Consider the following 57,671-nt stretch of genomic DNA (forward strand, 5'->3'; position numbering starts at 1 on the left):
CGGTGCAACATCGGGAGTTGCTTTGTTTGTCTCGATGGGCCAGTGTTTAGTTTGGCGCAGTTGAAGATGCTGCCGAATGAGTATTAATTAAATGGTAAGAGGGACTACCTATATGAGTAGTCCCTCTTTAGTATTGTTTGTGATTGGAATGTATGTTCGAAAATTTGCGAACTCGTTGGGAATAAAATAACATGAAACCAATAAAAAGGAAAAGCACGGTTTGTGTCGAAGTATTTAGAAGAATGATCTTAGAAAGGAGTTATTTTGTTGGTAGCGAATAGGTTTAAAGAGGTGTTCAGCAGTGGACTTCAGTAACAAAATAGAAATAATTGAAGGAATTACAAAGGTCTTTCAAGAAAACTGTATTACAGAGTTAACTAATGTACAAAAAGATATTATATCGGAATTAAAAAGTATTTTGAATAGGTACGATAAACAATATGAATTAGTATATCAGAACTCCGTTCATGAGGTTGCCTATTATGATTTTGGTGCTAGGATAAAAGAAGATTACAGTTTATTTGAGAAGTTTATTCGTAAAAGCATTGGTCTTCAAGTGATAGAAAAATATAGTCTTAGTAATATTAGTGATATTGAGGAAAAAAAACAAGAAATCATTAATTATCTTTTGAACTTTGAAGACATAATCGGCGTTAAGATTATTACAGAATTAAAAAAGGATTGTAAATCAGTATACGAATTAATAAAAGAACATAAGCTTGAACTACAAGATATTACGTTCAAAGATCTGGAAAAGCAGCCTAAGAAAATGCAAAATGGTTTACCTATTTTTAATATCAAAGGAGTATTTAGAGAGAAATATGGTTTTGAGCTGCAGATAAAAAGTAAAATTGAGTCAGCTTGGGGGGATATCGATCACGGTATTTTCTATAAAAATTATTCACACTACCCAACAAAAGGCACAGTTCAAATAACGATGAATCATGTCGGAAATCTTCTTGATGAAATAGAACGCTTATTGTTGTCTTTAAGGGAAGCCAATAGAAATTATCATGAAAATGCAAAAAAAATAATCTTTATGGATAAAATACACACTACGTATGGGGAACGGTTTAAACAGCTTTTAAAAGTGCCGTATAGCTTTGATAAACTAATTAGCTTATTACTTTATTTATATGAAAATACATTTAAAGAATTTGGAAATCAAGAAATCCTGACCGATGATTTAGATTTTAGTTATCTAACTTTTTGTGATAATTCTGAACCGCTGACATCCTTCATAAACTTAAGAAATAGTTCTTTTGACATAATGGTATTAGAAAACATTTACTTAGAATGGATTAAAATAAAAAGCAATACTCAAATTATTGAAAAAACGTATGTTGATGTTATTAACAATTTTATCAACTCTTTATTTATTAGCTACATTAATGTTTCGTTAAAAAAGAAACATGATGTCAATTTGAATGAACTTGTAATTTGGCTTATTAAATATGTGAAGTCGGAAGAAATCTTTCTTGATGTAGACAAGTATGACATCATTGTTGAGTATAATTCTATAATAACAGAACTTATGTGCAGACACGCTGATATTATAGAGAACAGAAATTATATATTGGCGGTAGTGGCTACTAATTTATTTAAAGGCGATTTAAAAACGTGTACTGAACATGTGACGGAGGCCTGTGATATAGAGTTTATTACTTTTTTTAATGAAATGAATAAAGAAATTCAGAGAGTCAATAATAAAAAGAACATCAAACATATTCTTTACAATGAAGTATTAACTCTAAACAGTGATTTAATTAGCAGTTTAATTGACTTAGGATATGGGAGGTAAATCAATGAAAGAATATATTACTTCAGTATTCAAATACAGACAAAATAATCAAGAGTACTTAAGCTGTGTTTTACCATTTGATGTTATTAATAAAATTAGTAAAGTTTTGGTATACGGAGAAGATATTTATGGATATCAAAGAAAACTAAATCGACGGCATTATAGTAACATAAAGAAAAAAATTTTAGAGGACAACCTTCTTCTACCCACTTCTATTATACTTAGTGCAAATAGCGATTATATTTATAGTCTATTAATAGAAGATGGATACAAATGGAAACTTGCAATACGTACTGATGAAAAAGAGTTTCGTATAGTAGATGGTCAGCATAGAATTAAAGGCCTTGAAGAAGCTGCTAAGATTAAAACTGAATTAAATGATTTTTTATTAAACGTAATAGTTTTAGTAACTGAGCCTAATAAAAGGGATGTAGAAGTAGATGTTTTTAGAGATATAAATTCTTTTGCAAAACGCATTAAAACAGACCTAACCTTATTAGCGAATTACAATTATGAATTAATTAATCAAAAAGAAATTGAAAATATATCAGAACATATATCTGTAAAAACAGCGTTTTACCTTAACGAAAAAACTACTAATTCTGTATGGCACAAAGCTATTCAATTTGATTTTAATAATGACTTGAGTTCATCAGGAATTATTGGAGTACGCGCTTTTGTCGAATCTATAAATATTATTGCTGAGGGGTTTGTAAAGAGGGAAGACTATATACATCTTGAAGAAAAAGACATATTAATAAACTTTGCTGAAATAAAGGCTGAAGAGTTAGCAAATTTTATAAATAAAGCATGGGATATTGTTAGGCAAAAATGGGGAAATTGTTTCAAAGAAGCTATTAATGAAGATATGTTTGAGTATTCAAAAACGTTCTACGACCAAGGATACTATTTGCAAAAAACAACGGGTGTTAATGCAATACATAAAATATTGCATGATTTAATTATTGAACTTGGTTATGGAGATGCTACTGTAGAACGTTTTTCGAAAATAATATCTTGCTCAAAAGTTAGATCAGATGATTGGCAAGTAGGGTCAATTTTTAGTGGCTTAACGTCAAATCAAGGTTTTAATAAAGCAAGAGATATAATTCTTAATAGAAGTGTTGGTAGATAGAAGTAGAATACATGTGGTGACGAAAAATTTGGGTTATATGAACTAACTTTAAAGAGAGTAATAAGTTCTAAGGTTTAAGCATAAGGAGGATGTAAGTGAGATTAAATTCAATATACCACTACTTTAGAATGTTTTTTAGATATCCAGAAAGTACAGATTCCGATAGAAGTAGACGATACGCCTTTGCTATTCGAGATGCACTCGCTCTAATTGATGAAGTATATATGAAAAAATCATATCGTCCATTCATTGATTACCTATCGAGAGAAAAAAACAATGCCCTCGCTGTTAAGTTTGTCACCAATTTTGACGGAATTGCTAAAAGTCATGACCCGAATTACATAATTAAAAGCCTTTTTTTTAGAGGGACTATAGTAATAGACGCTAGTTATTTGAATAGCAACCGCCGTGGCATAGAAATCCCTTTTCCGTACGTTATTGATAGAAGTAAAAATAATATATCTATTCCAACGTTTGGAGCACCAAATAACATGAAAGATGAGGTGGCTGTTCTTCTTGGACTTATTAATGAGTTTAGATTAGAAGGTACTTGGCCGACTACATTAGAAACTATCAGTTACTGGGATTTAAGTTCGGGATTAGAAAAAGAGATGAATCTTAACTCAGTTACTCCGGTCAATCGAAATAAACTTATTGAGGTGTTAAATAAATTTTGACTTCAGAATTGAGAAAAAAAGATGGAAATATTATTGACGTAGACAAAAATATTTATGAAAAAATGCAAAAATTCATATCTCGTACCGAAGAGATATTACTTTTGTGCCAGGATTTGGCGGATACAAAGCTTATTCAGTGTAAATATAAAGACTTAAAATATGATATCAGACTTGAAGCAAGGTTTTGGGACAAAACTACTAATAATAAAGTAAGCAATTTAGTTGAAGCATTTTTTGTCCCTACTATCCAAGAAACAAGTGCGTTTGGTTTTGAGGCACCAACTAATAGTAACATAAAAGAAATCCAGCGTTCTTTATTCGAAGCGGAGTATAAGCTTACAAAGTATAAATCAAAGCAAGAATGGTTTGAGTACAGATGATTATGCAGAAAAACTACTCTCTAGACGGTAGGTCTTTTTCTTCTTATGGGTCCGTTTTTTGATTGAAAGATTTAATTACGGTCGTAAGCAAAACAGTTTGTCACATCGACAAACTGTTTTTCGTTTGGACATAAATGAAATTAAGTTAAGGGAAACCGAATGACTACGATTGTTAATTAAATAGTCTTCGCATCCTAATGTTGTATAACCGCCCTCCCAATCTCCCCAACCACCCCATCCACCTCCGCATCAAACGGCACTGCCGCCAGCAACAACCGCACCTCCCGAACCCCTGCATGCAACCCGGCCTGATGAACGAGTCGACCTCGCTGCCGCAACGAGTCCCACGTCGCCTTCCGGCAGGGATAGAGCAGGCAGGCGGTCACTCGCTTCGTTGTATAAGACGTTGTATAAGCAAGCACCTGCAACAAGTCGTTCCGGTGGCGCTCCCGAACGGTGGTCTCCAGGTCAAACCAGCGTTCTTGGTTCAACTCTTCCCAGTGGCTCTTGTACTTGGCGTCAATGATGATTGTCTCATCGTCCCGCTCCAATACCAGATCGGGCATCAAAAAGCGCTGCGAGCCGGTAAAGGGCGGTTCCCAGAGCAGCGGTGTCACCGTCTCCCGTAGCCGGCCGGCACGGACCCGCCCCCCGTAGTAGCGCGCCAATTCCGTCACCACATATTCGCACCAGGCTTCAAAAAAGGCATCCATCGACATCACCCAGGGAAGACCGGTATGTTCGGCGAGACCGGCCAGTCCCCGTTCATCGATGGTCCACTCCATCGCCCGCAGTCCGTCGCGAAAGACTTCGGTCTGCAAGGGTGCACGCAGCCAGAGCAACCGGTCGCGGTCGGTCGGACGGCGGGGCGGCACATGACGCACCCGATCGAGCAGGCACTGGCAGAGGGCGATCAGCGGAAGCACCACCGTCCCCGTGGCCCGCTGGCTCTCCAGGCTGGCCAGTTGACGGCGCAGGGTAAAATGCAGGGCGCCCAACAACGCGGCATCATCGCGCAAGTCCGGAAAGCGGCAAGGGACCTCCAACCATCGACCGGTGGGCACTTTGGTCCGGGCGTAGCGCCCCCAGTCGACGGTCCCCCTTGGCGCCGTCAGTTCCGCTTCGCCGATCGTAAACCGCCGTTGTAGCCGTTCCAACATGGCGCGAATGCGAAAGAGCACCATCGTCGACAGCACCCACGGCGGCACCTTCCGGTCAGAGCGGGGAAGCATGGGCAGGCGCAGCGGTTCGGGAATGACGCGCCAGCCCATCCGGGCCAGCATGGGACCGATGCCGGGCCAGTCAAAGCGGGGCTGCACCACCAGGCCGTAGTCGGGCTTGCCGCTGGTGGGCGACAACAGCGGGATCGCGCCCACGCGGCTGCCCGTTTGCAGGCGCAGTTCCACCTCCCCGCCATCGTAGCCTACATCGGCGCTGATGCCAAAGTTGCGGAGCAGCCCCTGGTTGATGCGCACGAACTGGTGGGCCAGGCGCGCCGTCATCGGTTGCGGATCGCGTGGCGCGCCCCCGCGCAGCAAAAAATCAGCGGGAAGCCGCACTGCTGACGAATCATCGACGGCAAAACAGACCTTATCGCCGGCCTCCACCGGCCGCAGGGGCGATTTGCCGGCCCGAGCGCCCGTCCGGCTCATAGGCTCTCCACCCATTGTAGATAGGAACGGATGGCCTCTTCAAAACCGGCCACATAGCCCTGGGCCAGATACTCCTCCAACAGCGGCGCCAGGTTGGTGCGCAGTTTTTGCGCCGCCCGCTGATCATCCGCTTCAAGAAAATAGGAGTGACCGGGCACGAGGGCCAAGGCGTCGTCACTGGCGTACTCGACGAAGATGGACAGGAGATCGATGAAGGCTTTTTTCATCAGCGGACCGGACTGGCTCTCGACGACGCGGTACTGCGGCCAGAGCTTCACAAAGGCGAAGCGCCGGCGCACGGCCACATCGACGATGGCGATGCTCCGGTCGGCGCTGTTCATCGTGCCGAGGATATGTAGATTCTCGGGGAGCGACAGTTCCCGGCCAAAAGGCGCGCCGAAATCGTAGGGGAGAGAGAGCCGGCGCGGCGTCTCCGCTTGCGCTTCCAGCAGATAAATCGCCTCACCGAGGACTTTGGCCAAATCGGCCCGGTTGATCTCATCGATATGCAACAGGAACGGCTTTTCCCCGTTCGCGAAGGCCCCCTGGGCCGTCTCCGCCGCCTCCATGAGAAAACCTTTCCGGGGCGCAAACTGAAGGCCGATGGCTCCGTCGGACTCCACCGGCGCGAGGCCGCCGACGAATTGTTCATAGGTTGTGTTGGCGTGAAACTGGACGGTCATGCCGCGTCCGTCATAGGCCTCCTCTTTCAGGCGCAGGGCCATCCGCGTCTTGCCTGTTCCCGGCGGTCCCTGGAGGATGACAAAGCGGCGCTCGGCCAGCAACTGCCGGACTTCCTCCTCAGCGGCATCGGGCATGAGATGGGCAAAGTAGTCGCCGCGAATCCGCTCCGCCTCGGCTTCCGCCGCCTTTAAGGGATACTGCCCTCGTTCGGAGAAAAAGAGATCCAAAAAGGCCTTGAGCGCCCTTTCCGTTTCCTGATGCTCTGTCGTCGGCGCATAAAAACCGTAAATCACCTTGCCGTAGCGGTCAAAGACGGACCGGTAGGCCGGAAACATCCTGCGGATGCCTTCGGGCACGTCCAAGTCGGTGCGGACCGGCTCCTGCTTGGCCCAGGCCACCATCTGCCCCTTGCCGACCGAGCGGTTGAGCCAGCGGCAGATGGCCGCCACCTTGCGCCCGTGACCGGGCCGGGACAGCACCTCTTCATCGGGGCTTAATCCCTGCGTGCCTACCACGAGTGCCACCAGGCAAGGCGCGTCTTCCACCGGGAAGAGGACAAAACTCATCCCGCCGTACGCGCCGGAATCAGGATTGGATGGATGAATAAGGCCGGAAAAAGGCACGCCGGTCGAGCCCTTGTTGAAACCGGGCGCGCGGACTTCCACTGACTTTCTCGCTTTGTCCGGGTAGCGGCCGCCGTTGGCGCCAAAGAGGGACAGAAAGGCTTGCTTGTTTTTTTCGCTCCAATCATCGGTCAGCTCGCTGTGGATGATGTCCAATAGTGGTTTCATCGGAAAGCACTCCCTGCGCGGTTTTTTCTATTGCCGATTCCAGCCATCGATGAACGCGATGAACGCGATTAACATGATTAACGTGATTAACGGTTTTTAAAACGGATACGGATATCTGTCTCGTACCCGAGAACCATGTTGTTGTACTCGGTAACGAAGTTGTTCAAAGATGCATTATATCGAGATGGTTCAAATTGATTGATTTCGTGCAAATTCGCTGAAATAAACTGCTCGACATCCCAGATGTCAATTCGCTCTTCCAAACCCATGTACTCCGCCAACGCTTCGGCCACGGGGGCTTGCCGGGAAACCGTGATAATGATCGGCCTTTTTCCCGAATCCAATTCAGCCTTGCATGTTCGGATCAACGCCTCGCTGGGGGATGTGGAGACGTGGAGTGACACATGACCGATGAGAAGGTCGCCGCTTCGGCCTGGTTGCTCATCGGCAATGGAGAAAGACTGGGCAATCTCAGCATTCGGAAGGGCGAGCTTGACGGTCGTTGCAATCAGATGTTGGAGGACGGCGCTGGCATAGACCGATCCGGGATGGTCTCGTTGTCGCTTTTCCGCTTGCTCCAGCAAGTCCCGGATCATTGAGCGCAGGGATTTTCCCGCATCATATTTCAATACCAAGGGGGGAACCGTTTCAACGGAGACATATTTCGGTACTTGCTGAATCCACCAGGCTTCGATCGCCTCCGTATCGGCAAGGTTCTCCTGATGCAAATCATTTAGAAACTTCACATACCGTCGTATCGTATCCATGCTGCCGCGGCTCGTTCGACCGCCTTCTTTCGCCAGGACGCGCGTGATCCCGTAATCGGCCAGGATCTTCTGGACAACCGCCTTGCCTAAACCATGCACCTGACCCTTGTCCGTGATCAGCTCGTTCGCATCAAGGGGAAGCCCTTTTTCCCTGGCTAGTCTGGATACAAACAACACAACAGCGAGTTTCCCTTTGGAAGTGATCTTTTGTTCTACCCTGTACGCTTCCAGTCGCTGCATCAAATCGTTCATAGAAACCTCCGACAGTTCCTGCGATAGTTCTGCAAATCGTGAAGCTTACGTTCAACTCATCATGTAGAGCGAGGGAGGGACATTTATGGGCGTTAAAGCATATTTTTCTCGTAATGGGAAGAAAAATCCTCCCGACATCGCCTTTGCGAATGGCTGTCTTCTGCGTATACATTTTAGCGCTTTTTGAAGATACTCTTGAATATATCTCAAGCTGGTGATGATGCCCCCGGAGAGCGTTCGAGAGCAGGATATCAAGCAAATTATTCGCAAAACGCTAACGAAAGGCTTTACAGGGGAAGAACTGCTTGACGAGCTAACCCATCGATTGACAGAGTACGATGATTTTATCGCCCGCAAGATACAAGGATTTGATCAAGAGATTGCGGAAGGCGAAGACGAGTCGGTTGCACAAAAAGGCAGCAGCCGTATGCCATAAGCGCATACGGCTGCTGTTTTCTCACGCCGACCAGGAGCGAAAATCAACTTGCCGGAGTTCCAAACAGGAGCATCGTGGCCGTTTGATTGATGTGCCCGAAGAGTTGTTCTCCATAGGTGGTGAATCCGACCAGAGGCGCTGGCGAGAACAGTTGGCCATATCGATCAGCCAAGCCTTTTTGCGTCAATTCAAGTGTCCTCAGGATGCAGTTAAATTGAATCATGCCTTGGATGGCGCCGAGCTGGGCTTGGGCGTCTTTGAGCGTCTGGGTTGTATCCGCGATGATATCTTGGCTTTCGAGGATATGAAGCACGGTGCCCTCTTGAATGTTGCAGTAGAACACCATGGCGTCGCCATTCAGTTTTTGGGGACTGCGAACAAAAGGTTCATTATCGAACACGATGCCCACAGGGTTTTTCATGAATCGCTCTTCTAATGTGGCTGAGCCAGGAATGCCGAGGGCTTCGCGATAGGCAATCGCGGCGGGCTTGCCATTGAATTCGAGGACGGTGCGGTTAGCTTCATCGACCTTGTTCGCTGTCAGAACGTGCTCGGTGATGCGGAAACTCTGGGTTTTTACGATTTCAAAAGGAAGGCCGGACTTCAGAATGAGCAGGACCGCTGCGTTGTGGTATACCTTGCCGTTGGCCGCAATCAGGGTTGATTCGAATTTGCCGTCATCTCCGGCTGAACCGCCGACGATGGAGAAGCTTGTATGGCCGAGCAAGGCATCCATCAGGGATTCTTCGGCTTTGCTGAGGCCGTCTACAAGAATTATGCCCACATATTGTTTGAAGTCCAATTCGAGCAAGGGTGCTTGGAAATGAGCTTCGGCACTGGCAAAAACGGGTGTGAGATCAACGCCGGCAGAGAGGTTTTCGATGACAGAGAGATGCGCGTCCTGGACGGCCACATCATCAAAGGCGCCCGCGACGATCGAGTTTGCCAGCACCTTCCCGGAGGCAAGTTCGCCTGCTGTGGTGCAGCCAATGACGATAGCGGAAGGAAAGGCGCGTTCCATTTCCTTCGCGATGGAGGCCATATCATGGTTCGAAGAGGCGAAGAAAATAAGCAGTTTCGGAGATGGCATATCGGGAGTGATTGCGCCGCGGATCTCACTGACGGCATCGGCGATGGATGATTTGAGCGTGTACGTCGATACAATATGTTTCATAAAATAACCCCCCTTCAATTTAGATAGCGACACCGAGTGAGTGGGCGATTTTTTTCACTTTTTCGATGACGGTATGTTCATCGGGCGAAGAGAGGGAATATCTGTCCGGATCAATGCCATTTAATTTGAACTTCAGCATCGCGCTTTTCATTAAGATGGGATTCCCTTTGCCTTTAGCAGAAATCACCTGATCGATCATCATCTTGATCTTCCCAGCCATCGGCAAGCTCCTTTCCAAATCGTAGAAGATTCCGTAATGGCGATAATAGTCTTTAGTGGAAAGTTTTTACCGAACAAACACCCTATTCCTTAATGCATATTGTGATATGCGCGAACAAATGACAGCCCGAGACAAACATCTTTGGCTTTTTTTCGCCGATGACAAACGTTCACGCCACGTTCACTCGTTGGACACAATAGCAGCTTACAACGTGCTTAACGACCCACCTCGATGCTTTTGAGTCTCAAAAGCTCACGCTCATTCGCAAGAAACTGGACGCCTATGGTGTTCAGCATGAAAAAGCATTGAGTTTGGCCGTCAGTGGACAGAAAAGCACCGCCTACGCTGAGTTCTCCAAAAACGCGGTTCCCCTCATGATGGAAGTGAACGCATCGCTCAATGAGTTGGCGGAGTATAAGAGCAAAAAGGCGGACGAGGAAAATAAGCAAGCCCTTGCCGGTAGCGATGCGGCGAAAATGATGATCATCGCCATTACCGTCGTGGCAGTCATCGTTTCCTTGGCGATTGGATGGATGATCTCCCGGGTGATCGCCAACCCGCTCGAGATTGCCACATTGATCTCCCAGGTTTCCGGAAAAACCCGAGAAATATCCACGGCCATCCAGCATGTGACTGGCGGAAGTCAGCAGATCGCCGATTCTGTTCGTGATATCGCCAAAATCAGCAATGACACGACGAAGCAGGCCCAAACCGTCTCCGCAGCGACCCAAGAGCACTCCGCGACGATGGAAGAGATCGCCGCTTCCAGTCACAGCCTTTCTCGCCTGGCGATGGAGTTGCAGGCAAGCCTCCGCCAGTTTACGGTCTAATCTTCAATAGGACAGCCCTGGTTAAAAAATCAGGTTCGCCTCAGATTCCCCCCAAAAAAACGAATGCGATTCGAATACGTTTAAACGTGACCATCAACGAAAATTCGGGGGGATTTAGTTTGACTATTCTAAAAAAACTTACAGTTGGCATTGTAACGGCCGTCCTGGTAGGGAGTATTGGAACCGCCGTTTACGCGGTTTCGGCAGATACCGAGATCCTGCAAGTGATCCGCAGCGTATGGAGCAGCATCTTACCGGGGCACACACAGTCGGCGACGGAAGCCATCGCGAATAAAGAAGCGGAAGCTCGCAACAAGTTGAACCAATACATCGACCGCACGAAAAATGAAATCAACCAAGAGTTACAAGCCTATACCAAGACGAAGGTGGACCAGGCCACAGCGACACTCGATGATCAGGTGAACGCCGTCCAAACACAGATGGAACATGAAAAATCCTCCATCATTGAAAGCCAAAAGCAGGCCATCGACAAAGCGGTCGATCAAGAGCTTGCAAAGCAGCTTCAACAACTCAAGGTGGATATCCAAAAAGACAAGGGAAATTAACAGGTTAGCGGGATATGAAAAAAGGCCACGAACTGTGGCCTTTTTTCATATCTATAAATGTCCAATAAATTCCAAATCTAGAATGCGCGTTTCAGCGCCAAAGTCACAACCGTCCCTTTTCCTAAACCGTCGCTATGCAACGCAATCGTTCCGCCCATTTGTTCAATGATCGCTTTCGCAATGACCAATCCTAATCCCGTACCCCCTTGAATGCGGGTGCTCGATCCGTCGATTTGTGTAAACTTGCTGAATAATTTCGTGATATTCTCTTTTTCAATGCCGATGCCGGTATCTGCAATCAGTATCTTGGCAAATTCCGGTTCAACAACGGCGCTTACGGTGATAGAACCTGATTCGGTGTATTTCATCGCATTATCGATGATGCGCCCGATGACCTTGATTAACTGATGATAGTCCCCTTGGATCTGAATTTCGGCAGCGGGCTGCAACACATGAAAGGCAAGCGGCTTCTTCCGAATCCGGTAAACATGTTGTTGATAAATCTCGTGAAGCAGTTGGGAAAGGGAAAACACCGTTGTCTCCTTCACAAGGCTTTCGCCGGAATCGATTTTGGCCATTTCAAAAACATCGTGAATCAACAAGAGCAGTTGCTCACTGTTTTTGATGATGATGTCGATGAGCGGCCTCCGCTCCTCGCAGGTGCTGAAGTCATCCTGATAGAGGATGTCTGCGAAGCCGACGATGGCGTTCAGTGGGGTGCGCAACTCATGTGAAAAGTTTGCAAGAAACTGGGACTTCAGTTGATTGGCGATCAGCAGATCTTGATTTGTTTGCTCAAGGTTAGCGAGGTAATCGGTGATTTGTTGATTCTTTTCAGTGATTTGACGCTCCAATTGCTTTCTTTCGGATATGTTTCGAATGATGCTTAACAACACCGGTGAGAGGCCGGGCAAGGCGATCTTGGAACTCACCTCTACGGGAAAACAGCGGCCGTCTTTTCTGCGATGCACCGTCTCGAAAAGGATCCCTGTTTCGCTTGCGGCTAACTTCATTTGTTCGTTTAGCAAATCAACTGTTTGGGGGGCGCGCAAGTCACGGATATTGAAGCGCAATAGCTCGTCTCTCGTATATCCGTACTCGATTTCTGCCGCTTTGTTTGCCTCCAGGATGGCGCCGTCTAAGGATACAAAGAGAATGATATCCCTCGCGTGTTCGAATAAAAATTGATATCTCGTCATGGATTCCAGGTAGTCTTTTTTAGCTGAAGAATCGCCCACACCATCCAACTCCCTGCTTGCTGCTTGCTGTTGTAATAATATTTATGAATAATCACGCAATAGCAACCAGAACCCTATTGAATCGTCCTCGATGACAAGCAATCGAGTTGGTTACGACTCTCCGTTATCGGAGTAAGTGATGATATGAAAAGGCAGGTTGCGCAGATCTTCTTTAAACTCTTCCCCGCATTCGATGGCCATTTCGTTTTCATCGCGGCAGCGCCAGTGGACGGTGATGTTCTTTCCCTTGGCCACCGCTTCGTCAAGCAAATGAAACATGTCCAACAGGATCTTGGATGTGCTGCTGTTGAAGTAGACGATGTCGATTTCCATGCGCGCCGCTTCATCCTGTAATTCCGCGATATACTGCTGCAGCCACCGAAAGACTGGCGCGTAGAACTTGGCCGTGTTTTCCGGGAAGGATTCCCCCTCGATCGTCAGAACATGGGCATCGGAATCAAAAAAGATATGGGGCGAGGAGTGCGTTTTTTCTATAAGAAGCTTTTCCATGAAAACGTTCGCTCCTTTATGTAACCATTTTTGCTTTTACGCATCATGCATGACTTAACATGCATGACTTAACCATGTAGATTTTACGCAACCACTTTCAAGCAGAAGAAAGAATGGGCTTCATCGATCCGGTAAAAAGAATACTCGATCGGCTTGCCGGCTCGGCGGGCCATCTCGATCAGGCCGAGTCCGGCGCCCTTGCGCTCTGGCTCGGCTTTTTTCTGCTGGCGCGTCATTTTGTACAAGGCTTTCAGTTCTTCCTTATCGAGGCGACGCAGGAACTCGATCTTCTCGCGCAGTCGATCCACATCGCTGTTGTTGACGCGGTTGCCGCAATAGATGTAGAAGTGGCCCTCTTCGTGGCCGATGATGAGGATGCCGACGCGCAGTTCTTGGTCGGGGTCGATGCTGTGCTTCACCGTTTCCACGGAATGATTCAAGACGTTTTGCATCTGTTCGACGAAGATGGAGAAGACCTTCTGTGACGTCGTAAAACCGGCTTCTTCCAGTTCCATATTCAGGCGCAGCGTCTGACCGATGCCCTCTATCGTCGCTTGCGAGATGGGGCCGCTGTAGCAAAAGATGATGCCTTCCTTTTTGATCTCCTCATGAAAATGATGCAAGTGGAAACTCATCCGCTGTTCCTCTCTTTCAGATTGCCGCAAGTGGAGGCGAAACTACAGCCGAAAGCCAAACATGGTCACATCATCCCGCTGGGTCTGCTTGCCCCTGTACTGTGCGAATGCTTCAAGAATCGCTTCCTTTTGCGCCGCCATGGGGAGATCCTGCAACGATTGGAGGAGTTGCAGCAGCCGGGTTTTGCCAAAGGGAATTCCCTTTACGCCGCCCACCTGGTCACGCAAGCCATCGGTCGTCATATAAAAGCGCATATCCGGCGCAATATCGATGTCATGGTTGGCGAACACCGTACCGGTTCGCGAGGTCTTGTAGCCAATGCTCTCACGGTTGCCGCGGATTTCCCTTGCTTCCGCTTCTAATCCCGAGCCGGAGACGATGTAGAGGGAGAGCCTGGCGCCGGCAAAGGTGAGCCGCCCCTCCGGAGAGACGTAGCAGAGACCGATGTCCAGGCCGTCGTTGGATTCCGTCTCTTCCATGTGCTGCGACAGGGTATGCCGGACGAGCCGGTTCATCTCGCCGAGGATGCGCCCCGGATCGGCCGGGCCGATCTCGTTGACAACCCGCCCCAATGTGGTCGCTGCGATCATGGTCATGACCCCGCCCGGCACGCCGTGTCCGGTGCAATCGACCACCGCGACGAGGAAGCCCTGTTCCTCGGCATGAAACCAGTAGATATCGCCGGCGATGATGTCTTTCGGCAGCCAGATAACCATGTGATCGCGGAGCCGCTCCGCAATCACCCGTGAGGGGGGAAGGATGGCTTGCTGGATGGTCCGGGCGTAGTGGATGCTCTCGACGATCTGCTCGTTCGCCCCTTCCAACTGGCGGAGGCTGTCCGAGAGTTCCTCCGTCCGCTGCGCCACCAGTTCTTCCAATTGTTCCTGCTGGGCCGTCAGCGATGCCCTGGCTGCGGCCAGGTTTTTCGTCATGTCGTTAAAGGTGGTCCCCAGTTGGGAGAGTTCGTCCTTTCCCGCCACCTCGACGGTGATATCCAGATTGCCGGCGGCGATCGCCCGCGTCGCCTGGGTGATCCGGCGGAGCGGTTCAATGACGCTGCGGATCATGTGTCGCAAAAAAGGCAGGATGAGCAGGAGGTAAAAGACGAGCAAGGCGCCGGTGACGGCGAGGGAGATCGAGCGGGACACCTTGTCATTCTGCCCGCTGATGAAGGCGCGCTTGGCGTTGATGTCCTCGATGTCCAGTCCCGATGCGACCCAGTACCGGGTGCCGGGGATCGGATGGGCGAAGGCGAGTTTTTGGCCATAGCCCTTGTCCGGTTTTTTGAAGGTATAGGTGACAAATCCGCCGGTGCGGCTGTTTTCCAATAACTCGCGGATGTAGGCTTTGCCGGCCGGATCCCGGTCGTCGAGACGGTTTGTGCCCTGGAATTCCGGACTTTGCGGATGGACCACGCTCCCCCCGGCATCATCGTAGACAAAATAATAGCCCGACCCGTCATCGTTAAAACGGACAGGGGCGACGGCCTTCCGGATCAGCTCTCTTTGCCGTTCTTCCGACGGCTCGTCCTTCACGATTTGTCCCAGCAATTCGGCCATGGAATGGACGGCCATGCGCAATTTTTCTTTCTGGTCTGCCAGCATCGAGTCTTGGGCCTTTCCGACATTGATGTCGGCGATGTGTCCGATCCCCCACCAGAGCCCACTGCCTATGATGAACAGGGATAAGGTGATTAGGGTTGTCAGGATGTAGATACGTTGGCTGATGGTGAAGTTTCGCAGCATCGGGCGCCCCCCGTTACCGTTATGATTACGGCATTCTGTTCCATTTGAATTCACCGTCGATGAGTGGACTTCCTCTGGAAGAAATAGAAAAGCCCTGGAATCGCCAGGGCCGGATAGGAATTACGCCGGAAGATGCACGGAAAAGGTCGTCCCCAGAGGACTGGTATCGAATTCGATTCTTCCGCCATGCCGGTTGATGATGTTGTACGAAACGGCAAGCCCCAAACCGGTGCCTTCGGCTTTGGTCGTGAAAAAGGGGGTGCCGATCCGATCGACGATGTCCGGCGCGATTCCCGGTCCGCAGTCCGAGACGGCCAGGGTGACATACTGCGGTTCTCGAAGAACGGTCTGGACCGTCACCTTGCCGCCTGCTTGAGTGACATCCAAGGCGTTTTGCACCAGGTTGAGCAGGACCTGTAGAATCTCTTTCTCATCGATGAGCACTTCCGGCAGGGGCGTCAGTTCCAACAGCACCTCTTTGTCGTTTCGGAAGGCGTGCGCCTGGAGCATGGGGAAGATGGTCTCGATCAATCGGTTCAAATCCCGTAACTGCTGGTTTCCCGGTTTCGTCTTCGACAGTGACAAGAACTCAGTGATGATCGCGTTCGCCCGGTCGAGTTCGGAAATCATCAATTCAAAATAAGCGTTGCTTTCGGGGTGCTTGGAACCGAGGAGCTGCAGGAAGCCGCGCACCGTCGTCATGGGGTTGCGGATCTCGTGGCCGATCCCGCCGGCCATCTGGCCGATCAGGTTCAGGCGGTCAAGGCGCGCCATTTCATTGAGCAGTTCCTTTTGTTCCGTAATATCTCGGGAGTAGATTAGCAGCCCATTGCTGGTCGGGTAGAGACGGACACCGAACCAGCGTTTGAACAGGCTCGAGTAGGCCTCGAAACTGTGGGGGCTTTTTTCTGTGACTGCCCGGTGGTATTCCCTGTAGAAAACAGTGTCGATCACAGAAGGGTACAAATCCCACAGGCCTTTTCCCAATAGGTCTGCGCGCGGCTTTCCAAAGATTTTCTCTGCCTCGTCATTTAAATAGGTGAGTCGCCACTCCGCATCGACGGCGAAACACATGTGCGTAATGCTGGACAGGATGGTGGACAGGTTCTCGTTCGACTCTGCCAGTTCCCGTTCGATGCGTTTTCTTTCGGTGATGTCCCGTCCCACACAGTAGACAATGCCTCGCTCGATCTGAGGACTGAGCGACCACGATATCCAGCGGATGGCGCCGTCGGCGCAGATATAGGACACCTCGACTTCTCGGAGTGTCTCTCCCTGAAAAGCCCGGCCGAAGGTTTGCCGAGCCTTTTCGTTGTAATCGGGGTGTACATAGGGGACGACGGAGAATACGGTGTCGAAAGCGACGCGCTCATCGGCGATGCCGAGAAAAAGGCGCAGTTTTCCGTTGTTTCTGACGATGGAACCGTCGCGGGAGATGATCAGGAAAATGTCGGTGGAGAGAGAAAAGAAGTTGGTGATGATTTGCTCCGTGTGGAAACGTGCTGTCCGGTCGATCAGTACGAATAGCAGTCGCGCCACTTCACCTTTTTTATCAAGCAGCGGCGTCAAAGTCCAATCCCAGTAGGTGACGCCGCGTTCCGGATGGGATGCGTAGGTGAAGGGACGGGAAAAAGTCGCATAGACTTGCTTTGTTGCCACGACCTGCTCGAAAATCGATTTTGCCTCTGACGGGTAAAGGTCAAAATGGTTCTTGCCCGGAAAAAACGATACTTCTTTGCCATCGGCCTTGGCGTAGGCTTCATTGACACGGATGAAGCGGAAGTCTCGATCGAGGAGCGCATAACACACATGGGGGTTGTGCATCCATACGTCCAACAAGGCTTCAGAGGCCTCTCTTTGATGATTGCCGAAGATGCAAGGAATTCTTTTTTTCAACCGTCTTTTCTTCACCATATAACGTCCCCTTGTGTATCGGACTGATTCAATACAACATGATAACGCAACAGGGACATATTTTTTGTCGAAAGTTGACCTGCATAGAAATAATATCCCTATTTGTATTAAAGGTCTCACAGTGAGTAAGTACCAAAAAACACTTGGCCGATTATAGAGGAATTACCTCTAGTCTGGTAAAAGAATATGGCATCTGTTGCGCCGTTTAAAAGGTGAACTGGCGCTAAAACGAAAACAAGGAGGGAACCGATTGACCCGTTCCGTCAAGTGGACTGTCCTGCTGCTTTTCTCGTTATTTGGTGCGGTCATTGGTGTGTATTCGATGCACCCGGGGGCCACGCCGGCCGTCGCTGAATCGAAAGACAAGAAGTATGTGGGCGATCAGACCTGCAAGGAATGCCACAGCAAGCAGCACCAGGGTTTTCTAAAAACCTCCCATGCAAAGGCTTTTAAAAGCCTCTCCGACTATCCCCTGGTCGAGCCTGTGGAGTCGATCGAGGTCATCAACACGATATTAAAGGACTTTCCCTATTCGTATCGTTTTGATTTGAAAAGCGATTTAATCAAAGGCGTCATGATGGATCACTATCTGATCGCAGAAGCGCCGAAGGAAGCGAACTTCTACGGAAGCCGCAACAATCCCTACTTCATCGTCGCTTCCTTGCATCCCGAGGCGGAGGGCAAGTGGTCGCTGCGCCCCGCTATACAAGGCGATTTTAATTCTGACGGCATGACCGACTGGGGCGCCTTCAGTTACACCTGCATTGACTGCCACAGCCCAGGTCTCAAGCAAAATGAGCCTGATTTGCGCAGCGGCATCAGTTGCGAATCTTGCCATGGACCCGGGGCCGACCATGTGGCGGCGAAGGAGAAGAAGGGCACCATCTCGGCGAGCAGCGAGGCCTGCCTCAACTGTCACGGCGAAGGAAAACCGCAAGAGGTGAACGGGAAACTCGTCGCCCAGAATCACTATGGCCCCCGCTTCTTCAAGGCGAGCAAGCACGCTCAGGATGAGACGATGCAGGATTGCACCGTCTGCCATACGGCCCACCGGGCCAACGCCGAAGGGCATCTCTTGAAAGCAAACAGCGCCGAGGCGCTCTGCGCCAAGTGCCACACCGATGAGATCAATCTCGATGAAATCATGTGGAAGAATCCCACCGATGCCCGGGGCCACTTCGTCCGCGACCACAGCTTTGGGGCCATCCGTTATGACGACCTCGGCGACAATCCGGACACCAAGCCGGTGGAGATCACCAATCCTGATGTGATCGAGAAATTGAAACAAGCCTATCCGGAGTTAAAGAAGGAGAAATAGAAACGGCCATAGGAAGGGCCGCTGCCTTATGTCGACGCTGACATAGGTCGGCGGCCCTTTTCCTGGTCCCTTTCCAGGTCGCTTAGAGTTATCTTCCGCAAAAGGCCTGCGGAAGTCTTGTCTGGGCTTCCTATAGTTGCGGATGCTCGGGCACATACCGCCCTTCCGGCGGAACGGCCAGGTGGTCGAAGTCATGGGCCAGCCGCCCCAGTTCACCGGCCAGTTTCTCTCCGCGCAGGGGTAGGCCGTGACCGGTGATGACGACTGACGGATGCAACGCTTCCAGTCGACGTACTGATTCCTTGGCTGCCGTCCAGTCTGTCGTGAAATAGGCGGGCGGGCCATGAACCTCTTTTTCCTGATCCAGAACGGCGAGGGCCGATTCCTGTTTGACGGTGGTGAAGGCGTCGCCGGCGATGAGCACCCGGTCATGGTCGCGAAAGAGGGAGACATGGCCGGGGGTGTGGCCGGGCGTATGGATCCAGCGCCAGCCGGAGAGGAAGGGAACGCTTCCGTCACCGGGAAGCGGTTGGATGCGCTTTCTGTAAATTGTCGAATCGGTACCTTTCATTTTGCAGTGAAACGGTCAAGGTCATGCGCCTTTCAAGCAAGATATGGGAAAAGCCCTGCTGCGCTTCGTTATGGAAAACGAAGCGAGCGGGGCTTTTCTAATCACGATACCTGGCAGGTTGAAGGGAAACCTGTAGTTCCCCTAGATACCCTTATACAGCACTTCCAAAAAGGCCTGCATGTACTGGGGCAGATCGGGCGGGCGGCGGCTCGATACGAGGTGGCCGTCCACGACAGCCGGTTCGTCGAACCAGACGGCCCCGGCGTTTTCCATGTCGTCGCGGATGCCGGGGGTGCTGGTGACCCGCCGGCCTTGCAGGATCTTGGCGGAGATCAATACCCAGCCGGCATGGCAGATCTGGCCGATCGGTTTTTTCTGGGCATCCATGCGGCGGACCAGTTCGAGGACGGCGGGGAAGCGGCGGAGCTTGTCGGGCGCCCAACCGCCGGGGACGAGCAGGGCGTCGTAGTCATCGGCGTCGATGTCGTCAAAGGACAGGTCTGCCACCGCCGGCACGCCGTATTTGCCGATGTACTTCTCGCCGGCTTTTTCCCCGGCCAGATGGACGGTCACACCGGCCTCGCGCAGTCGCAGCACAGGATACCAGAGTTCCAGGTCTTCAAAGTCGTGGTCGATCAGTTGCAGCGCCTTCAATGTTCCATTGCGCACAGGAATCCTCCTTCATCAATGTGTTGTCAGATTCCTTCATCGTGATTGCTCAATCATGTTTCTTTTAATGACCAGGGCATTTAAAAGGAAGAAAGACCAGGGCGTTCACCGAAAGGAATCTGCACAAATTGATTGTAATTGAAATCACAATCAATAAAAAGAGGATCCCATATGATTATTGAATTGCAAACTGTGGCTGCGGATCAAACATCGCGGTAGTAGCAGGTGTAGCGACCGAAACAGGTCCCCCGCGATGCCTTTGCTTTTGCCTGAAAGTCCGCTATGTCCAGGGGAGCAGGCGAATCCAGCAGGTCAAGGACACCCTTGACCAGATGCACGCTGGCTGTCTTTTTCTCTAAGGAGCTCTCGCGCCCGACGATTTTCAGGGATGTTACGCCCAGGGACCTGAGCGCCGGCAAGGCGCAGAGTCCGCACATCCCTGTGGGGATGCCGGAGGGGCTTAACTCAACACCGCTGTTTTTGATGCCATGGCGGATCCAATCGCGGTAATCGTCCAGGTGGCCTTCGAAAGCGCGCCGCTCTGCTTCAGACAGTTCCCCCTTTGTGCGAACCAATCGATAAAACCAGATGGGGTTATGACAGAAAGCGCCGCCAAAGGCGTGACAGGCGTGGCAGAAACTCTCCTCGAAGACGCAGCCGTCGTTCAAGAGGAACGCTTCGTACTCCATGTCCGGTCCGGCGGCTTGGATGATCCCTTCCATGGAGGAGAGGGGAAGGTAACGGGGGAAGATGATCCGGGAGACACCGAGGGAGCGGAAAAAGAGGGCGGCAGAACGGTTCAGCACGGCGGCCATACTGCTGACATGGATTGGCAGATCGGGAAGGGCTTCCTTGATGGCGATGATCAGCCCCGGATCAGCGGCAATGACGGCGTCGATGCTGCCGCAGGTTCCGCCAGATACTTCTTTGAGGAGCGTGATCAGGTCAGGATACATCTCCGGCGCATAGGTTGTCTGATTCAGGGCGAGGAAGACGGGAACCCCCAGCCGGTGGGATTGGTCGACCAATGCCTGGAGCGCTGCCGGGCTGTCCAGGTTGCCCTTTCCCGGTTCCCGGCGGTTGATCCATTGATGGCGTCCGGAGCGCTTTAACCATGGGCCGGGTTGCATCCCGCAATACAGTTCTTGGGCGCCGGCGGCGATCAACGGCGCCGTTTCCTCCAGACTGCGAATGGGGGCGAGGATGTTCACGGTTGACCCCTCCCGCTACATCGGTTCGGGCTGAAAGACGATGCGATCGATGCCCGTTGCCAAGGCTTGCTCCAGCCCTTCCCGGATCAAGGGGGCTTCTTGCCGGTAAAAGACGCTGTTGCCTTTTTGGATGAGGACCCAGCGTTCGCTAATGGGAACCTGGTGCGAGATATCGTATAATTCCATCCAGTAGTTTTGACAATGTCGGGGACAAGGGGAAGGGGAAGCCTGAAATTTCTCGTCTTTCTGCTTCCCCAAAGACTCGAATAAACAGATCCGGCCGGTGGCGATGCAGCCGAAGGGGATATACATGGAAAGGGCATAGCCCCAATGACCCATCTGTTCATCAAACCCTTGCGGGAGAAGGTCGACTTCAATGCGCCGGACACCGTAACGGCGCAGCAACGACTGCATGGGAGGCGCAGCGAGGCCGCAGCGCCGGAAATCGGCTGTGATCGGAGAAGATAGGGGCATGCGCGGATCGCGGACCAGTTTGTTCATCAGCCTGCCCAAGACGGGCGTGAAGTGGGGATACTGACAGAAAAGCAGGTGCAGCGTTCCCCAGTCGTTGACGATCACTTCGCAATTTGGGCGGAGGATTTTTAATTCTTCCAATAACAAAAGAGTCCGCTCCAGCCCCGGCTCCGTGACATAAGGGGTGATCAGGGAAAAATCCATGGCCGCTGCACTGGCTGCTTCCACCGCCGCACGGAGCAAATCCGGCGATGGAAGCGCTTTTTCACAGACTTCGGAACCGAAATAGAGCCGGCCAAAACCGCTGAATCCCGGAAAAGCGGTGACCGTCTCACGAATCGCTGACGCTTCCGGAGGCAACCCTTGCCACGGTTCTTGCAGGAGACGCAGATCATGCGCCTGAAGCGCCCATTCCACGGATCGCACCCCATTCCCACCATCACTGCAAAATCAAAACCTTTTCGATGCAGTATACGCGAGGAATTCACTAGGCGCGACGACAAAGAGCCCTGCGACCAACAATAGATCGGTCGCAGGGCTCACTTTCGTTCGGGCAAGTATGTATGATGGGCCTTATAGTTACGGGTCGCCTTCCTCTGTGGCGGGCTCTTCCGTTTCTCCCTGGGCCGCCTTGATATCGGCCACGATTTTCTTCGCATCCTGATAGCGGTCAGAAGCCTGGCGGTTTAAGGAGGAGTTGCCGCCTCTGCGGGCGATGCCGCCGCGGAAGAATTTCATCGCTTCTTCGTAATCGTTGTTTCGCATGGACAGTTCACCCAACAGGATAGAGAGGCGCTGGTCCTGATCGACCGATGTGCTCCGGCTCGTCCCGTAGTAGGTCTGACGGAAGAACTCCAGCGCCTTTTGGGCGGCGAACTGGGACATGGCCTGGTCGCCCACGTCATCATAGAGCCAGGAGATGCGCAGCCATACCTTGGCGATCCGCGAGGGATCGGGCATGCCCGACTGGAGGAAGAAGAGGGTCAGGTAGTAGGCGGTAAAGACCTGATCGACCGTCCGGGGGTGGCTGTACTGGAAACCGAGGCGGGGGAAGGAGAGGCGCACCGGATTCGTCCGGAAACGCTTTTTGACCATTTCCGTCAGTTGACTGTACTCGAAATTGAAGTTGGCGTAGTAGCAGTTGGGGCAGACCCAGATCATGTACCAGAGCGGTTCGAAGTCTTCAAAACGCTGGCGAAAATCAGGGTCGACGCTCTTCAGTTTCTGTTTCGATGAGCGGATGGCTTTGATGTCAAAATTGTGGTTGCAGATCGGGCAGGCGGTTTTTTTGTCAAAGAGGTAGGCGTCATCCTTGACGGTGGTGGAGGCGCTGTATTGGCGGTGGCCTTCGGGGAACAGGCCGGAACCGGCTGCCGCCGGCGAAAGCGGCGCGCCGGGGGCAGCGCCTGCGGAGGGGGTGGCAACACCTGCGGAGGAAGTCGCGGGGCCGGCAGAGGGATTGGCAGCGCCGGCAGAGGGACCAACGGGGCCGGCAGAGGAAGCGGCCCGACCGGCAGGAGAACCTGTGGCGGCAGGGGAGCCCGCTGCGCCAGAGGATGCGGCGGCGAGAGGCTGCCCTTTGGACGGTCCGGTAGCGGAGGCTGCTCCAACCGTCGGCGATGTTGCAACGGTGGATGGGGAGGGCGCTTCGGGATGGGTACGCCGGCCCTGTTTGAGGTGGCGCAGTTCCTCGTTGAGCTGCCGGATGCGGGAACTCATCCCTTTCATGATTTTGAAGACCAGCTTCGGCTGACGGGAGAAGATGGATTCAAAGTTGCCCTGGTTGATGGCGAGCAGGATCACCTTCTCCAGGGCGCGGATGGAAGCGCTCCGGGGCAGTTCTTCCAAAAGAGACATTTCGCCAAAAAAATCTCCCGGCCCCAAGGTGGCGACGGCGATGGGAAAGCCGTCCACGGAGTGGATGAACACCTCCACCTGGCCGGTGAGGACGATGTACATCTCCTGACCGGCGTCGCCTTCCTGGAAGATCACCTCGTCGGCTTCAAACTCTCGCAGATGACCGGCCTGGGCCAACTGACCGATGGCTATCAAACATGCAACCTCCCCAGTACCTGAATTGGGGATATCATCCTCGGGAATCTATGAGATTGAAAACGATGGGACCTATGGGACTGAGGTCCTGAAAGTGCCCAACTACTTCTTCAACGGTCGAAAACAATCCTGCTGAAAAAACGTAAAAAAAACTCCCGACTTCCCCTGTCTTGTCGGTGGGCAGGAGGCTTTGGTTGCTTGTGAGATTGTCGTATAATGGACAAAACTGACGATTTTCTTGAGAGGGGAATTTTCCATGCGTGTCAGGGAAGCCATCCAACAGCGCCGGGCCGTCCGGGTCTATAAAATTGATCCTGTTCCCGTAGAGGCGCTGCAACAAATGCTGGAGAGCGCCCGCCGCGCGCCAAGCGCTATGAACCTGCAACCCTGGAAGTTTATCGTCGTCACCGATGCCGCGCTACGGGAGGCGCTGAAGGAAGCCGCCAGCGGGCAAAGCCAGGTGGCCCAGGCGCCGGTTGTACTTGTCTGCTTGGCTGATCCGGCAGCCTGTGACCGCATGGTGGCCAAGATGGAGGCCTATGCCACGAACCCGGCGTTGCCGGCGCCGATGCGGGAGAGTTTTCTGGAACGGCGAATCCCCTTGCGCGATAACGCTCAGGTCCGCCGGACTGTCGCGGCACTGAACAGCAACATCGCCATCGCCTACCTGACCCTTGCCGCCAAAGATTTGGGACTGGACACTTGCTGGATGACCGGTTTTGAAGAAAGCAAGGTCAAGGCGATCCTGGGTGTGCCTGAATCGATGCAGGTGGCCGCGCTGTTGACTGTGGGTTATGCGGCAGAACCTGTTCCGGCTGCCGAAACAGAACGATTGCCCTTGGCGGATATGGCATTTAGCGAACGATTTGGACAGCCTTTTCCCGGTGGTGCGCGGGAATGAATTTCGTCCCGTTACGCAACAGCGCAGCCGCTGAAACATGGTACCTACCGGCGCGGGTGAACATCGGCGCCATCGTCTACGAGGGTGAGGCGGTGATCATCGACACGGGCCTGGAGGCCCAGTCGGGGAAGCGGATCTGCCGGCTGGCCAAGGAAGCCGGCTGGCGGATCGTGGCGATCATCAACACCCATACCCATGCCGATCACATCGGCGGCAACAGCGCCATCGTCGAACAGTTCGGTTGCCCCGTCTATGCGCCCGATCTGGAGCGGGATTTTGTCAAGCATCCGATCTTCATGGCCTACTTCTTGATCGGCGGCGTCGCCCCTTGGCGAGAAATCAACAACAAGTTTCTCGTCGCGCCCGCTTCCACCGTCACCGCCGGGCTAAAGCCCGGCGCCTTTCCCTGGCCGGGCCGGGCGGCAGGCCCCGAACTGACCCTGATAGACCTCGCCGGCCACACCGGCGGGCAGATCGGCGTCGCCTGCGGCGATGTCCTCTATGCGGGAGACGCCTTTCTTGGTCCCGATGTGTTGGAATTGCACGGGATTCCTTTCAACGTGGACATCGAAAAGTACCTGGCCTCCCTCTCGCGTATCCGCCGCTCTACATACGCCACCGTGCTCCCCTGCCACGGCGCGCCCCTCGATCGGGACGCCCTCGAAGAGGTCCTTCAGGTCAACGAGCAGCAGGTGATGGCACTGGTCGACGATGTATACGCCCTGCTGGAAGAGCCTTGCGAATTGGAGACGCTTGTGGCCGAACTCTGCCCGCGCGCCGGCAAGGAGGTCGCCTCTGTGGGGAGCTTTTTCCTCTACCGGTCCTCCATCCAGGCCTATCTGACTTTTCTGCACCAACAGGGCCAAGTGGAGACGGCGATCCGCGACAACCGGCTTTTCTGGCAACGGAGCGAAAAAAGGGTGTCTCGGTAAGGGCACTTCAGTCACCCAACGACAAGACCTTTCGATCAACAAAAGCGGATAAGACAAAGGCTGCGGAAGCGTGGGTCCAACGCGTTTTTTTCACGATCCGGCAGGATAAGCGATTAAAAAAAAGAATGATATATTGAATACAACCCCGGGAGGGATCCCAATGAAAATCCTGGTTGTCGATGATTCCATCGTCTATCGGACCCAAATCGTCAAGCTTTTGCGTGATAACCTTCCAGAGGCTGACTTCATCACAGCAGGAGACGGCGTGGCGGGTCTCGAGAAGTTTGTAGAGGAAAAGCCGGATGTGACACTGCTTGACCTGCTTATGCCGGGCATGAACGGGCAAGAGGTATTGAAAAAGATCAAAGAGGTCAACCCTGAGGCCCGGGTAATCGTCCTGACAGCCGATATCCAGAAGTTTATCGAGGTCGAGGTGCGTGAACTGGGGGCCTGGACCTTTTTGCACAAACCGATCACCCGCGAAAAGGCGGAACAGGTAGCCCAATTGATCAAGGGGGCATGACCGATGCTGTCGCCGCTTCAGCAGGACGCCCTCAGAGAGTTTATGAATGTCACCATCGGACAAGCAGGCAGTGTCCTCTCGGAGATGGTGAATCAAAAGGTGCGCTTGGAGGTTCCAGAGGTCTACCTCTTGCAAAACCTTCAGGAGACGGAGGAGGGAGAACGGCTCTCCGGATACCTGACCGGACATGTGGTCTCTTCGGTGTTGCGCTTCGAGATCGGGTGCAACGGCGTCGCGCGACTGGTCTTTCCGAGAGAGAAGGGGAAACTGCTCGTCAATCTCCTTCTCGGCGAAGAACTGCTGTTCAGCGGAGAACCTGGTGACAACGGCTTTTCCGAGACAGACACAGACGCTATGAAGGAAGTCGGCAACGTGTTGCTCAACGTGATCGTGGGCAGCCTGGGCAACCTGCTGGAGACGCGCATCGAGTACTCCCTGCCGGAGGTGGAGTTCCTCTATCTCCGTGAAGGAGAACAACGCCCCGTTCTCTGTAGCGGCTACTACACCCTCGTCATCCGCAACACCTTTGTTGTGGGCGACACTCGGATTGAAGGCGCCATTTTCGTCATGTTGTGCCTCGATTCCGCTGCTCAACTGCTGGGGAAAATTGACGAATTGCTGGTGGAGTTGTATGGCTGAACAGAATGCAGAGCAGACGGCCCAAGGGACTGCAGAACATGCTGCGGAGCAGCCTGCAGAACAGATCAACGGACAAATCGCCGAACTGCGAGCCCATGCCCTGGCGAATGCCGACATGGGCATTGCCGTTCTTGACGAAGAGTACCGGATCCTCGTTTGGAACGTCTGGTTGGAACGGTTGACAGGAAAAAAAGCCGACGAGGTGCGAGGGAAAAAGCTGGTGGAACTCTTCCCGCGCTTCAACCACAATGTCTTTCGCCCCATCTTTGAGCGCGCTTTTTTTGACGGACAGAACCGTTTTTTTTCCGGCGCCTTTCACCGGTACTTCTTCCCGCCGGCTGATGGGTCGCTCCTGCCGTACATACGTCAGAACATGCAGGTTCAGCCTGCGCGCATCGGCAACCGGCGGTATGTGCTGATTCAAATCACCGATATCACCCGCCAGGAACTGCGCGTTCACCAAATTAAGGGGCTCATCCGGGAACTGAAGCTCGCCAAGGAGGAATTGAAGGTTTCCCGGGAGATGGCCGTTGTAGCCAACCGGGCCAAATCGGAGTTCCTGGCCAACATGTCCCATGAGATCCGCACGCCGATGAACGCGATCCTCGGTTTTGTCGACCTTACTCTGGCGACGGAATTGAACGCCGAACAGTCGAAGTATCTGGGCATGGTGAGATCGGCGGCCCAGTCGTTGATGCGGCTGCTGGAGGACGTCCTGGATATTTCGAAGATTGAGTCGGGACAACTGGCCGTGGAACACCAACCTTTTTCCCTCGTCTCGGTGCTGCGGAGCGCCGTCGATCTCTTATCGGTCAAGGCGAGTGACAAGGCGCTGCAACTAAAGTACCAGATCCCGGCGGGAGCGCCGGAAACCCTCGTCGGCGACGCTAACCGGCTGGCCCAGGTCCTGGTGAATCTATTGAGCAACGCCGTCAAATTCACCGACGCCGGGGAGGTCACCCTGGGGTTCGATATCCTTAAACAGGATCACCGCCATATCTCCCTGCGGTTCTTTGTGCGGGATACTGGGATCGGCATCGACCCCGATCGGCTGGAAGCGGTTTTTGAAAAGTTTTATCAGGTGGACAGTTCGTCCACACGCCGCTTCGGCGGGAGCGGATTGGGCCTGGCGATCGTCCGTCAACTGGTGGAGAACATGGGTGGTCGCGTCTGGGTGGAAAGCGATCTGGGAAAAGGCAGCACTTTTTATGTCACTTTGCCCTTTGGCGTTGCCGCGCCGCAGCATGACCTGTTCGATGAGGATGTGAGCGAGGGAGATATGGGTCTAGGGGAGAGCGCCGTGGACGACGCAAGAGGCGTCCACATCCTGCTCGTCGATGACGATGTCTTTAACCGGACGATTATCGGCGCATGGATCCGCCGTTGGGGCTATACGCTGCGCGAGGCGGCCAACGGCAAAGAGGCGCTGGCCGCCCTGGAGGAAGAGCGCTTCGACCTGATCCTGATGGACGAGCAGATGCCGGGGATGAGCGGCATTGAAACAGTGGCCCGGATCCGGGCAAACCCCCGTTGGGAAGGTCTTCCCGTGATCGCCGTCACCGCCAACGCGATGAAGGGCGATCGGGAGCGTTTTTTGGCGGCAGGGATGAATGACTACCTGTCTAAGCCCTTTACCCCTGCCGACCTGCTGCGTGTGGTCAAAGTCTGGGCATTCCGGGAGAGGGAGAGGGAGGGGGAATAACCCTGCATGGCCTGCGGGATGGCCGAACTCCAGCAATTGATTTCGGAGAGAACGGGATGGCGTTTCGACCAGTCCCGCCGGGACAACCTGTTGCAGGCGCTACAGGCGCGGATGGCGGCTTGCGGGGTTGCCGATTTTGACGGCTACTACCTTTTGCTTCTCGACAAGGGGTCGGCGGGGATGGAAGAATGGCGACGGCTGATCGACGCTGTCACCGTGGGGGAGACCTTCTTCTTCCGTGATCGCGGTCAGTTCGCCTTGCTCCGTGAGCGCATCCTGCCTGCGCTGTTTGCGGAGCGGGGGGATAAGAAGGTGCTTCGCCTCTGGAGCGCCGGCTGTTCCACCGGCGAAGAGGCTTATTCCCTGGCTATTCTTGTCGATGAACTGGTGGGAGCGGCGCCGGGGTGGATGATTGACGTCATTGGCACCGATATCAACGAAGAGGCCTTGCGCATCGCTCGCGCGGGGCGTTACAGCGAATGGTCGCTGCGCGCCACCGGGCCGGAACGGCGGCAGGAGCGCTTTCGACGGGTCGACCCTGGACGCGGGAGAAGCGCTGGGCCGGTGTGGGAGGTCGATCCCGCCATCCGTTCCGTTGTTCAGTTTCACCGGTTGAACCTGCTTGACGGGCCGCTGCCCGACCGGTTCGCGCCTGTTGCGTCGACAGATCTGATCATCTGCCGCAATGTCTTCATCTATTTTCGTCCGGAAGCGATCCGGCAGGTCCTTGCGGACTTCTTTCGATGCCTCAATCCCGGCGGATTTTTGCTGACCGGTCACGGTGAACTGCTCGGGCTGGAACCGGGTCAGGCGCCATTCCCTTTTGACCCTCTCGTTTTTCCGGAGGGACATATCTGGCAAAAGCCGGTGAATCCGCCGCCGGCGCCTTCCTCACGAGGGTTTTCCACTGCTGCGATCACACAAGCACCGCGCAAGCAACCCTTACAGGGCGCGCGACCGGCGCAGCGGCTGCAAAACCGGCCTCCTTTCCAACCGCTGATTCCTGCGATGCCCCAAACGTCGCAATCGGGACAAACACCGCTTCCGCCCCGTGGCCCTTTGCCGCAGAAGCCGGCAAGCGCAACTGTAGGGAGTGAAGCGCCGGAACCGGGTAACCTCGACACGTGGATGGACAAGGCCCGTGATTTTGCGAACCGGCGCGAGCACGACCGGGCAGAGGCCTGTTGCCGGGCTATCATCGCGGTCAATCCTCTCTATCCGGAAGTGTACTACCTACTTGGATTGATTCGACTCGAACAGGGCGACTGGCCAGGCGCCCATGCCTTTTTTCAAAAGGTGTTGTTCCTGGCGCCCGATCACGGGCCAGCCCGCATGGAGATAGATCATGTCCGCCTGCTGTTGAAGGAGAATGACCAATGAGGGGGAACGAAAAGGCGCCCGTCGCCTATATGATCCTGCCGCATCAGGGACAACGCTACGCCGTGCCGACTGTCGCTGTGCGCCAGATCAGTAACCTGCCCTATTTGCAACCGGCGAAGGAGTATCCTTCCCCGGTGGTCGGTTTGCTCCACTGGCGGGGTCGGGTGATTCCGGTGCTCGACCTGAACCGGTGCCTGGGTCGTGGCGACCGGCCCATGTCCCTGACAGACCGGTTGGTGATCTTAGAGGCGGAAGGAAAACACTTCGGCCTCGTTGTCGAGGACTGCTGCGAAATGCGCGAGTTTTCTGACGAGGAACTCGACCTGCCGGACACCTTCCGCGGGGCGTCACGCTTTCCTTCCTATATGAAACGGACCTTTTCTGATCGGGAGGGACTCTGCTTCATCATCGATCTTCCCCGCCTTCTGGCGGAAGCTGTCGACGAGGCGAATCGGCTTGAAGAGGGCCAAGCTCCCGATGATGGGACGAGAGCATCCAAATCCTGGACGGCGGAGGAACGCCGGATCCTGCTGACACGGGCGCGGGAGTTGCTGCGGGGAAAGGGAAAGAGCGGAGAAGAAGGAACGCGAACGGGGGCTGTCGTCGTCATCGGTCAAGAGCGGTTTTGGATCGACATCCACTTCGTGCGTGAGTTTGCCTCGGCCGACCCCCTGATCCCCATCCCCTGCACGCCGCCTTTTGTGGCCGGTGTCAGCAAGCTGCGAGGGCAGCTGATCACCGTCTTCGATCTTCGACCACTGATTGGCGCCGCAAAGGAACGGCTCTCGCGGGAGACCGGGAGACTGGTCGTGGTTGAGGCGGAAGGCGTGCTGGCCGGACTGCTCGTAGAAGAGGTGATCGATGTCGTCCCGATCCGCCCCGAGAAGGTCCGCCTCTCGCCGCTGGCGTTGCAGACGATCCCGGAAGAGTATGCCGGCGGGGAAGTCCAATTCGCGGAAAAAGCGAGGGCAACCATCCTAGATGTGGCTCGCATCCTGAGCAAAGGGGACTTGGTCATCCAGGAAGAGGTATAGCTTTCGGAGGGGCACGGGTTCCAAGAAAAGCAACCAGTTGCAGGAGGTCTACGGGCTCCGTAAGAGGCACAAGAAGCGGTTGAGCATGCTGTGATGATTGCAGAAAGGAGGGACTCGGCGGATGAAGTTACAAAAAAACCTGCGCGCCAAGATTTTCGGAGGATTTGCCCTGCTCTTTGTATTCCTGGCTGGACTTTTTGGCGTTGATACATACCTCGCCTTCCGGGTCATCGGATTTCAGGATGAATCCTTAACCCAGCAAAAAGAGGCCCAGTTCATGCTAGAATTGGAGAATGCCCATCTGGTGTGGATGAATGATCTGAAAGAATCCTTGCTGACGGAAAAATCCTTTACGGGGATCCTGGATCATACGAAGTGCAAACTGGGCACCTGGTATTACGAGTATACGACCACAGCCGAGTACCAGCAGATGTCGCCGGAGATGAAGAGTGTTCTTAAAGAACTGGAAGAGCCGCACCGCTTGCTCCATGCCTACGGCGCAGAGGCAGCGGCGCTGATCAACAGCGGTAAGCTCGATGAAGCGGAAAAGGTCTACCGGCAGAAGCTGACACCGGTGACCGACAAGACCTACAGCCTGCTCCGGGAACTGATGAACGACAACCTGACCCGGTCGTCGGCGTTGACCAAACAGGCGGAAGCGGAACATGAGAAGGTGATCCGTCTCTATTTCATCATCAGCGTCGCCGGCATGATTATCGCCGGTCTGACGGCCGCCTATCTCTCCACAGGCATCGCCCGGCCCATCCAGGCGACGATTGAGACGATCGCCACGACGACAGCCGAGGTGGCGGCGTCGGTGGAACAAAATGAACGGACGGCCATCTCGCAGTCTTCGTCTGTGGCGGAGATCACCTCGACGATGGAGGAATTGCGCATCTCCTCGGATCAGTCCTTTCAACAGGCGCGGCGCATCGCCGACAATGCGCAACTGTCGGCCCAGGCGGCTGTTGGCGGCATGGGAACCGCTGAGGATACGGCGCGGGAGATGCGGGAGTTGAAGGAGAAGGTCAACTCCATCGCCGTGCAGATGCTGAACCTGAGTGAACAGGTGGGCCAGATCGGCGCCATCAGCGGCACCGTCAAGGAACTGGCTGATCAGACCAACATGCTCGCCCTCAACGCCGCCGTGGAAGCGGCAAGGGCCGGCGAGCATGGCCGCGGTTTCGCCGTCGTTTCCGCCGAGATCCGCAAACTGGCCGATCAGAGCAAAAAGGCCTCCCAGCGGATCGGCGCCATCGTGGGCGAGGTGCAGAAGGCCACGAACACGACGGTGATGGTGACCGAAGAGGGTACGAAAAAGGTGGACGCCACCGAACGATTCACCTTGCAGACGGTGGAGGCTTTCGGCGGGCTGCACCAGAGCATGGCGGAAATCTCCCATTATATCCAGCAGGTGTCCCTGAATCTGCAACAGCAATCGGAAGCTGTCTCCGGCGTCACATCGGCCATGGAGGAGATCCTCCGGGGCACTAAGGAGACCGCGGCTGCCATCAGCCAGACGAAGAGCGGCATGCAGAACCTGAACAAAGTGGGGATCATGCTGAAAGACATGGTGTAGGACGAGGGTGGGGCAGATGCGGATCGGCGACGATGAACTGCGCGAACTGTTCCAGATCGAATCGACGGAGCGGTTGGATCGCATGGAAGCCAATCTGTTGCGACTGGAAGAGGCGGGCGCCGAACCGTCCCTGCTGACGGAACTGTACCGGGACGCCCACAGCCTCAAAGGCGCAGCGCGGTTGGTCGAACAGACAGATATGGAGCGCCTCGCCCATCAGTTGGAAGACTGCTTTGATCAGGTGAAAAGCGGCGAGATGCCTGTCACGCCCGTCTTGGTGACGGAACTGGAAGTATGGCTCGATAGTCTTCGGAAGATGGCCTACCAGGCGGTGACCGGTGATGGGGCGCTGGATGTTTCTCCGGATGATGTGATATCAACGAATCGGGAATCGGATACACCCGCTGACAGGGCGTGCCAATCGCAGTCGCATTCATATGAGAGGCCGTCGATAATGCTAGAAGCCCTGGCAGAAGCAAATCCGTCAACCGATCCGTTGATAGAACCTCATACGCCGGCGGGGCAGAAGGCATTACGACGGGCGCCTGTCGAACCGTCCCCCTTACGGGAACCGGAGAGCTCCGCCGACGCCCGTTTCGAAACGGTGCGCATCGCCACAGCCCGCCTCGATGACCTGCTCCAAGAGACAGGGGAACTGACAGTCGTACAGCGGCGAATCGAGGACCGCGCGCAGCAGTTAGAGCACTTGATCAGTTCCCTGGAGGAGGTGGCGATTGGAACATCGTTCCTCCATGACGGCCGCGGCGGCGTCGCTTCATCGCTGTTGCGCGGTCGCTTCACCCAGTTGATCCGGGACTTCTCTGACCTGCACAAACTCCTATCGACAGACACGGAACGCCTGTCCTATATCGCCCACCACCTGCACGAAGAGGTGCGGGACATGCGGCTCATGCCCCTGAGCATCCTCTTTGGCCAGTTTCCCCGGCTCGTGCGCGACCTGGCCCGCGATCAGGGAAAGGAAATCCGCCTCGAGATCAGCGGCGACGACATCCTGGTGGATAAGTTGATCCTAGAACAACTGAAAGATCCGCTGGTCCACCTGATCCGAAACGCCATCGATCACGGCGTCGAAAGGGCAAGCCGCCGGCGGGAACTGGGCAAGCCAGATTTGGCGACGATCCGCCTGGCGGCGAGCCAAACGGAGACCCATGTGCGCATCGAGGTGGCCGATGACGGCGCCGGCCTCGACGCAGCGGCCATCCGGCGCAAAGCCATGACCCTGTCCTTGCGCAGCCGGGATGAATTGGAGGCCATGACAGCGCAACAGATCCAGGCGCTCGTTTTCGAATCCGGCTTTTCCACCCGCTCTGTCGTATCCAACATCTCCGGCCGGGGAATCGGTCTGGATGTGGTCAAGCACACTGTGGAAAAACTGAAAGGCATGGTGCAGATCCATTCGGCCCCCGGCGAGGGAAGCACATTCCGCCTCAAACTCCCCCTCTCGTTGATGACGACGGCCATTGTCGTCGTCAAGGCCGGGCGCTATTATTACGGTATACCGGCGGAGTGGGTGACCAACCTGATCCGCATCTCCACCAGCGACATCTATAAGAGCGGCGGCGCCCCGACGATCCGCTACGAAGGCCAGCCCATCTCGGTGGCGGAACTGTGGGCTCTGCTGGAACTGGACGCCCCTACGCTGAAGCCGACTGGCGAACACCGGTTTTGTGTCGTCATCTCCACGGGCGAGACGGCCGACAGCCTGGCGCTGATCGTTGACGCTTTCATCACCGAAGGCCAGGTCATCGTCAAGCCATTCTGTCCCCTGCTCAAACGGGTGCGCAATGTGCTCGGGGCGACGACCCTGGGGACTGGGGAGGTTTGCATGGTCCTCAACCCCCACGACCTGATCCGCACCGTTCGCAAGGGCGGCGGGCGAAAAATCCCCGACCCGGTTCCGCAGGCCGCGAGAAAGCCCAGGGTGTTGCTGGCCGACGACTCGATCACCACCCGGGTGCAACTAAAGCGCATTGTGGAGAGCGGCGGTTACGAGGTCGTCGCCTGTGTCAATGGCGCCGAAGCCTGGAAGCGCCTGCAGTTGCGGGATGTGCAGGCCGTGCTCAGTGATGTGGAGATGCCGGAGATGGATGGTTTCGCCTTGACCGAGAAAATCCGCCACTCCCCGTCGCTCAAAGACCTCCCGGTCATCCTGATCACCTCCCTCAGCCGTGATGCCGAACGGCAGCGGGGCGTTGATGTGGGGGCTGACGCCTATATCGTCAAATCATCCTTCGACCAGGAGTTTCTGATGGAAACCTTGAGACGGCTCATCTAGCCGGGGTCGGGAGCAAGTAATGGAGGCGGGCATGAAGAAGATCCGCGTGGTCCTCGTAGACGATTCGCCGGTGGCGCTTTTTGTACTGAAGAAGATCCTCTCCCGGGCTGAACACATCGAGGTGGCGGCAACGGCGACAGACGGGCGCCAAGCCTTGGCCTTGATCCCCATGGTGGATCCGGATGTGGTCTGCACCGATTTGCACATGCCTGAGATGGATGGTCTCGAATTGACGCGCCGGCTGATGGAGGAGTTCCCGAAGCCGATCATGGTCATGAGCGCCGTTGACGGCAACGCCGAACGGACCTTCCAGGTCCTCCAGGCAGGGGCGCTCGAGTTTGTCGACAAACCGGCCGGATTGGCCGAAAAGGCACTGAACGACAAGGCGAAGGAGATCATTGATAAGATCAGCGTCCTGGCCGGGGTCAAGGTCTTTCGCCGGCGTAACCGGCAGCCCCAAATGCAATCACCGCTGGGACATGGGCAGCCGATCGCTGCCCCGGCTGTGATCGGCATCGGCGCCTCAACAGGCGGACCGACGGCCTTTACGGAGATCCTGCGCGAAGTCATATTCGATGTTCCTGTGCCCATTGTGGCTGTCCAGCACATGGCTGCCGGCTTCATGAAAGCCTTCGTTCATCACCTGAACGGATTTTCCCGGATCGAGGCGAAACTGGCGGAAGACGGAGAGAAGATGCGCCCCGGCCGGCTGTATTTCGCTCCTGAAGATTTTCATCTCGAGGTTGAGCGGGGCGGTTGCCTGCGCTTGACTCGATCTGCCCCGATGGAGGGCCACCGGCCGTCGGTCGGCGTCCTGTTGGCGTCGCTGGCGCGCCAGTACGGAGCTGACAGTTGGGGCATCCTGCTGACAGGGATGGGTAAAGACGGCGCCACCGCCCTCAAGGCTATCCGTGACGCCGGCGGCCTCACCATCGCCCAGGACGAGGCCAGTTGCGCCGTCTACGGCATGCCCGGCGAGGCAGAAAAAATCGGCGCCGCCTGCCGGTTCATGACGCCGCGGCGGATCGGTCAACTGCTGGCCGGGCTGGGGACGAATAAACGATAACGGAAAAATAAAAAACCGACCCATGTGGGGGCGCCGGCTGCTGACGAAGTCAGTGGCTTTTTTTCTGTTTTAAGGCGGAGTTAAGGGCCGAATAATAAGGCGCCGAAAACCCAATAGACTTGTGTGAAGAGCAAGAGCAGCCCGTTGGAAAACATCCCCCATCTTGAATAGGCATCCTTTCCTTTGCGGTATCCCGCATAACCTGCCGCCAATCCGATGGGACTCAAAATAATAGGAAAGAAAACGGCCAGGCGAAGCGGCGAGGTTAGACTGAGTGGCAAAGGCTGGAGGAAGAAATTTACTATCAGCAATCCGAGCATTCCGGCAATACCGACGGATATATAGCCCCAAATCCTGGTTCTCATTATTATCACTCCCCTTAACGATACCCCTTAACTATGCCTTTCCTTCGGGATTGATTTCATTCGTGATATCCATCCCGGATTCCTTGCGATTTTTCGTTTTTTTCCATTCCTGTAAAGAATAAAACATGCGTCCTCCTTGCGTAATGACAGGATGGCAGGAAAAACTAAATGGGACGCGCCGGTTATGCCGGGCACGCGGGGGATATGCCGGGCATGCCGGATACACCGGACATGTCGGACACCTCGGACACCTCGGACACGCCGGGTTTCCGGAAATAGCAAGGAGGTACGCGGATAGGATGTTCTCGCAAAAACTACAAGATGAATTAAATGAACAACTAAAGCACGAACTGTTTTCGGCCCACCTTTACCTCGCCATGGCTGCCTACAGCGCCGATCAGGACCTGAACGGCTTTGAAAACTTCTTCAAGGTCCAGGCCGAAGAGGAACGATTCCATGCCATGAAGTTCTTCGACTTCATCAACGAAATGGGCGGGAGGGCGGTGCTCAAAGGTCTTGATGAGCCGCAGAACGAGTACGCCTCGATCCTGGACGCCTTTGAAAAGAGCTATGAACATGAGCGGTTTGTGACAAAACGGATCTACACCCTGATGGACCTGGCCACCGATGAGCGTGAACACGCCACCATCAGCTTTCTCCGCTGGTTCATCGATGAACAGGTGGAGGAGGAGGCACTGTTCTCAGGTGTAATCAAAAAGCTCCGCTTCGTCAACAACAACCCGAGCGGACTGTTCATGCTTGACGCGGAGATGGCGAACCGGACCTTCACGCCGCCGGCGGGAGAAGCATAGGGGTATAGGAAAGAAGCGTTAGGAGCTTCAAGGGTAAGGTTTAAGGGGGATAACAGGGACGCATGGAACCCATGGAGAAATCTTTTTTCGGGATTTCTCCATGGGTTTTATTTCATGGGAACCCAATCGTCTCCAGATTCGTCTAAACTGTGAAACCGTCGAAGAAATCAGAGGAGGGGAAGGGTTGGAACGCATTTACGAAAAAAAAGAGCAGGCGCTGATCGTCATCCCGCTCGTCATCGTGTTGCTGTTGGGAATCGCCTATATGGGTGCTCATGCCTTTGAGAGAAATGTTATCTACAATCTGGTCTTGAATGTCGTCATGATCGCGATATGGATGTTGCTTGCCCTTTTCAACTGGCTAGTGTTGCCGGGAGAAGGAAAAAGAAAAATCGCCGCTTCTGTCGCCTTGTCCCTTGTTTACTTCATCCTCTTTTTCTTCATCACAAGCGCCATTTTGCCCAAAGTGCGCCTGTTCGGTATCAGACCGGGTTATGGTCTCTATTCCCATGAGTCGATCCGTGTAGGCGTGTACTTGATTTGGGCGCATCATTTTATTTTGTTGCCTCTGTGTACATTCTTTTTTAGCATTATTGTTAATCGCAAAGAAGCTTTTAATGAAAAGTAGGCCAATTTACAACAATTTCTAAAATGTTATTCTCAACGGAGCCGCGTATTCATTACGCGGACGGATTTTTTTGTCCAAAACTAGGCATGGCTTAATAAATTCTTCAACGGAGCCACACCATACGGCGTGGATGGAATCACCTACCGGTAGCTACGGTAGTCAGCTTATTCTCACTTCAAAGAAGCCACGCTTTACGGCGTGGATGTAGCGTTCCTCCGGTATCCCCGGTACCGAGACATCCAAGAGCTTCAACGAAGCCACGCCTTGCGGCGAGGATGTAACTGCTCCAGATGGTTGACCGGGGAGCTATGACGCCGCTTCAACGAAGCCACGCCTCACGGCGTGGATGTAACCCAAGAAAGCGCCGATACCCCGAGGACGTGGATCTTGCTTCAACGAAGCCACTCCTCACGGCGTGGATGTAACCCTCTTTTGCGGCGTCACCCACCTTGTCTAGGTTGCTTCAACGAAGCCACGCCTTGCGGCGTGGATGTAACCCCCAAGCCACCCAAGGTCGGCGGCGTCATCGTCGAGCATCAACGAAGCCACGCCTCACGGCGTGGATGTATCATATGCCGTATCCATATTGGGCACTTGCATATATGCTTCAACGAAGCCATGCCTCACGGCGTGGATGTAACTGTTTGACCGGTCTTTTCCGAAGACCCATTTGCAGCTTCAACGAAGCCACGCCTTACGGCGTGGATGTAACCCGATCCGCGCCGCACTTTGCCGGCCCTTGGGAATGCTTCAACGAAGCCACGCCTCACGGCGTGGATGTAACCCTGCCCAACCTGCGGACAGGACATGCCAGAGGAGCTTCAACGAAGCCACGCTTCACGGCGTGGATGTAATCGAAAGCGCAACAACGCGGGGAGGACAAACCGCTGCTTCAACGAAGCCACACCTCACGGCGTGGATGTAACTATCCGTAGCGTGGGAGGGCTGCTTCCGGCATCATGCTTCAACGAAGCCACACCTCACGGCGTGGATGTAACTATCCGTAGCGTGGGAGGGCTGCTTCCGGCATCATGCTTCAACGAAGCCACGCCTCACGGCGTGGATGTAACTATATTTTCTGACCCTCTTGAAGGCGTTTTTCAGGCTTCAACGAAGCCACGCCTCACAGCGTGGATGTAACTGACGGGCACATCGCGTTTTGTCTCAATTGCACAGCTTTAACGAAGCCACGCCTCACGGCGTGGATGTAACTTTCCTCGGGCGCCTTCTTTCCGCATTGTGGGCAGCTTCAACGAAGCCACGCCTCACGGCGTGGATGTAACGCGACCGTTCAGGCTGGTCGGAATGCTGACGTTGCTTCAACGAAGCCACCCCTCACGGCGTGAATGTAACCTCACTTTGCATCGGCAGCGCGGCCGCCTTGTGGCGCTTCAACGAAGCCACGCCTCACGGCGTGGATGTAACGCTCGACCATGATCTCGTCGCGGCCACCGGCAATGCTTCAACGAAGCCACGCCTCACGGCGTGGATGTAACGGCCGAGCGGAAAGCCTTTGAGCAGCGCGGCGAAGCTTCAACGAAGCCACGCCTCACGGCGTGGATGTAACGTCGCTGAGCGCGCAGTCTGTGTGGGTCGGGAGAGCTTCAACGAAGCCACGCCTCACGGCGTGGATGTAACAGACGACGCCCGCTTGGTCGATGTAGGCATCCCGGCTTCAACGAAGCCACGCCTCACGGCGTGGATGTAACTGATGACGGCGCTTAAGGCGCGGATTGATAAGGCGCTTCAACGAAGCCACGCCTCACGGCGTGGATGTAACGGCGCGTTCCCCGGCACCCGTCTTCCAGTTTCGTGCTTCAACGAAGCCACGCCTCACGGCGTGGATGTAACGCTATTCCTCAAAAACCCTTTCACAGAAGGGCTCTCAGTCCCCTCTCGCGCGAACCCCATTTCGATTTGCTCAAAACAGATATAGCGCACTTCCTACAAAATAAAATCCTTTGAATAGACAAGGGTTTTTCTTCATCGCGAACCTACGGCTATTTTATGATCGCCACAGGTTCGCGCATTTCTAAGACAAAACATCAAACGTTCTGATTAACCCAGATCAGGCACAAACATCCCCAACCCATAGTGATTGCCGTAACCAAAGGCCAGCGGACCAGACACAGGATTGTCAAATTCAAGCGTTAGGCTGTAGGATAAGCCGGCGCTGTGCCCCTTTCCCCGTTGACGGATTGTTTTAAAGGAAAGACAGCGAACAGGGTGATCCGGACGGGCCATGATGGTCGAAGAGCATTTTATACTGACAAGATTAGCCCATTCATGGCGATCAGCATAATGTTTGTTCCATTCTTTGCGAATCTGATCTTCCGGTCCGTCGATTTGCTCTCCATTGGCGTGGCACTTTAGTCGCCCGTCTCGATAGCATTTGGGATGTCGGGTTAGCACAAGGGGAGTGGCCGATCTCCAACGCCGGGAAGGTCCAAAAAGCTGCGGCAGATTCGCCGTCAGGTCTCCCATCTTGTAAAGACCCAGCAGCATTAACCGCAGTCGTTGCTGGGTTTTAGAACCATCGTGGTCATGGACGCCCCAAGGGATCTCGTTGAGGGTTTCAAAGGCGAGCAATTCTTGAACAGTAAACCCTGCCGGGGAATAGACGACAATGTGGTCAAGATAGCCGTCTCCGTCTGTATCAACAGGAAGATAGAAGGCATGGCGATGTCCTTTGGCGGGCTGACCGTCTACCCTGCCGGACAGGGTGACGGAGATACGTCCTTCAAACAGTCTGCCAAAGAGTCCCATAACGGCGATACGAGTTTGTTCACCAACCCGAAGGGTCTCCAGGACAGACGGAAGCGGTACACGATCGAGGGCAAAACAGGCTGCCACATAATCCAGGGGCTTATCGCGCCTATCTCTAACTGGGAGTGTTTTTTGGGTATCTGTGGAACGCAGGTATGTCACCCACCGGGCATGGGGCGGGTCAATGGACTTGTTCGCGCCTCGGTTTATTCCTGTTTGAAGGAGCAAGACATCGATCAGCGTGTCGCCTTGAACACCGAACAACGTTAACAGCCGCAAATGTTCCGTCCTTCGGGCGAAAAGCGGAAGAGAACCGACAGACAATGGGACACAGTTCACCGCAGGTTGAGACAGGTCCGAGATGATTCGGCATTGCGTCCATGAATCGGCTCGCCCAAGGTAGGTAACATTGCCAACAAGTTTAGATAAAATCTCAAGATCAGCAGGCGTGTAGTTTACATTCGGCCATATCACCTGCAGAGGCGTAGCGCGATCGATCGCTACAAAGGCATCGATGACCAAGCCGGAACCGTATTGGCTTCCCTCGACGATAGGCATGTAATGTCGCGAGTGACCGACAGATGTCGGAGGGAGCACATAGCAGGGGAGGGCTGTCAGGGGAGTCAACAGTCTCATCATCTCGGCGCGCGTGATTTCCGGCATCGTCTGCATCCAAATGGCTGTTAGCGCCCGAAGAATCCGCCACGGCGAGGGTGGCCACTCGGGGATGCCTTCATTGCAACTCTTTCCCCACGGTGTGGCGTGATATTTGCCGGCAAGGAAATTGATTTCCATTCCGATCATATCGTTATTCTCCGGCAGTTTCAATGGATTCCGAATCGCCCGCTACGCTGTTGGCGCTGTTGTCCTTCTTCCAGTTGGAGGGTGGAATGAAGTTGACAACGGTCACTGGGGGCGACACAAAGTTCTCTATGTTGGGGATCTGTTTACGGATGAAAGCGTCAACCGCATGAAAAGCTGGCAAGTCGCAATCGGCGGGCTTGTCCAACTCCAGTTCGTTGTTCTCGTTTACCGGCGTCAAGTCACAGGCGGTTCTCAGATGCAAGCCATCGTTGATGAACTTATAGATTTTCCAAACCGCCAATGAAATCAAAAACTGTTCAGATCTTTCACCGAGACCGTAGGAACGCAACAGGACAAGATCAATATTGAAAAAGGCCGTGATCGATTCGGCAGTATACTCTGTGCGAGGATATAAGACGTTGCCGAATCCTTCTTTTGTGTTGGCGCTCGGTTCAATCCGATCGATTTTTACGCCGCCGCTTTCAACGGGTAAGACCTTCGTCGCTTCGATAAATCCGGATAACAGCCGAGGAAACCGAAAGAGACTGCCTTTTTCCTTGATATTTGCCAGAAAAATTCCGTGGATCAGCGAGTTAGGATCGACACTGAACAAGAAGGCAGCCATTTTCTGTGTGCTTCGGCCATCTTTTTGGGCATCTTGAACCGCCTTGACGAGTTGATCATGGAAGCTCGTGTCTTTGCTTTTCAGGATGTAAGGGGAATTCAGCCGATGCGCCTCCGTCAATGAACTGCCCAGATAAGCGCCGTTCATTTCAATGCGGACATAGGGCATCCCACGCAGCGATTCGGCAACGTCCAATGCAGCGTCGTCCCAACAGACTTTTTCGAGGCGGTTTGCTACCGATTGAGGGGATTCAACCAGCAGCATGCTTTCGCCATTGGGCATCCGATAGGTTGCCGCACCTAATTCAGGGAACCCGGTGGGCTGAAAACGGTTTCCCTGTACCGGCTTTAATGGCGCGCGCATAAGGATTCGTGAAGATTTACCAAGGGCGGTAAATAACCTTTCCATTATTACGGCCTCCTTAATCTTTTTTATCCCCGGGTCAATGGGCGTAACACCCGATGCATCACACGGCGGATATCGGTGTCGGAGATAGGAAACAGTAGAGCGGCCCCCAAGCGCGTGCACTTCTCGCGGCTTACGGAAAAAGCTGGCTTTCGCGAGGGGGTGTGGCTTCCTCCTGTCGCCAGCGGGATGAGTCCCGCTGTTCGCAGTCGTCGTAATGCAATGTCTACGGCGCCATCGGGATCTCCGTTGACCAAGCGTTTCAGCAGGGTTGTATCCGTCGGCAAGCCAGTGGAATCAGTCGCCTCTAAATGTTCAGTCTGCGGAAGCGGCCGGTGATGGTACTGTAATTTGCATAAGCCATAGAGTCGGCTCATTGGCCATTCCAGATCAGATAACCCTGTTTGTTCATGTGACTTCGGCTGATATTGGGGAGAGAGCAACGAAAAAGCGAAAATGAGGCGTTCAATTTTCTCATCGTCAACATCCCCTTCGATGAATCGGGTGATATCGGCTAATGGAACCAGGGATAGTCCAAGGATCGGCGCTTTGCGTTGTGATGTGACGCGGCAATAGGTTTGATAACGGCGCAAGAACAGGTGGATAATGTTTTGCGGCAGCGGTCCTTGGCTCCATGCGTCCTCACGCCAATCGCTTACCCATGTCAATCGCCGTTGTTCTGCAATATACCGGACTGGAGAGAGGTATTCGCGCATAGTGGGAAGGATGACTTTTCGCGGTTTTTCGATGGTGTCCCCCCATACTGCCAAGCATGTCATTCCGGCAGCCAATCGGTATTCAGGCGAGCCGTCGTTTGCGTTCATAAACCACTCTTTGGATAGATAGGGCAGGGGATGAATCCGGAACTTCCGGTTGCTTTTCATGCTGTAATATAACGCTGTTTCTGCATTGGATAGCGCGTACATCAGATCGTGGAGGCGTTCAGCGTGCTCGTCCTGGGCATAGGCGAATATCGCCGCTTCCAGTGAAGCGCCGGCTCTTCGCAGGCGGTTGGACGCATCAGAGTTGCGGATCTCCCGGAAAAAATGCTGCACCCATGGGTCGATTTGATTCAGCAAATGGATTTTTGGTTGCTCTTTGATCTGTAGGCGTCCCAGCGGCACGGCGAAACGTGACTTTCCATTGCGAACGATAAGCCCAACGCGTTCAAAGGAGGACAAACCTCTTTGCACGCCGTAAGCGACGGCGGCGCGAGCAGAGTCAGAAGCGGTTTCAGCCTGGCGTCGACCGATCTGCATCCGCCCCTCGGCCATGAGACGGGCCACTTCCGGGAAGTAAGCGGGACGCTCCCAGAGAGGCAGCCAAATCTCCGATTGTTGGTTTTCGCTCACGGCTACCGTTGTTGCGCCACCTTGGGAAAGGTAGACCGTAAAGGGGAATGAAATCCGTTGTCTTCCTTGCGCCTGCAACCGGCGAGTCACGACGCCCGCAAAGAGAAGCATTCCTTCCATCATCAGAACAAAGTCCCATGGATTGGTTAATGCCCCGGCTGAAAAGCCCTGTGTGCCGTTGAGTCCGCCGACGCTGCCAGGATGGTATTGACCGGATGAGGTGTCTTCGACGAGCCGGGGGGCGCCTCGATCAAATAGTGATTTTTCCAGCCATGCTTTGCTGCTGTTGCGGAACGCTTCATCAATCGGACCTTCATTTAATGGAAGAATTTGTGCGAGGCATCGCATGTAGACATTGGAAAACTCCAGATTGCCGTCATTGCCGCCGCTTCCCAACAATGGGGCCATAGATAAGCGATCATCGGTAAAGAGGCATAGCGCATCCAACCACAGGGCGAAATCATCGGACATCCAGGAGCGCAGCCACCGGATCATTCGTTGCTTTTGCGCTTCCCTATCCTTCTGCTTAAGATTGCCCGGTTTTTTTAGCCGGTTATGGTCGATGAACTGTTGAATCGTTTCGATTGCGTCGCGCAACAAGGAAAAACGGGGATGACTCGATTGTTTGACCGTCTCTAATGTTCCGGAGGCTGTCGGGCCTCCCCAGAACCCCGAGCCGCCATTCCAGGGCGCCAAGATCGGGGTGGGGGTGTATTGATCTAAGAAAAAGGAGATGATGGATGACTCATCCGGCAGACCGGAAAGATGATAGCAACCGTCTTTCCAAGCGCCCTTTACCGGCAGTTCGGTTTGCTTGGCAAGCAGACGATGTGCGCCCAGCGCTTTTAGGTAATGAATGATCGGTTCTGAAGGACAGCCGTTAAGGGGTGTCTCACGCATTAACACTGCATGTCTCTCCCTCCACAGACATACTCGCGCGAATATCGGCGGCCCGAAGCAACGCTTCCAGAAAGGCGAGTCGAAACGGTCCTAGCCGATCTAACAGTGTCAGGCTGCGCATCAGCCATGACGGTCTTTCTTCATCGGGACCGCCAAGACTTGCCCAGTCTAACGATAGGGTGGTGGCGGGAAAGGGAAAACCTAAATCAACTGGCGGGACAGAATCTCCGTCTTGAATGCCAAGGATCATGTGTTCCCTTCCACTTGCTCTCTCCCTTTGAGGAAGGGGATAAGACTGAATCCCGATTCGCACATGTCCATGATGACTTGCCACGAGATATCTTGATAAATCGGAAATTGACAGGGGTTCATGACCATTAGGATTAGGAACTTGAATGGAATCGTGGGCTAACAGCATCAAGAGGCTGGCAAATTCATGACGGAAATGAGGCCGTTGATGATGTTTAGGGGGGCAGGGCGACTTGGCCCATATGGTTCCAAGACGTTCGCCCTTTTCTGAATCGCCGAGATCGGATAACAAGGTAGTCTGGAAGGTTTCGTGGCCCTTTCCTATGTCGTGGCAGATAGCAGCCGCGTATATGTCAGGGTGATAGGTTTCGAGATCGGGGAGGTCCAATGACTGTAACAACCGCGTTGCATGACGGGCGACATCTGCGCTATGGTCCGCCAAGCTGAGCCATTGTTTCTGGAATGAGTAATGATCATCGCCCGATGATTCATTTGGATGTATGTCGTTTATTTGAACAACGGGCACAGGTTCTGTTTTTTGAGGCGACCAGCCGAGACTCCTGTCATACCCGCCCGCTTCAGCGTCGATGAGGATGACTTGTCCAGGGTATAGATCATGGGGGCGGTAGGAGCGCCATTCTCGGTCAAGGAGATCCCATACCCAAGCATGACCCACATGGTCCTTAATAAATGTTTGGGCTTCATGGATGACGACAGGACATAATTCTTGGTGAAGAGGTCGGGGAATATCTGGACTGGGGGGCTGGCGATTTAATGATCGCCAGCAAAAAAATACATCCCCGTTTTTGGTGTTGCGGACAAACCTTGACACGTCGATGTCGTTTCCGCTTAAGTCGGCTGTCGTGTTAAACAAATCGAGAAGATCTTGCTTGCGCAGCACGTCGAGCGCCAGTTCTTCCTCCGGCGACGCCTCTGGAAGGGAGGTTGAGGTGACCATTTCGCCGTTGATCGCTTGCAGGATACGGCGGGAACGCTGTATTGCCTCTGGGGCGTATGGCGCTGAATGTTTATCAGCAACGTCGATCCAGAACAGTTGCGCATCACGGCTTTTCCCATCCCGGTTTAAGCGTCCCATTCGCTGAACAATGTTCATCCAAGGGGCTAACTCGGTGATCAGCACACTGGATGAGATATCGATTCCCGCTTCTATCACTTGAGTGCTCACGATGATTTGTCCATGCGACATTTGTCCAGGCGAGTTCTCTTCTCCAGCCTTGAAGCTCAGGATTCGCTGGAGCGCGGCGTTCCGTTCCGGATGGCGCATCTGGGCGTGGATCAATACGGTATCGGGCATTTGGCTTTGTACAGCATCACTCTTCTTTCTGGTGCGGTTTGACTTTTGTTGCACGCCGGTTAAGGACTCGTACAACATCTGCGCTCGCTTAACTGTGTTCATGATAATAATGGTTCGTTGTCTTTCGCGATGAACGCGTAGAATGGCCTCTGCAAGCGCAGAAGGATATTTTGCGTTGTTTGTTGGCACGGACAGTTTTAATTCCTTGACTTCTTTGCCTGCGTGAATTCTCTCGGAGAGGATTTCGTTGGCAAAATCATCTGGTGACAAGGAGAAGTGTTGTTCTGTTGGCGGTTGCGGATGGTCAACGGTTTTTAAGCAATCCGGTTGCAATGTGGCCGACATCCAGACAGTATGGCAGTCACCAAAGGTTTTGAAGTTTTTACGAAATGCATTGAGTTGAGCCGATGTGGTGACTGCCGAACCCATCAACTGCGTTTCATCCATCACCCAGAGACAATCATTGTTTAACAAACCAAACTCAATGGGCCATCGGTATCGGCTGATAGCGTATCCTCGGTTTAACGCCCGAGACAACAGCATATCCTGTGTACCTATGATGACGCCTGGTTTTTCCGGCTCTATATCCCAGCGCTTGTACTCCACTCCGCCCATCAAGGTGATAAGGTAAGGTTTCTCAACTCCCGTAAGGCCGCTTTTTTTGATATACGATTCGTAATTATCGAGCCAACGGCTGATTCGCTGGGTCGTTTGCTCAACTAAAATACGCATCGGCAAACAGTAGACCAGTCGGTGGGGACTAGGCTGTTCGGATGATTTTGTGGCTGTGATGGTTTTCCAGAGCCATCGTAGTACTGCCGTCTCTGTTTTGCCGCAGCCAGTTGGGAGTTCAATTGTATCCGGCCATCTTTCTAAGCAAGCAAAGCGGCTTTGGAAAGGATAAGGGTCATGTCCGGTTATGTAGGAGAAAAAGCCTTCATAGTCCAAACCAAACAATGAGGGTATCACTCCTCTCATAGCTTAATAAATGAACTCTCTTTGTGATGGAAAAATTTCGGCGTCATCAGACAAATTCCTCTTTTGATGGAATAATTTTTCTGGAAATATGATTTATTGGTTAACTAATTATGAGCAAGCATCTTGCCTTTGAGGGTTAGCCGTTTCTTTGAATGAGAGAAAAAAGAAAAAGGCCCCAAGTCAGTGTGGCCTTTGCACCGTTACATCTTTCCATTCTTTTGACCGTTGCCACGGTCATTTCCGTCATCAGTATTGTAGGGCTCCCCATTCCCGCTGTTCTTCCCCATCCCATCTCGAATTTGGCGGAAGGACTTGATCATCCCGTATGATACGCCGGAGACACAGGCCACATAGATGCCGTATTCGGCGCCATGCTTGAAACTGCTCCATAATAAACTGCCTTTTGTCCAGAGGCCGAAGAGGCCGCCCCAGAGGAAACCCGCCCCTATCAGGACAAAGGGCAGGAGCACTTTGAATTTTTCCGACTGGGTTTTCATCATGTATTTAACGAGTTCGACCGTTGAGGTAATCAGGACGAAGAGGACTGTGGAAAAGTAACCCTGGTCGAGGGTGCTCCAATCCGGTGTCGGCAACACTTCCATCGAATCCCTCCTTACTCCCACAATGACAGTCATCCAAAAATGGAATAATTATCTTGTAGTTCAATGTAGTGGAGGAAAGAGGAAAAGGTGCAATCCTCCTTTGAATCGAAAGGCCGGAAAAGAGGAAGCGAAAGAGGAAGAAAAAAGGCAGAACGAAAAAAAGCGGGGCGCCCCATGGGGAGTGTCCCGCTTAACCTTCCTTCATAATACGCAACAATGACCAGGTTTATTTTGATGGGATATCGTAGAAGGCGGCTTTGACTTTGGCTGGAGCAAATCGTTCGTTAGGTCAGGCTGTGCCAATCCTGGTGAACCGGCTGGTACCCCCTGGCGATCAGCATCTGGCGCACCTCGTCGACGGAACGCTCGTCAGAGACGCGGAACTGGCCCTCGTCGGCCTCGTCGTCGATGTGACCGCCGACGGCCGTGTTGGAGCCAGCCGACATGCGGGTGATGCCGAGGGGGAGCAGGTGGTTGCGCAGTTCAGCCGGTTCCCTTGTGGACAAGGTGATACCGGCGCGGGGCATGAAGAGGCGGAAGGCGAGCAGGATCTGGACGAGGTCGCGGTCCGCCACGGGCGCTTCCGGCTGATAGCTGCCGGGGCCGGCCTTGATGCGGGGGACGGCGATGCCGATCTCTGTCCCGAGGTATTTGTTTTGCAGGTAACTGGCGTGGAGACCCGTGAAAAAGGCTTCTGACGGCCAGTGGTTGAGACCCAGCAAGGCGCCGATGTTGACGGCACGGAAGCCGGCCTGACAACCGCGCTGCGGCCCGTCGAGACGCCAGCGGTAGTCTTTTTTTGGCCCGGCGGGGTGAAGGCGGTCGTAGACGGCCCGGTCATAGACCTCCTGGTAGATGGTGAGGCTGTCCACACCGGCTGCAGCCAGGCGGCGGTATTCCTCCACATCCATCGGGTTGACTTCAATCCCGACGGCGGTGAAGTGACGATGGACAATGTCTACGGCGCGGATCAGGTAGTCGAGGGCATCCTTGCCCGGTTTTTCACCGGTGAGCAGGAGGATTTGCCGCAGCCCCGTGGCGGCGATGGCTTCCGCTTCCCCTTCGATCTCTGCCTCCGTCAATTGCCGTCGCTGGATGTCGTTGCGGTGGTTGAAGTTGCAGTAAAGGCAGCGGTTGACACAGTGATTGGCGAGGTAGATGGGCGTGTACAGTTGGATGACGCGGCCAAAGTGCTGGCGCGTCAGGCGGTGGGCCTTTTGGGCTATCGCCTCCAAGCGTTCCGAGGCGGCGGGGGAGAGCAGCGCCAAAAAGTCGAGGGGAGAAAGGAAGTCCTTTTTCAGGACAAGATCGACCTGCCGTGGGGTGACGCGCTCCAGAAAACCGGCGAAGTCAAAGCTGGCGTAAGCCTCGATCTGTTCATAAAAAGAGTGCATGGACCTTAACTCCCCAAAAAGCCCGTCAAGGGCGAACTAGCCCGGGCGTATTCGGTCGTTTCGCCCGGCTGGGCCAAATAGGCGAGGCGGCCGGCCTCAACGGCCTGGCTGAAGGCGCGCGCCATGACGAGGGGATCGCCGGCGGTGGCGATGGCCGTGTTGACGAGGCAGGCGGCAGCACCCATCTCCATGGCTTCCGCTGCTTCGGAGGGCTTGCCGATGCCGGCGTCGACGATGACAGGGACGCTGCACTCCTCGATGAGGATGCGGACGATCTCCTTCGTCTTTAAGCCCCGGTTAGTGCCGATGGGGGCGCCGAGGGGCATGACAGCGGCGGCTCCGGCCCGCTCCAGTTCCTTGGCGGCGTAGAGGTCGGGGTGCATGTAGGGGAGGACAACAAAGCCCTCCTCAGCGAGGACGCGGGTCGCTTTGATCGTCTCGTTGTTGTCCGGCAGCAGGTACTTGTTGTCGGAGATGACCTCAATCTTCACCCAGTTGCCGCAGCCGGCGGCGCGGGCTAGGCGGGCGATGCGGATGGCCTCTTCCGCCGTCCGGGCCCCGGAGGTGTTGGGCAACAGGACACACTCTTTGGGGATGCAATGCAGGATGTTTTCACCGTCGCCGGAGAGGCTGACGCGCCGCAGGGCCACCGTGACGACCTCCACGCCTGTCTGGGCGACGATGTCGCCGATGATGCGCTCGTCCGCGAATTTGCCGCTGCCGATGAATAGGCGGCTTTTCAGTTCCCGCCCGCCGATGACCAATCGATCCATGGTTCAACCTCCTCCAACGAATGACAGGATTTCGAGGGTGTCGCCGTCGCTGATGCAGGTGTCGGGCCAGCGATCCCGGTGCAGGATCTGGCCGTTGTATTCGATCACGACGACGGCGGGGTCCAGCTTGCGCTCCGCCAAAAAGGCGAGCAAGGGCGTAGCGCCCGGCAGTTCCACCGGGACGCCGTTGACAGTGGCGCGCATGGGGGCACTCCTTTCCACAACACAAAAAAGCAACAACAAACGGCTTGCCGCAAGGGGCAAGCCGTTCAGAAAGCGATAGGTTAGGCGCTTCCGATTGCTTCCCTCCGCTGGTATGACCCAGGTCAGGTTCAAAGGGTTGAGAAGGGACCTTCTCTCTCAGCCGTGCGGCGGCACCCCTAGCAAGTGTGCAGTTTATTTTTTGAACATTAAAAATCTATGGCGACAATCTTTGGTGACAAAACGATTATACGCCGAAAAACAGGCAGGAGCAAGCGGGTGTAGACGGTATATTTCCTTTCTATATGATTTTCGACGTTCTCACAAGTGCTCCGCCAAGTTAAACCTCATCTCTCCGCAACTTAGCACAAGAACAGTACTACGTTAGCTTAATAAACCCAAGCATAGACTTACGGATGATTTGTGGCGAATTGCTACAAAATCAACCAAAAAGATTTTCGTGACTTGATTAGCATGAAATAATAAGCCTATAAACAAGAAGGGAGGAACTAGTGGAAGTCATATAAATAATAAGTGATTTTCAAGGATGAAAGGTACTAAAAAGTGTGAAAAAGGAGCGGTTTCAAATGAAATTAACCGGGCTGGTCGATCTGCATAAAGATATGATTAAACAACAAATTAAACGTTACAAATTTGAATTTTCTTTCAATCGGGTAGTATTCGATGTTTTCTTTTTTATTGATGAAGAACCTTATAAACTCATGTTCGGAGTAAAAGCAAAGAACTTCTATTTTGAATTAACGGTGGAAAAAGGCTTTAATATCAACACATTTTTAGGTGAAAAATATGCTGAACTATGCAGGGTATTAAATCTAAACTATGACCCAAGTAATTCCTTCTCCACAAATAAATTCTTTGAGCATTTTAATAACAACATACCTAAATTTGCCAACAAAAACAATTATCCAAAATCACACGAAATAGCCATTTACAAAACAAACGTCGAAGAATCAGAGAAAAAATATTTCTGTGGATGGAGAGATAATTATGTATACAAAACTAATGTAACCGAGAAAAACTTACAAAAAACCAAAGAATATCTAGGATATGATGCCTTCGTTTCATGTCAGAGGAAGAATATAAGTAGTTGTTGGACTGCTGATGAAAATGCGGCGATTGATTTTTATTTGCCCTAATCAAATTAAGGGCAGCATGTTCAATAAAGGCGATTACCGTCTCCTCCTCAACCTCCGCTGCCGAAACCTATCCCCATCACTTAAAAACTCATCCCGAATCCCCCGGCCCGTCAATGCCAAAAATACATCGTCCAGGGTAGGCTCATGGAGGCTGATTGCCTTCACCCGCTCGGGATAGGCCGCAACAAGTCGCGGAATAAACGAATCACCCTGATCGACCTGAAAACTCAACCTATCGTCCTGAAGGACCGCTTCCAAGCCGAAGCGGTTTTTTAATTCCTCCGCCATAAACCCGTTATCGTCAGCAGTCAGCGTGATCCGATCGCCGCCTACAGTCGATGTCTTCAAATTGGCAGGCGTATCAAGGGCGATGATCTTCCCATGGTCGATGACGGCGATGCGGTCGCAGTTCTCCGCCTCGTCCATGTAGTGGGTCGTCAGGAAGATGCAAAGCCCCAGGCTGTCCCGGAGGTGCAGGATATGTTCCCAGATGGCGGTGCGGGTCTGGGGATCGAGGCCGATGGTCGGCTCATCTAAAAACAACACCTTGGGATAGTGGAGCAGGCCCCGGGCGATCTCCAACCGTCGCTTCATGCCTCCCGAATACTTCTTGACCAGATCATTTTTCCGGTCCGTCAGTTGGACCATCTCCAGGACCGAATCCATCCGCTCTTGCAACACGCGCCGGGGTACGTTGTAGAGCATCCCGTGAAAGTAGAGGTTCTCCATGGCGGTCAGGCGGTCGTCCAGGGAAAAGTCCTGAAAGACGAGACCGATCGACTGGCGCACCTTCAGTGGATCTTTCTCCACATCAAAACCGTTCAACACGGCCCTGCCTGAGGTGATGGACAGCAAGGTGCAGAGGATCTTGATGGTCGTCGATTTCCCGGCGCCGTTGGGACCGAGAAATCCGAAGATCTCGCCGTTTTTTACAGAGAAGGATATATCGTCGACAGCCGGAAAATCGTTGTACCGTTTGACTAAGTGTTCAACAGTGATAATATTATCCATATGCATGCCCCTTTAAAGCCTTCCGCGTTCATATTAACTTCCATTGCTAACCTCTATACTAACCAAAAGACGGTAGAAGGGCAATCAAAGGGAAGGGGAGTTCATCAATCAGAACGCCTCAGAGATATTCATAGGGTAAGCGAATAGAAGAAAAGCGAGTAGAAAATCGAAGAAGCCAATGGCACTTGAGGAAACGAATCGGCGCTTACGTAAACAAATCGGAAATCAAAAAAGAAGGTGTCATCATTGGAAAATGTGCTAAAAACCATCTACGTCATCTGGTACCGCGAACTGATCCGTTTCATCCGCGAAAAAAGCCAGTGGGCCGGCATGATCCTCCAGCCCACCTTTTATCTCACCTTCGTCGGGACAGGCATCGCCGCCTCGATGACCTTCCGCCTCGCCCCTGGCGCGGCCGATGTGAACTACATGACCTTCATCTACCCCGGCATCATCGCTATGTCGGTCCTGTTCACATCCATGTCCTCGGGGATCTCGATCATCTGGGACCGCGAGTTCGGCTTCTTAAAAGAGATCCTCGTCGCGCCCGTGCCCCGCTGGGCCATCTCCGTCGGCAAGGCCCTCGGCATCGGCACCATCGTCTGCTTTCAGGGCGTTGTGCTCTTATCCCTGTCGCCGCTGGCCGGCGTGCCCATCACCATCGGCACGGCGATTCTCGTCCTGCCCATCTGCGCCCTCACCGGTTTCGCCATCGGGCTCTTGGGCATCTCCATCGCCGGGCGGATGGAGTCAATGCAGGGATTCCAATTGATCTCCAACTTCCTGACCATGCCCATGTTTTTCTTGAGCGGCGCCATGTATCCCATGCAGAGCGCCCCTACATGGCTGCAGTGGCTCATGCGCATCGACCCGCTCACCTATGGCGTTGACGCGCTCAGAAACGTCATCTACCGGGGTATCCCAGAGGCGGCGGTCATGCTCCATCACAGCCTTGCCGTCGATGTGGCCGCCTTGAGCGCCTTCGCTTTCGTGACGGCGGTGACAGGCATGACCGCCTTCAACCGTCAGGGTTAAAAGAGCAATCGGTCTTGTGCGCCCGGCCTCAATCTATGTGACTCTTGGCCCGTTGACCCGCCCCATTAGCCGATTTAGCCCTTGGCGTCGCCATCGCCGCCAAGGAATAAGAACGAATCACTCCTGCATCGCCCGCATCAAGATATAGGCGATTGGCGCCAGGAAGGTGACAGCGGCCAACAGATAGCTCGACCAGGCGGCTTCCGCATAGCCGCGCTTTTGCAGCCAGCGGCCGTAGTTGACGGTATAGACGCAGATGGCGGTAACGATCACCATGCCCAGGGCCTGGCTTTTGGTCATTTAACAAGTCGCTCCTCTTTCCCAGCCGGTTCGCCCGGCTGGATCTGGTAGCCGGGGCGGCGCACCTCGACATGAATGACTGGAATGAATTCAGCCTCCTCATACCAGTCATGCCAGGGAATACGCCAGTATTCCCTGGCCGTGAGGGTGCGCATGCGCAAGGTGCGGACGAAAAGGAAGGGGTCGGCGGGGATTTTTTGCATCCTTTTCACCAGGCGAAGGGCGCGGTCGTTGAGGTCTTTGTCTGCCATCCTCTCCATCTCCCGGAAGCCTTCCGGTGTAATGTAAGGCTTTCGGCTGCTCACCTCGACCACCGTTCCGTCCAGTTCTGCCTTAACCATGATGCGGATGGGACGGACCGAATCGTCGACAGTCACCTCGATGGGGTCGCCGCGGTTGAGTCGCAGGGAGATATATTTGCCTGGTTGAGAGGGATCGGGGAAAGTCCAAAGACCGGTCGTATATCTTCCGACCAGCATCGACCAAATTCGCGTCTCTTCGCCATCCATGTAGGCGACCAATTTTCCACTCACTAAAACGGCTGCTCCAATATACTCGAGGGGATTGCCGCCGGAACGGTGCAACTTGCCAGGATCCGTTTCCGGTTGACCGGCTTCCGGATCGGGATCATCGCGTCGGAACTCCGGCGTGGGTCGCGGTTTCACCTTGGTGTCTTGCTTCTCCTTGAGGATCTGCGGGTTTAGGGTAAAAACGGTCATCACGGAATCCACGTTGTGCTGTTCCAGCGTCCGGTTGATATCGAGGAGCCGGGTGACTGGGGCGTAATCGGTTCGCTCCATCGACACGACGATGCTCTCCAGGTAGCGGGCCACGTTGTACTCCAACACCGGCGTTGTATTCATGAAAATGTCCCGGACAGGCACGTCTTTTATGATGAAGAGAAAAAGGGATCGCCGGAACTCGCGGTAACGGTTGAACACATCGAGGTAGGGCGCGATGCCTTGCCGGGCGAGGCTCTCGCCGATCAGGACGGTCCGGCAATGCATATAGGACACCTGCCGCTCCACCTGACTGTCCAGGTGGGCCATGGCTTCCGGTGTGGTCCGGCCGGTGACGGTGATGACTTTGGACACCTCTGCCGGGGAGGATGCCCTGCCGGCGCCGCCCTGCTGGGCCATCCCCGAGGGGATGGCGATGCGCACGGACAGTTCGATCTCGTCATGCTCACCCAGATCGATGCCCATGGAAAGCACAAAGGCGTACTGGTCCAGCTCCCGTTTGTCCCAACAGCCCGGCAGGACGCCGAGCAGGAGAATGCAACTGAAGATGAGCAGGAGTCTTTTCTTCGGCCGATTTCTCAGGATATCGATGGCGTCTTCCCCCTCGGGGCGGCGCTCTTTTTTTTCGCCTTCCAGTAGCTCGTGATCAGCAGCAGGGCGAGCAACGCCACAAAAGGCCCCGTGGATGCGTAACGCAGGATCCCCCATTCCCACTCCAGCGCTGTCATGTAATCGGGCGCCAAGAAGCAGGATACCACCGTCAGCACCGACAGGGGCAGCACGTAGGGTTGGTAGAAGGGAGCGCCGACACCCCTGGCAAAGGTGATGGCGCCGGCGTAGAGGGAGAGGGACAGTTTAAATATGGACATGATCACCCAGATGAAGGTGAACAGCGCCTCGACGCGTTGCAGGTAGCGGCCGAAATAGATGTTGCGGGCCAACTGAAAGACCGGAAAGCCTACATTTTGCGTCGCCGCTGCCGGGAAGTTCAGCGCATAGGCGAGAAGACCCAGCGCGAGCAATACGATATTAAGAAAGGTCCCGAGCCAGACGACCTGCCGGAATTGTTTGTTGCTGCGAAAGTGAGGATACAAGACGGTGAGGATGACGATTTCAAGAAAAAAGGGCACCCGATACAGCCCCGACCAGAGCAATTGATCCAGCCCGGGACCAAAAACAGGGGTGGCCAGCGACGGTTCCCCGATGATATAGGCGCTCAAAAGCAGCAAGAGATAGCCGCCCAGGGTGACGGGGAGGAGAAGGTAATTGGCCCGGCTGATCGATTCCGGCCCGTGGTAGGCGCCAAAGGCGATAGCCAACGTAAAGGGGATGATCAGGAAGGACGCCGGTGACAAGGGGAGGATGGCGTCGTTGATCAGGGAGACGAATTGTCGAATATAGTTTCCTGTGGAAAAGGTGAAGAAGATCGCCACAATCCACGTCAGCAGGATCGATGCCCACCGACCCCAGAGTTTGCCCGGTATTTCCGTGAAAATCGATTGCGGGTGGTACTCCCGCAGACGGATGATCATCCACAGGATGGGCGCCGTGAAAAGGTAACTGAAAAAAGGCATGAGATACATGGCGCTATAGGCGTCAGCGGCGAAGTAACGGGGCAGGCCCAGAAAAATGTTGGTGTCGAGGATGACCCAGAGCAAAAAGATGGCTTCTGCGGTTCCGATGCGCTCGGCTTGTTTCATGATGAATCGCCTTGCCTGGAGGGACTCTTTTTTGATTCCTTCGTTTGGACGCTGACGCGCGCCGCCGGATTCCAGGGTCGCTGCAGGGGTGTCTGCCGTGTTTTTTCGACGGGGCGATTTTCGGAAGGACGTTTAGACTGGCCGAAGATGGGCGGCCGCAGGATGACATCGTCGCCGTGGCGGCGGGCCGGGACCACCGGGGAGAGCAGCGGGACGCCGAGGGATTTCATGCTGGACAGGTGTAGGGCGAGGATCGTCGAAATGAAGGCGATGCCGAAGAGCCCCCACAGAGAGGCGGCCAGGACGAAGAGCAGGCGCAGGAGCCGGACGCCGTAGAGCAGGTCGTAGGAGGGGATGATGAAGACGGCCAGGGCGGTGACCGACATGAGCACCACGAGGACGGGCGAGATCAGGCCCGCTTCCACGGCAGCCTGACCGATGATGATGGCGCCGACGATGCCGATGGTGGGGCCGATCTGTTTGGGGATGCGGATGCCCGACTCGCGGACCAACTCAAGGGCCAATTCGAGAAAGATGACCTCGGCCAGCACGGGAAAGGGCACCCGTTCCCGCGCCGCCGCCGTGGAGAGCATCAGTTCTGTCGGCAGCATTTCGGGGTGGTAGGATGTGACGGCGATATAGAGTCCCGGCAACAGAATGGTGATCAGTGTGGCGACAAAGCGGACGACGCGCGCGAAGGCGCCATAGGGCCAGCGCAGGTACATGTCTTCCGGCGAATGCAGCAGGTTCCAAAAGGTGACTGGCGCGACGAGGGCGTAGGGGCTGCGATCGAGGAGGACGGCGACAGCGCCGTCGGTCAGCGCCGCCGCCACCCGGTCGGGACGTTCTGTGATCATCTGCTGGGGGAGAAAGGCGTTGGGATGGTCCTCTACATACTGGGCAAGCAGTCCGATATCGTGAATCGCGTCAGCGTCGATGGCTGTGATGCGGCGCCGCATCTCCCGCACCAGCGCCGGGTGGGTCAACCCGGCCACATAGATCAGGCTGTATCGGAGTTGTCCCAGTTGGCCCGTGAGCCCCATCTCGGCGAGCAGGCGGGGACTGCGCAGGCGGGCGCGCAAAAGGCCGATGTTGCTGTCGATGTTTTCGTTGAAGGCCTCATGGGGTCCGCGCACGACCGCTTCGGTGACCGGTTGTTCCACGCCGCGGCCCGGCAGGGATGCCGCCTCGAACATGAGCGCTTCTGACTGGCCCTCCACAAAGAGCGCCACATGACCGTTGGTCAGGGCGTCGACGACCGCTCCTTTCGTCGGCAGCGGTGTAATCTGCCCCACTGTCGTGGCAAATCGCGTGGCGAGGGTGTTCATCAGGTGATTTTTCGGCGGGGAAGCATTCGCCTGCGAATCCTTCGTTGGGGAGGCGGGAGGGCTTCCTTGATCGCCGTCGCCGATGGTGAAGTCGAAGGGCATCATCAGGGGCGTGATCACCATGTCGCTCAGGTGTTCGTTGTTGACTTGACTCTGATAAAAGGCGAGCAGCGCTGGAACAGGCTGCGGCAGTCCGATCGTCAAGTGACGCAGTCGCAGGTCCGGGTTGAGCCGGATGGTAAATTCTCGGGACAGCCATCTCTGCACATCGGCGAGCCTATCCGGTATGGCTTCATCTTTGGAGGATGCGGCGCCGACGCTTGCGTTTCCTTTGAAGCGTCCACTTCCCCTGTTCTCGCCCTTTGCATCGCTGTTGTTGTCGCCGCCGGTTTTCTCTTTAGGAAACTGTCGTGAAAGGGCTGGGGCGTAAAGGTTGCTGGTGGGGATCTGTTTTTTTGCCCCTGAGCGCTTTCCCT

General features: G+C 53.9%; 51 protein-coding genes, 1 pseudogene, 1 CRISPR repeat array and 1 riboswitch (2 of these 54 cut by a window edge). Of the genes and pseudogenes, 23 read left to right on the plus strand and 29 right to left on the minus strand.

Going from position 1 to position 57,671, the window contains the following annotated elements:
* From GTO91_RS04080 to GTO91_RS04100, 5 genes are all read left to right on the plus strand, one after another.
* Nucleotides 1-87, plus strand: partial view of an FAD/NAD(P)-binding protein gene (locus GTO91_RS04080; protein WP_161255262.1) — the end only. The gene continues 810 nt to the left of window position 1, outside the view; 87 of the gene's 897 nt are visible here — the last part of the coding sequence; its start codon lies beyond the left edge, outside the window; the stop codon is at nt 85-87.
* A 214-nt stretch (nt 88-301) separates the two neighbouring features.
* Entirely contained in the window at nt 302-1,801 is a 1,500-nt protein-coding gene (locus tag GTO91_RS04085; RefSeq protein ID WP_161255265.1) for a hypothetical protein, read from the plus strand.
* A 4-nt stretch (nt 1,802-1,805) separates the two neighbouring features.
* Nucleotides 1,806-2,936: a DGQHR domain-containing protein gene (locus GTO91_RS04090; RefSeq protein WP_161255268.1), complete on the plus strand. Its 1,131-nt coding sequence runs from the start codon at nt 1,806-1,808 to the stop codon at nt 2,934-2,936.
* A 95-nt stretch (nt 2,937-3,031) separates the two neighbouring features.
* Nucleotides 3,032-3,613, plus strand: coding sequence for a hypothetical protein (locus GTO91_RS04095; RefSeq protein ID WP_161255271.1), 582 nt, complete (start codon nt 3,032-3,034; stop codon nt 3,611-3,613).
* Complete coding sequence (locus tag GTO91_RS04100) at nt 3,610-3,993, plus strand: hypothetical protein (protein WP_161255274.1); 384 nt, start codon at nt 3,610-3,612, stop codon at nt 3,991-3,993. The genes GTO91_RS04095 and GTO91_RS04100 overlap by 4 nt, the downstream gene beginning before the upstream one ends.
* A 194-nt stretch (nt 3,994-4,187) precedes the next feature.
* Here the strand turns inward: GTO91_RS04100 and GTO91_RS04105 are convergent, their stop codons facing one another.
* From GTO91_RS04105 to GTO91_RS04115, 3 genes are all read right to left on the minus strand, one after another.
* Complete coding sequence (locus GTO91_RS04105; protein ID WP_161255277.1) at nt 4,188-5,645, minus strand: 5-methylcytosine restriction system specificity protein McrC; 1,458 nt, start codon at nt 5,643-5,645, stop codon at nt 4,188-4,190.
* Nucleotides 5,642-7,120 (minus strand): McrB family protein, encoded by a 1,479-nt coding sequence (locus tag GTO91_RS04110; RefSeq protein WP_161255279.1) that lies wholly within the window; start codon nt 7,118-7,120, stop codon nt 5,642-5,644. Before GTO91_RS04110 ends, GTO91_RS04105 begins: the two co-directional genes overlap by 4 nt.
* Before the next feature lie 86 nt (nt 7,121-7,206).
* On the minus strand, nt 7,207-8,139 hold the full coding sequence (locus GTO91_RS04115) for a DUF4928 family protein (RefSeq protein WP_161255282.1): 933 nt from the start codon (nt 8,137-8,139) through the stop codon (nt 7,207-7,209).
* A gap of 217 nt (nt 8,140-8,356) precedes the next feature.
* Here GTO91_RS04115 and GTO91_RS04120 point away from each other — a divergent pair, with 217 nt between their 5' ends.
* Complete coding sequence (locus GTO91_RS04120) at nt 8,357-8,575, plus strand: hypothetical protein (protein WP_161255285.1); 219 nt, start codon at nt 8,357-8,359, stop codon at nt 8,573-8,575.
* Nucleotides 8,576-8,618: 43 nt separating this feature from the next.
* On the opposite strand, the gene GTO91_RS04125 is transcribed toward GTO91_RS04120, so the two are convergent.
* Complete coding sequence (locus tag GTO91_RS04125) at nt 8,619-9,749, minus strand: FIST signal transduction protein (protein WP_161255288.1); 1,131 nt, start codon at nt 9,747-9,749, stop codon at nt 8,619-8,621.
* Between the two features lie 19 nt (nt 9,750-9,768).
* On the minus strand, nt 9,769-9,969 hold the full coding sequence (locus GTO91_RS04130; RefSeq protein WP_161255292.1) for a hypothetical protein: 201 nt from the start codon (nt 9,967-9,969) through the stop codon (nt 9,769-9,771).
* Between the two features lie 233 nt (nt 9,970-10,202).
* Here GTO91_RS04130 and GTO91_RS17960 point away from each other — a divergent pair.
* Together GTO91_RS17960 and GTO91_RS04140 are read left to right on the plus strand one after the other, a co-directional pair.
* Nucleotides 10,203-10,799: pseudogene (locus GTO91_RS17960) on the plus strand (MCP four helix bundle domain-containing protein); the annotation flags it as partial.
* 119 nt (nt 10,800-10,918) lie between these two features.
* Entirely contained in the window at nt 10,919-11,365 is a 447-nt protein-coding gene (locus tag GTO91_RS04140; protein ID WP_161255295.1) for a hypothetical protein, read from the plus strand.
* A gap of 77 nt (nt 11,366-11,442) precedes the next feature.
* On the opposite strand, the gene GTO91_RS04145 is transcribed toward GTO91_RS04140, so the two are convergent.
* The 5 genes from GTO91_RS04145 to GTO91_RS04165 form a co-directional block, all read right to left on the minus strand.
* Complete coding sequence (locus GTO91_RS04145; protein ID WP_161255298.1) at nt 11,443-12,603, minus strand: sensor histidine kinase; 1,161 nt, start codon at nt 12,601-12,603, stop codon at nt 11,443-11,445.
* 111 nt (nt 12,604-12,714) lie between these two features.
* The gene (locus tag GTO91_RS04150; protein WP_161255301.1) at nt 12,715-13,113 is read right to left on the minus strand and encodes a DUF1987 domain-containing protein; all 399 of its coding nucleotides are present in this window, start codon (nt 13,111-13,113) and stop codon (nt 12,715-12,717) included.
* An 83-nt stretch (nt 13,114-13,196) separates the two neighbouring features.
* Nucleotides 13,197-13,748 carry a SiaB family protein kinase gene (locus GTO91_RS04155; RefSeq protein ID WP_161255304.1) on the minus strand — a complete coding sequence of 184 codons (552 nt, stop codon included), beginning with the start codon at nt 13,746-13,748 and terminating at the stop codon, nt 13,197-13,199.
* 42 nt (nt 13,749-13,790) lie between these two features.
* Nucleotides 13,791-15,494, minus strand: a complete 1,704-nt coding sequence (locus GTO91_RS04160; RefSeq protein WP_161255307.1) for a cache domain-containing protein — start codon at nt 15,492-15,494, stop codon at nt 13,791-13,793.
* Nucleotides 15,495-15,614: 120 nt separating this feature from the next.
* Nucleotides 15,615-17,408 (minus strand): PAS domain-containing protein, encoded by a 1,794-nt coding sequence (locus tag GTO91_RS04165; protein ID WP_161255310.1) that lies wholly within the window; start codon nt 17,406-17,408, stop codon nt 15,615-15,617.
* 250 nt (nt 17,409-17,658) lie between these two features.
* Between GTO91_RS04165 and GTO91_RS04170 the strand changes: the two genes are divergently transcribed.
* On the plus strand, nt 17,659-18,726 hold the full coding sequence (locus GTO91_RS04170) for a multiheme c-type cytochrome (RefSeq protein WP_161255312.1): 1,068 nt from the start codon (nt 17,659-17,661) through the stop codon (nt 18,724-18,726).
* 130 nt (nt 18,727-18,856) lie between these two features.
* On the opposite strand, the gene GTO91_RS04175 is transcribed toward GTO91_RS04170, so the two are convergent.
* The 5 genes from GTO91_RS04175 to GTO91_RS04195 form a co-directional block, all read right to left on the minus strand.
* Nucleotides 18,857-19,297 (minus strand): MBL fold metallo-hydrolase, encoded by a 441-nt coding sequence (locus tag GTO91_RS04175; RefSeq protein WP_161255315.1) that lies wholly within the window; start codon nt 19,295-19,297, stop codon nt 18,857-18,859.
* A gap of 141 nt (nt 19,298-19,438) precedes the next feature.
* A complete protein-coding gene (locus GTO91_RS04180) occupies nt 19,439-19,966 on the minus strand; it encodes a type 1 glutamine amidotransferase domain-containing protein (RefSeq protein ID WP_328793722.1) in 528 nt (175 codons plus the stop codon).
* Nucleotides 19,967-20,169: 203 nt separating this feature from the next.
* A complete protein-coding gene (locus GTO91_RS04185) occupies nt 20,170-21,177 on the minus strand; it encodes a peptidase U32 family protein (protein ID WP_161255317.1) in 1,008 nt (335 codons plus the stop codon).
* 15 nt (nt 21,178-21,192) lie between these two features.
* The gene (locus tag GTO91_RS04190; protein WP_161255320.1) at nt 21,193-22,068 is read right to left on the minus strand and encodes a hypothetical protein; all 876 of its coding nucleotides are present in this window, start codon (nt 22,066-22,068) and stop codon (nt 21,193-21,195) included.
* 162 nt (nt 22,069-22,230) lie between these two features.
* Nucleotides 22,231-23,703: a DUF2225 domain-containing protein gene (locus tag GTO91_RS04195; RefSeq protein ID WP_161255323.1), complete on the minus strand. Its 1,473-nt coding sequence runs from the start codon at nt 23,701-23,703 to the stop codon at nt 22,231-22,233.
* A 256-nt stretch (nt 23,704-23,959) separates the two neighbouring features.
* Between GTO91_RS04195 and GTO91_RS04200 the strand changes: the two genes are divergently transcribed.
* From GTO91_RS04200 to cheB, 10 genes are all read left to right on the plus strand, one after another.
* Nucleotides 23,960-24,604 carry a nitroreductase family protein gene (locus GTO91_RS04200; protein ID WP_161255326.1) on the plus strand — a complete coding sequence of 215 codons (645 nt, stop codon included), beginning with the start codon at nt 23,960-23,962 and terminating at the stop codon, nt 24,602-24,604.
* Nucleotides 24,601-25,536 carry an MBL fold metallo-hydrolase gene (locus tag GTO91_RS04205; RefSeq protein ID WP_161255329.1) on the plus strand — a complete coding sequence of 312 codons (936 nt, stop codon included), beginning with the start codon at nt 24,601-24,603 and terminating at the stop codon, nt 25,534-25,536. Before GTO91_RS04200 ends, GTO91_RS04205 begins: the two co-directional genes overlap by 4 nt.
* A gap of 160 nt (nt 25,537-25,696) precedes the next feature.
* Nucleotides 25,697-26,059, plus strand: a complete 363-nt coding sequence (locus GTO91_RS04210; protein WP_161255331.1) for a response regulator transcription factor — start codon at nt 25,697-25,699, stop codon at nt 26,057-26,059.
* A 3-nt stretch (nt 26,060-26,062) separates the two neighbouring features.
* Nucleotides 26,063-26,698: a chemotaxis protein CheC gene (locus GTO91_RS04215; RefSeq protein WP_161255334.1), complete on the plus strand. Its 636-nt coding sequence runs from the start codon at nt 26,063-26,065 to the stop codon at nt 26,696-26,698.
* A complete protein-coding gene (locus GTO91_RS04220) occupies nt 26,691-28,400 on the plus strand; it encodes an ATP-binding protein (RefSeq protein ID WP_161255336.1) in 1,710 nt (569 codons plus the stop codon). The genes GTO91_RS04215 and GTO91_RS04220 overlap by 8 nt, the downstream gene beginning before the upstream one ends.
* A 6-nt stretch (nt 28,401-28,406) precedes the next feature.
* The gene (locus GTO91_RS04225; RefSeq protein WP_161255339.1) at nt 28,407-29,780 is read left to right on the plus strand and encodes a CheR family methyltransferase; all 1,374 of its coding nucleotides are present in this window, start codon (nt 28,407-28,409) and stop codon (nt 29,778-29,780) included.
* The gene (locus tag GTO91_RS04230; protein WP_161255342.1) at nt 29,777-30,814 is read left to right on the plus strand and encodes a chemotaxis protein CheW; all 1,038 of its coding nucleotides are present in this window, start codon (nt 29,777-29,779) and stop codon (nt 30,812-30,814) included. Before GTO91_RS04225 ends, GTO91_RS04230 begins: the two co-directional genes overlap by 4 nt.
* Nucleotides 30,815-30,935: 121 nt before the next feature.
* Nucleotides 30,936-32,393: a methyl-accepting chemotaxis protein gene (locus GTO91_RS04235; protein WP_161255345.1), complete on the plus strand. Its 1,458-nt coding sequence runs from the start codon at nt 30,936-30,938 to the stop codon at nt 32,391-32,393.
* Between the two features lie 16 nt (nt 32,394-32,409).
* Complete coding sequence (locus tag GTO91_RS04240) at nt 32,410-34,689, plus strand: hybrid sensor histidine kinase/response regulator (protein WP_161255348.1); 2,280 nt, start codon at nt 32,410-32,412, stop codon at nt 34,687-34,689.
* Between the two features lie 31 nt (nt 34,690-34,720).
* Nucleotides 34,721-35,755, plus strand: coding sequence for a chemotaxis-specific protein-glutamate methyltransferase CheB (cheB, locus tag GTO91_RS04245; protein WP_161255351.1), 1,035 nt, complete (start codon nt 34,721-34,723; stop codon nt 35,753-35,755).
* 80 nt (nt 35,756-35,835) lie between these two features.
* Here the strand turns inward: cheB and GTO91_RS04250 are convergent, their stop codons facing one another.
* Nucleotides 35,836-36,120: a hypothetical protein gene (locus GTO91_RS04250; RefSeq protein ID WP_161255354.1), complete on the minus strand. Its 285-nt coding sequence runs from the start codon at nt 36,118-36,120 to the stop codon at nt 35,836-35,838.
* 299 nt (nt 36,121-36,419) lie between these two features.
* On the opposite strand from GTO91_RS04250, the gene GTO91_RS04255 reads away from it, so the two are divergent.
* Both GTO91_RS04255 and GTO91_RS04260 read left to right on the plus strand, forming a co-directional pair.
* Nucleotides 36,420-36,932: a ferritin gene (locus GTO91_RS04255; RefSeq protein ID WP_161255358.1), complete on the plus strand. Its 513-nt coding sequence runs from the start codon at nt 36,420-36,422 to the stop codon at nt 36,930-36,932.
* A gap of 184 nt (nt 36,933-37,116) precedes the next feature.
* The gene (locus GTO91_RS04260) at nt 37,117-37,560 is read left to right on the plus strand and encodes a hypothetical protein (RefSeq protein WP_161255361.1); all 444 of its coding nucleotides are present in this window, start codon (nt 37,117-37,119) and stop codon (nt 37,558-37,560) included.
* A 533-nt stretch (nt 37,561-38,093) separates the two neighbouring features.
* A CRISPR array of direct repeats spans nt 38,094-39,412; the repeat unit is 38 nt; unit sequence GCTTCAACGAAGCCACGCCTCACGGCGTGGATGTAACG.
* A 206-nt stretch (nt 39,413-39,618) separates the two neighbouring features.
* On the opposite strand, the gene csb2 is transcribed toward GTO91_RS04260, so the two are convergent.
* The 8 genes from csb2 to thiS all read right to left on the minus strand — a co-directional run bounded on the left by csb2 (nt 39,619) and on the right by thiS (nt 49,927).
* Complete coding sequence (gene csb2 / locus GTO91_RS04265) at nt 39,619-41,130, minus strand: type I-G CRISPR-associated protein Csb2 (protein WP_161255364.1); 1,512 nt, start codon at nt 41,128-41,130, stop codon at nt 39,619-39,621.
* 4 nt (nt 41,131-41,134) lie between these two features.
* Nucleotides 41,135-42,163 carry a type I-G CRISPR-associated RAMP protein Csb1/Cas7g gene (gene cas7g, locus GTO91_RS04270; protein WP_161255367.1) on the minus strand — a complete coding sequence of 343 codons (1,029 nt, stop codon included), beginning with the start codon at nt 42,161-42,163 and terminating at the stop codon, nt 41,135-41,137.
* A 23-nt stretch (nt 42,164-42,186) separates the two neighbouring features.
* Nucleotides 42,187-44,412 (minus strand): type I-G CRISPR-associated protein Cas8g1/Csx17, encoded by a 2,226-nt coding sequence (cas8g1, locus tag GTO91_RS04275; RefSeq protein ID WP_235919144.1) that lies wholly within the window; start codon nt 44,410-44,412, stop codon nt 42,187-42,189.
* Nucleotides 44,405-46,933 (minus strand): type I-G CRISPR-associated helicase/endonuclease Cas3g, encoded by a 2,529-nt coding sequence (cas3g, locus tag GTO91_RS04280; RefSeq protein ID WP_161255373.1) that lies wholly within the window; start codon nt 46,931-46,933, stop codon nt 44,405-44,407. Before cas3g ends, cas8g1 begins: the two co-directional genes overlap by 8 nt.
* Before the next feature lie 221 nt (nt 46,934-47,154).
* Nucleotides 47,155-47,556: a hypothetical protein gene (locus tag GTO91_RS04285; protein WP_161255376.1), complete on the minus strand. Its 402-nt coding sequence runs from the start codon at nt 47,554-47,556 to the stop codon at nt 47,155-47,157.
* Between the two features lie 284 nt (nt 47,557-47,840).
* The gene (gene thiH / locus GTO91_RS04290; protein WP_161255379.1) at nt 47,841-48,950 is read right to left on the minus strand and encodes a 2-iminoacetate synthase ThiH; all 1,110 of its coding nucleotides are present in this window, start codon (nt 48,948-48,950) and stop codon (nt 47,841-47,843) included.
* Between the two features lie 5 nt (nt 48,951-48,955).
* The gene (locus GTO91_RS04295) at nt 48,956-49,723 is read right to left on the minus strand and encodes a thiazole synthase (protein ID WP_161255381.1); all 768 of its coding nucleotides are present in this window, start codon (nt 49,721-49,723) and stop codon (nt 48,956-48,958) included.
* A gap of 3 nt (nt 49,724-49,726) precedes the next feature.
* Nucleotides 49,727-49,927 carry a sulfur carrier protein ThiS gene (gene thiS / locus GTO91_RS04300; RefSeq protein ID WP_161255384.1) on the minus strand — a complete coding sequence of 67 codons (201 nt, stop codon included), beginning with the start codon at nt 49,925-49,927 and terminating at the stop codon, nt 49,727-49,729.
* 82 nt (nt 49,928-50,009) lie between these two features.
* Nucleotides 50,010-50,115: riboswitch (TPP riboswitch) on the minus strand.
* 396 nt (nt 50,116-50,511) lie between these two features.
* Between thiS and GTO91_RS04305 the strand changes: the two genes are divergently transcribed.
* Nucleotides 50,512-51,081 (plus strand): DUF6037 family protein, encoded by a 570-nt coding sequence (locus tag GTO91_RS04305; RefSeq protein ID WP_161255387.1) that lies wholly within the window; start codon nt 50,512-50,514, stop codon nt 51,079-51,081.
* Between the two features lie 33 nt (nt 51,082-51,114).
* On the opposite strand, the gene GTO91_RS04310 is transcribed toward GTO91_RS04305, so the two are convergent.
* Nucleotides 51,115-52,092: an ATP-binding cassette domain-containing protein gene (locus GTO91_RS04310; RefSeq protein WP_161255390.1), complete on the minus strand. Its 978-nt coding sequence runs from the start codon at nt 52,090-52,092 to the stop codon at nt 51,115-51,117.
* A gap of 255 nt (nt 52,093-52,347) precedes the next feature.
* Between GTO91_RS04310 and GTO91_RS04315 the strand changes: the two genes are divergently transcribed.
* Complete coding sequence (locus tag GTO91_RS04315) at nt 52,348-53,127, plus strand: ABC transporter permease (RefSeq protein ID WP_328793730.1); 780 nt, start codon at nt 52,348-52,350, stop codon at nt 53,125-53,127.
* A 117-nt stretch (nt 53,128-53,244) separates the two neighbouring features.
* On the opposite strand, the gene GTO91_RS04320 is transcribed toward GTO91_RS04315, so the two are convergent.
* The 4 genes in view from GTO91_RS04320 to GTO91_RS04335 are tightly spaced (each overlapping or abutting the next) and all read right to left on the minus strand, a layout consistent with a single transcriptional unit that may run on beyond the window.
* Nucleotides 53,245-53,427 carry a hypothetical protein gene (locus GTO91_RS04320; protein ID WP_161255396.1) on the minus strand — a complete coding sequence of 61 codons (183 nt, stop codon included), beginning with the start codon at nt 53,425-53,427 and terminating at the stop codon, nt 53,245-53,247.
* Nucleotides 53,424-54,854, minus strand: coding sequence for a Ger(x)C family spore germination protein (locus GTO91_RS04325; RefSeq protein WP_328793731.1), 1,431 nt, complete (start codon nt 54,852-54,854; stop codon nt 53,424-53,426). The genes GTO91_RS04320 and GTO91_RS04325 overlap by 4 nt, the downstream gene beginning before the upstream one ends.
* Nucleotides 54,746-55,867, minus strand: a complete 1,122-nt coding sequence (locus tag GTO91_RS17965; protein WP_161255403.1) for a GerAB/ArcD/ProY family transporter — start codon at nt 55,865-55,867, stop codon at nt 54,746-54,748. Before GTO91_RS17965 ends, GTO91_RS04325 begins: the two co-directional genes overlap by 109 nt.
* Nucleotides 55,864-57,671, minus strand: partial view of a spore germination protein gene (locus GTO91_RS04335; protein WP_161255405.1) — the 3' portion only. 106 nt of this gene lie beyond the right edge of the window; only the last 1,808 of its 1,914 coding nucleotides appear in the window; the start codon falls outside the window, past its right edge; the stop codon is at nt 55,864-55,866. Before GTO91_RS04335 ends, GTO91_RS17965 begins: the two co-directional genes overlap by 4 nt.

This window comes from Heliomicrobium undosum (assembly GCF_009877425.1).
GTDB classification, from domain to species: domain Bacteria; phylum Bacillota; class Desulfitobacteriia; order Heliobacteriales; family Heliobacteriaceae; genus Heliomicrobium; species Heliomicrobium undosum.

What these genes read in the sequence shown, in the direction of transcription:
- GTO91_RS04090 (WP_161255268.1), top strand. Translation starts at nt 1,806, where the DNA reads ATGAAAGAATATATTACTTCAGTATTCAAATACAGACAAAATAATCAA.
- GTO91_RS04105 (WP_161255277.1), bottom strand. Translation starts at nt 5,645, where the DNA reads ATGAGCCGGACGGGCGCTCGGGCCGGCAAATCGCCCCTGCGGCCGGTG.
- GTO91_RS04110 (WP_161255279.1), bottom strand. Translation starts at nt 7,120, where the DNA reads ATGAAACCACTATTGGACATCATCCACAGCGAGCTGACCGATGATTGG.
- GTO91_RS04115 (WP_161255282.1), bottom strand. Translation starts at nt 8,139, where the DNA reads ATGAACGATTTGATGCAGCGACTGGAAGCGTACAGGGTAGAACAAAAG.
- GTO91_RS04120 (WP_161255285.1), top strand. Translation starts at nt 8,357, where the DNA reads ATGATGCCCCCGGAGAGCGTTCGAGAGCAGGATATCAAGCAAATTATT.
- GTO91_RS04125 (WP_161255288.1), bottom strand. Translation starts at nt 9,749, where the DNA reads ATGAAACATATTGTATCGACGTACACGCTCAAATCATCCATCGCCGAT.
- GTO91_RS04130 (WP_161255292.1), bottom strand. Translation starts at nt 9,969, where the DNA reads ATGGCTGGGAAGATCAAGATGATGATCGATCAGGTGATTTCTGCTAAA.
- GTO91_RS04150 (WP_161255301.1), bottom strand. Translation starts at nt 13,113, where the DNA reads ATGGAAAAGCTTCTTATAGAAAAAACGCACTCCTCGCCCCATATCTTT.
- GTO91_RS04155 (WP_161255304.1), bottom strand. Translation starts at nt 13,748, where the DNA reads ATGAGTTTCCACTTGCATCATTTTCATGAGGAGATCAAAAAGGAAGGC.
- GTO91_RS04160 (WP_161255307.1), bottom strand. Translation starts at nt 15,494, where the DNA reads ATGCTGCGAAACTTCACCATCAGCCAACGTATCTACATCCTGACAACC.
- GTO91_RS04165 (WP_161255310.1), bottom strand. Translation starts at nt 17,408, where the DNA reads ATGGTGAAGAAAAGACGGTTGAAAAAAAGAATTCCTTGCATCTTCGGC.
- GTO91_RS04175 (WP_161255315.1), bottom strand. Translation starts at nt 19,297, where the DNA reads ATGAAAGGTACCGATTCGACAATTTACAGAAAGCGCATCCAACCGCTT.
- GTO91_RS04200 (WP_161255326.1), top strand. Translation starts at nt 23,960, where the DNA reads ATGCGTGTCAGGGAAGCCATCCAACAGCGCCGGGCCGTCCGGGTCTAT.
- GTO91_RS04205 (WP_161255329.1), top strand. Translation starts at nt 24,601, where the DNA reads ATGAATTTCGTCCCGTTACGCAACAGCGCAGCCGCTGAAACATGGTAC.
- GTO91_RS04210 (WP_161255331.1), top strand. Translation starts at nt 25,697, where the DNA reads ATGAAAATCCTGGTTGTCGATGATTCCATCGTCTATCGGACCCAAATC.
- GTO91_RS04215 (WP_161255334.1), top strand. Translation starts at nt 26,063, where the DNA reads ATGCTGTCGCCGCTTCAGCAGGACGCCCTCAGAGAGTTTATGAATGTC.
- GTO91_RS04220 (WP_161255336.1), top strand. Translation starts at nt 26,691, where the DNA reads ATGGCTGAACAGAATGCAGAGCAGACGGCCCAAGGGACTGCAGAACAT.
- GTO91_RS04225 (WP_161255339.1), top strand. Translation starts at nt 28,407, where the DNA reads ATGGCCTGCGGGATGGCCGAACTCCAGCAATTGATTTCGGAGAGAACG.
- GTO91_RS04230 (WP_161255342.1), top strand. Translation starts at nt 29,777, where the DNA reads ATGAGGGGGAACGAAAAGGCGCCCGTCGCCTATATGATCCTGCCGCAT.
- GTO91_RS04235 (WP_161255345.1), top strand. Translation starts at nt 30,936, where the DNA reads ATGAAGTTACAAAAAAACCTGCGCGCCAAGATTTTCGGAGGATTTGCC.
- GTO91_RS04240 (WP_161255348.1), top strand. Translation starts at nt 32,410, where the DNA reads ATGCGGATCGGCGACGATGAACTGCGCGAACTGTTCCAGATCGAATCG.
- cheB (WP_161255351.1), top strand. Translation starts at nt 34,721, where the DNA reads ATGAAGAAGATCCGCGTGGTCCTCGTAGACGATTCGCCGGTGGCGCTT.
- GTO91_RS04250 (WP_161255354.1), bottom strand. Translation starts at nt 36,120, where the DNA reads ATGAGAACCAGGATTTGGGGCTATATATCCGTCGGTATTGCCGGAATG.
- GTO91_RS04255 (WP_161255358.1), top strand. Translation starts at nt 36,420, where the DNA reads ATGTTCTCGCAAAAACTACAAGATGAATTAAATGAACAACTAAAGCAC.
- csb2 (WP_161255364.1), bottom strand. Translation starts at nt 41,130, where the DNA reads ATGATCGGAATGGAAATCAATTTCCTTGCCGGCAAATATCACGCCACA.
- cas7g (WP_161255367.1), bottom strand. Translation starts at nt 42,163, where the DNA reads ATGGAAAGGTTATTTACCGCCCTTGGTAAATCTTCACGAATCCTTATG.
- cas8g1 (WP_235919144.1), bottom strand. Translation starts at nt 44,412, where the DNA reads ATGCGTGAGACACCCCTTAACGGCTGTCCTTCAGAACCGATCATTCAT.
- GTO91_RS04285 (WP_161255376.1), bottom strand. Translation starts at nt 47,556, where the DNA reads ATGGAAGTGTTGCCGACACCGGATTGGAGCACCCTCGACCAGGGTTAC.
- thiH (WP_161255379.1), bottom strand. Translation starts at nt 48,950, where the DNA reads ATGCACTCTTTTTATGAACAGATCGAGGCTTACGCCAGCTTTGACTTC.
- GTO91_RS04295 (WP_161255381.1), bottom strand. Translation starts at nt 49,723, where the DNA reads ATGGATCGATTGGTCATCGGCGGGCGGGAACTGAAAAGCCGCCTATTC.
- thiS (WP_161255384.1), bottom strand. Translation starts at nt 49,927, where the DNA reads ATGCGCGCCACTGTCAACGGCGTCCCGGTGGAACTGCCGGGCGCTACG.
- GTO91_RS04305 (WP_161255387.1), top strand. Translation starts at nt 50,512, where the DNA reads ATGAAATTAACCGGGCTGGTCGATCTGCATAAAGATATGATTAAACAA.
- GTO91_RS04310 (WP_161255390.1), bottom strand. Translation starts at nt 52,092, where the DNA reads ATGGATAATATTATCACTGTTGAACACTTAGTCAAACGGTACAACGAT.
- GTO91_RS04320 (WP_161255396.1), bottom strand. Translation starts at nt 53,427, where the DNA reads ATGACCAAAAGCCAGGCCCTGGGCATGGTGATCGTTACCGCCATCTGC.
- GTO91_RS17965 (WP_161255403.1), bottom strand. Translation starts at nt 55,867, where the DNA reads ATGAAACAAGCCGAGCGCATCGGAACCGCAGAAGCCATCTTTTTGCTC.